The organism is Methylobacterium sp. WL9 (assembly GCF_008040035.1).
Lineage (GTDB): Bacteria > Pseudomonadota > Alphaproteobacteria > Rhizobiales > Beijerinckiaceae > Methylobacterium > Methylobacterium thuringiense.
In genome coordinates, this window is record NZ_VRVE01000003.1 from 56,260 (window position 1) to 112,748 (window position 56,489).

Consider the following 56,489-nt stretch of genomic DNA (forward strand, 5'->3'; position numbering starts at 1 on the left):
CGGCTAAGCCGGCGGATTCGGCGCCGAAGTCCCCATCGGGATTTGGCGCGTCCGCGGCAGGACCATCGAACTCGACACCGGCGAAGCCACGCGCGTTCGCGCCGCGGCCCCCGGCGAAAGCAGGCCCTGGCACCTTCGCCGATCCGAAGCCTCGGAAGTCCGCAGAGGCGCCGCGCCGTCCGGCCACGCCTCCCGTCGAGGGGCCGACGCGCCGCGAGCAGCGGGCTGCCGCCTCCGCGACGCTCGCATCGGGCGTGCAGACCCTCACCGTCGAGGCGGACGAGGACGGGATGCGGATCGACCGCTTCCTGACCACGCGGTTCCCGCAGCTGCCCTTCACGCGCGTCCAGAGCATCGTCCGCAAGGGCGAGCTGCGCGTCGACGGCAAGCGGGTCAAGCCGAACGACCGGCTCGAACCGGGCATGGCCATCCGGATTCCGCCGCTCAAGCTCGACCAGCCGACCGAGCGTCCGCGCAATCCGGCCCGCGAGGCGGACGACGCCGAGTTCCTGCGCTCGCTGATCCTCTACGAGGACGCGGACATGATGATCCTGAACAAGCCGTTCGGGCTCGCGGTCCAGGGCGGCTCGGGCACGGTGCGCCACATCGACGGCATGCTCGAAGCGTTGACGGACAAGCACGGTCAGAAGCCGCGCCTCGTCCACCGCCTCGACAAGGACACCGCCGGCTGCCTGATCGTCGCCAAGACGCGGCTCGCCGCGGCGACGCTCGCCAAGAGTTTTCGGTCACGCGCCGCGCGCAAGATCTATTGGGCTTTGGCCGCCGGAGTGCCGCGGACCCGACAGGGCCGCGTCTCGACGTACCTCGCCAAGGACGAGCCCACCGATGCGGATGCCCGCATGAAGGTGGTCAAGCACGGCGACGACGGCGCGACCCACGCGCTGACCTACTACGCCGTGGTCGACCAGGCGGCCCAGAAGCTCGCTTGGCTTTCACTCAAGCCCGTCACGGGGCGGACGCACCAGTTGCGCGCCCATGCCGCCCATATCGGCCACCCGATCGTCGGCGATCCGAAATATTTCGATGTCGAGAACTGGGAGCTGCCCGGCGGCATCCAGAATCGGCTGCATCTTTTGGCCCGCCGCATCGTCATCCCACATCCCCGCACCAGCGTGCCCATCGACGTCAGCGCTCCGCTGCCGCCGCATATGGCGCAGAGCTGGAACCTGCTCGGCTTCGAGACCGGGCACTACGATCCGATCGTCGAGGCGCCGGAAAGCTGAGGACGGGTCCGTGTGACGCAGCCTGGACCCGGCTTGCGCCTTGGCAAAGGCGACCCGCGGCTTATTCTTGAGCTGAGTACGACCCGTGGCGACGCGGCGGCCCAAGGGCCGCTGTCACGAGCCTACGGCGCCTGTGGTCACCGACACCGGAAGAGCCTGGATCGATGAGGGTCGTGACGTTGATCTGCTTTGCCGTCGCCGGCGTTTTCGGCATGGCAGGATCAGGTGCTGCGGTGCTGGCGCGCGGACAGAGTGCGCCGCCCGCCGCTCCGCCTCAGGCCGCGCCCGTTCAACCGGCACCGGCAACCCCTGCCCAACCCGCGACGGCGGCTCCTGCCCAGCCTGCCGCCGCAGGCCGCAGCACCGTGCCGGCCAGTATCCGGGCTGCCGAGAAGCGCCGTCGCTCCTACGCAAGCTGCAACCGGGAGTCGCACAACCGCAGCCTGCGCGGCGGTGCCCGGCGGCGCTTCCTGATCCGGTGCAAGCTCGGCTACGAGCGCCGCCGGCCCGGCCAGGGTCAGAACGCCCAGCCGCAGCCTCCGCAACAGCCCCCGGCGAAGGCCGCTCCGGCACAGGGCCAGCCCCTGCCCAAGGGCACTTCATCGCAGCCCCAGCCGCAACAGCCGGCCAAGCGGCCATGAGAGCGGGCGCCGCCCCGCCGTGGTGACGCTCGTCGTCTTCGACGTCGACGGGACGCTCGTCGACAGCCAGCACCTCATCGTCGAGGCGCAGTCCCGTGCTTTCAAGGAGCATGGGATGACGGCACCGAACCGCAAGGAGGCGCTGTCGGTGGTCGGCCTGTCCCTGCCCGAGGCGTTTCGCCGGCTGGTGGGCGAGGCGGGCCCCATCGCTGCTTTGTCGGAGAGCTATCGCCGGGCATTCCAGGCGCTGCGGATCGATCCGGCCTACGAGGAGCCGCTGTTTCCCGGCATGGGCAACCTCCTCGCGGCGCTGCATGGCCGTGAGGATCTGCGGCTCGGCATCGCTACGGGCAAATCGCGCCGCGGCGTAGACCACCTCATCGACAAGCACGGCTGGCACGGCTGGTTCACGACGACCCAGACCGCCGACGACGCGCCTTCTAAACCGGACCCGACCATGCTGCGCCTCGCCATGCAGGAGGCCGACATAAGTCCGGCACGCACCGTCATGATCGGCGACACCACTTACGACATGATGATGGCGGTGAGCGCGGGTGCGGCGGCGATTGGCGTCGGCTGGGGCTACCACCCGCCCGGCGCCCTGTTCGGCGCGGGCGCCGTCACCGTGGTCGAGAGCGCCGACACCCTGTCCGACCTGTTCGCGCGGCCGCTCGATGAGTCCGCACGCACCGTCGCCGACCAGATCGGCACGCGCTGAAGGCTTGGTGCCGAGCGTCGAGATCGCCTAGAGCCGTATCCGATCCGACTGCATCGGCTCGGCGTCTCTAAGGTTTTGTTTTGCCGCGCTTTCTTTCGACCAACCGGTATCCACTTGGTCGGAAAGCGCTCTAAGGGCCAGCCATGACCGAGCCGAAGAACGCCGCCGAACCCAAGGCCGACGATGTCACCCGCGACTGGCTCGGCGAGCCGGGCGAGACGCCGCGGCCCGATCCGCGCGCCGCCGCCCGCGGTCACGGCAAGCCCGTCCTGCCGAAGCGCTTCTACGAGCAGGCGGCTTTCGACGAGGCCGAGGGCGGATACCGCCTGACGCTCGACGGACGACCGGCCCGCACCCCGGCGCGGCACTTTCTGGTGCTTCCGACGCGTGCTCTCGCCGAGCGCGTCGCGGAGGAGTGGCAGGCGCAGGTTGGGGTGATCGATCCATCGAAGATGCCGCTCACCCGGCTCGCCAACTCGGCCATCGACGGCGTGGCCGATCGCCGGGAGGCGGTGGCCGACGATCTCGGCGCCTATGCCGGCACGGATCTCGTCGCCTACCGGGCCGGCGATCCGCCGCGGCTGGTTGCAGCACAGGGCGAGACCTGGGATCCGATCATCGCCTGGGCCTACGAGGCGTTCGGCGTGCGCCTGATCCTCTCGGAGGGCGTGATGCACGTCGAGCAGCCGGAGGACACGGTCGCGGCTCTGCGCCGCGAGATCGGTAAGGTCGACAGCCCATTCCGTCTGGCCGCGCTGCACACGATGACCACGCTCACCGGGTCTCTGCTGATCGCCCTCGCCGTCCTCCATGGCCGCCTGACGCCGCAGGAAGGATGGGCCGCCGGCCATGTCGACGAGACCTTCCAGACGAGTGTCTGGGGTGGCGATGCCGAGGCCGCGGCGCGTCTCGTGGCGCGAAAAGCGGAGTTCGAGGCGGCAGCGGAAACCGCTGCCTCGGCCTAACTGCCAAGGATCCAATAGGCCCCGATCGTCAGCAGGCCGCCTAAGATGGCGAGGCCAAGCAGCTTGATGCTGCTTACATCGCCGTCAGTATCGATGGGATGGGCATTGGGAGCCATGTGCGCCTCCTCTGAATTACCGACAACGTTCCGTGCCGGGCTCCGGTTCGATGTCTTCGGCTTCTCAGCATAGCGCAGAAAACCGTGCTCTCACGCACGTCCCGCCGCGCCGCGATGCAACCCGCGCGCACGCCGCGACTTGTCCATGGGCAGGTAAGCGTAAGCGTACGCTCCTGAGAGCCCCCATGACGATGATCGATACCCTTCACCTCCTTCCGCCGGATCTCGGCCCGCGCTCCAATCCCGTGCTCCATGGGGTTGCCGAGGCCATCGCCGAGCTGTTTCCGCCGGTCGTGCTCACGTCGCCTCCCCGCGAGGATGGCCCCCGCGCGTTCAGCGCGATCGAATCCGTGGATGCGCCGGTCGAGGCCATCGCTGCCAACTGAGCCGCGAGGAGGAGCCGCAAAGGGTCGCCGGGCAGGCGGAGCCGGTTGTACACCGAAGGTGGTTGCCATGCGACGGCACCATCAAGACGTGTGCCGGATGGCGCCCCATCGACGCCCCGGAACGGCCATGTTCATCCGGAGACTAAGGGCATCGAAACCGCAGAGTTGTCTGGCATGTCCTTCCTCAACGAGTTGCCGGTCACGGAGCTCATCGCCTCCTACGGCTATCTCGCGATCTTCGTCGTGATCATGCTCGAGAGCGCCGGCGTGCCGCTGCCGGGCGAGACCATCCTGATCTCCTCCGCCGTCTATGCCGGCAGCACCGGCAACCTCAGCATCTTCGTCATCGTGGCCGCCGCCGCCGCCGCCGCGATCCTCGGCGACAACCTCGGCTACTGGGTCGGCCGGCGCTGGGGCATGCCGCTGCTTTTGAAGCACGGCCATCTCATCGCCCTCGACCACGGCCGGCTCAAGCTCGGCCAATACCTTTTTCGCGAGCACGGCGGAAAGATCGTGTTCTTCGGCCGCTTCACCGCGATGCTGCGCGCCTATGCGGCCGTATTGGCTGGGGTGAACAAGCTCGATGCGCGCCGCTTCATGATCTTCAACGGCCTCGGCGGCGTCGCCTGGGCCGCGATCATGGGCTTCGGGGCCTTCACCTGCGGACGCTCGATCGAGCACATCGTCGGTCCTGTCGGCCTGGCGCTCCTCGCTTTCGTGATCTTCGGCGGCCTCGCGCTGTGGCTGTTCATGAAGCGTCACGAGCAGCGCCTGCTGATCAAGGCCGAGGAAGCGATCCCCGGCCCGCTGACGGTCTGATCCTGCAGCTGCAGTCACCGCGAAAAGGCCCGCCGCAGGGAATGCGGCGGGCCTTTTCGTATTCGGCTCGGTCGGCGCCCATCGGTCCCGGGTCAGTCGCCCGCGAGCACCAGCGCCCAGTAGCGCTTGTACCGGCTGCCCGGCGCGTCGACCCGGGCGATGCCGATCCGCCGTGCCTGCGGCATCAGCATGTTGCTGTTGTGAGCGGGCGAGGCCTTCCAGCGTCCGAGGACCTGATCGAAGGTCTCGGAGCCCGCACTGAGATTTTCGGCCGTGTATTTCCGGCCGAACCCGGCGCTCGCCATCCGGGTCTCGAAGCTGCCGCCGTGGTCGTGGCTGAGCTGTCCGGCCTTGGCGTTGGCCCCCGCTTCGTAGGAGGCTGCCTGGATCAGTCGAGAATCGATCGCGACCGGCCCGAGCCCATGCTGAGCCCGGTAGCGCGAGATCGCGCCGGCCGCCGCCTGCTCGTCGAGGATGACGGTGCTCGTCGGGCCGACGCCGTCGAGAATCGGCGTACCCGTGCCGCAGCCCCCGAGTGCCAGGGTGGCGAGCGCCGTCGCGGCGGCGAGCGAGCGGGCGATGTAGGTTATCGACATGTTGGCTGGCACGTATCGAATGAGATCGGTGCGCAGGCTCTTCTCGGACGGTGAGGCGAAAGCGGGGCGAGTAGCCGGCGCCCATCCTCATGCGATGCCGGGTGTGACAGCCCAGTCACGCTTTCAGATGCGCGTGCCTGACCCACGCGGCGGCGAGCCGCAGCGCCAGGCCGTGATCCGATAGGTGGGATGACCCTCGACCCAGCGTGCCAGATTTGGCTGGGCGACGACGAGGCAGCTTTCAGCGTCGGCGACCTCCAGCGGCAGGCGCTGTGTCTCGCAGGTGTCGGGGGCGCTCGACACGCAAGCCGTGAAATAGAGGAAAAAAACACCGCTCATCCGCGCACCTCAGCTTCCGGCGCGAGACGGTTCTGCAAGCCGGCACCGGCATTCGCGCAAGGAAAGGAGATTGGGCGCAACCAGTCGGACGTCGACCCCAACAGGAGTACGATGACTGTCGATCGGTGCTGAGGACTGGAAAACACTCTGGCGCGGGCGACGGGACTCGAACCCGCGACCTCCGGCGTGACAGGCCGGCACTCTAACCAACTGAGCTACGCCCGCGTACTGGCCGCCGGTGCGTGTTCCGCTCGGCGACGGCCGGGGTTTAGGGGCGGGTGGCCGTTGCTGTCAAGCCGCTCAGGCATCCTGCCGTCCTGCTTTTTTGCCGGACCCTTCGCTCGCCACTGCTGCCGGCCCGTTGCGGGTGAAGAGGAGCGCCGCATCTGTGCGGATCGGCCATAGTGAACCGGTGTGGAAATGCGCCATCTACGAGGCTGTCGCCGACGTTTGTGCGACGCGCAACGCCCTTGTTTCACCGGGGGGGCTCGTCTAAGCCTCCGCCGTGCTCACACTGGCATTGGATCAATTCCAGGCGCGGCTCTCGTGCGATAGTGAGCCTGTCGGTATCCACCGGAACGCGGAGGTGTCGCATGACGGGCCTGTTGGCGGACTATCTGCCGCTCATCGTCTTCATCGGCGTCTCGCTGTTCATTGCCGCTGCGCTCCTGGTGGCCCCGTTCCTGGTGGCCTATTCGAGCCCGGACCCGGAAAAGCTTTCGGCCTACGAGTGCGGCTTCAACGCGTTCGACGACGCGCGCATGAAGTTCGACGTGCGCTTCTATCTCGTCGCTATCCTGTTCATCATCTTCGACCTCGAGGTCGCCTTCCTGTTTCCTTGGGCGATCACGTTCGGGGAACTCGGCTGGTTCGGGTTCTGGTCGATGATGATCTTCCTCGGCGTCCTCACCGTCGGCTTCGTCTACGAATGGCGCAAGGGAGCTCTCGAATGGGATTGAGCGCTCCGTTGCCCCCTCACCACGCTCAGAGGCACTGATGGCCCTGACCCCCACCTTCGATCGCGTCCCGCAGGTCGCGCCGGCGCCGAAAGGGATCATCGATCCCAATACCGGCCGGCCGGTCGGCGCGAACGACGCTACCTTCCTGTCGATCAACGACGAGTTGGCCGATCGCGGCTTCCTCGTCACCAGCGCCGACGAGCTCATCAACTGGGCCCGCACCGGCTCGCTGATGTGGATGACCTTCGGGCTCGCCTGCTGCGCCGTCGAGATGATGCAGATGTCGATGCCGCGCTACGATTGCGAGCGCTTCGGCTTCGCGCCGCGCGGCTCGCCCCGTCAGTCCGACGTGATGATCGTCGCCGGTACGCTGACCAACAAGATGGCTCCCGCGCTTCGCAAGGTCTACGACCAGATGCCGGAGCCGCGCTACGTCATCTCCATGGGCTCCTGCGCTAACGGCGGCGGCTATTATCACTATTCCTACTCGGTGGTGCGCGGCTGCGACCGGGTGGTGCCCGTCGATATCTACGTGCCGGGCTGTCCGCCCACGGCCGAGGCGCTGCTGTACGGCGTTCTTCTGCTCCAGAAGAAGATTCGCCGTCTCGGTACGATCGAGCGGTGAGCGGCATGGGCGAGGCCATCACCACCAACGGTATCACGCTGCGCGCGAACATCGCGGTCGCACAGGGCGCCGACTCGCTGACGGCCCTGGCCGAGCGCGTCACTGGCGCTCTCGGTCCGGCTATCACCGAGACGAAGATCGCTTACGGGGAGCTCACACTGACCGTGCAGGCCTCCGACATCGTCTACGCGCTGACCTACCTGCGCGACGACCCGGCCTGCGCCTTCCGCTGCTTCATCGACATCTGCGGCGCGGACTATCCGGAACGCGCCAAGCGCTTCGACGTGGTCTATCACCTGCTCAGCCTGCGCCATAACGCCCGCATCCGCCTGAAGGTGCTGACCGACGAGACCACGCCGGTGCCCTCGGTGATCTCGGTGTTTCCCGCAGCCAACTGGTTCGAGCGCGAGACCTACGATCTCTACGGCATCCTGTTCTCGGGCCATCCGGACCTGCGCCGGCTGCTGACCGATTACGGCTTCGAGGGGCATCCGCTGCGCAAGGACTTCCCGCTGACCGGCTTCGTCGAGGTCCGTTACGACCAGGACGAGGCGCGCGTGGTCTACGAGCCGGTAAAACTGGTGCAGGAGTTTCGCAACTTCGACTTCCTCTCGCCCTGGGAAGGCACGGACTACGTGCTGCCCGGCGACGAGAAGACCTCGAAGTGAGGTGACGCCATGCCGGATGCCGAGCCCCTGCCAGGACGTTGTCTGTGTGGAGCGGTGCGCTTCACGGCGCAGCCGAAGCACGACACGATGGATGTCTGCCATTGCGAGTCGTGCCGGCGCTGGTCGGGTGGGGCCTGGATGACGGTGGAATGCGAGCCCGACATGACCATCGGGGACGAGGGTGCGCTGGGTATCTACGGGTCGTCGGGTCACGCCGAGCGCGGCTTCTGCAAGACCTGCGGTACCTCGCTGTTTTGGCGGATGCGCGACGGCAGCCTGCTGACGGTGTCGGCCCAGGCGTTCGACAGGCCCGATCGCTTCCGCTTCGCCAGCGAGATCTTCGTCGATCACAAGCCGGGGAACTACGCCTTCGCGAACCCGACGCAGAAGAAGACCTCTGCGGAAGTCTATGCCGAATTTCCCGACATCGCGGGCTGACCGGATGACCGAACACAACATTCGCAACTTCGCGATCAACTTCGGTCCGCAGCATCCGGCGGCGCACGGTGTGCTGCGCCTCGTGCTCGAACTCGACGGCGAGGTCGTAGAGCGCGTCGATCCGCATATCGGTCTGCTGCATCGCGGCACCGAGAAGCTGATCGAGCACAAGACCTACCTGCAGGCGACGCCCTATTTCGACCGGCTCGACTACGTCTCGCCGATGAACCAGGAGCACGCCTTCTGCATGGCGATCGAGAAGCTCGCCGGCATCACCGTGCCGCGCCGGGCTCAGCTGATCCGCGTGCTGTTCTGCGAGATCGGCCGGCTGCTCTCGCACCTCCTCAACGTCACCACGCAGGCGATGGACGTCGGCGCACTCACGCCCCCGCTCTGGGGTTTCGAGGAACGCGAGAAGCTGATGATCTTCTACGAGCGCGCCTCCGGCGCTCGTCTGCACGCCAACTACTTCCGGCCCGGCGGCGTCCATCAGGACCTGCCGCCGGCACTGATCGACGACATCGAGGCCTTCTGCGACCCGTTCCTGAAGGTCGTTCAGGATCTCGACGACCTCGTCATGTCGAACCGTATCTTCAAGCAGCGCAACGTCGACATCGGCATCGTCACCCAGGACGAGGCCATGGCCTGGGGCTTCTCCGGTGTGATGGTGCGCGGCTCCGGCATCCCCTGGGATCTGCGCAAGTCGCAGCCCTACGAGTGCTACGAGGAGATGGAATTCGACATCCCCGTGGGGAAGAACGGCGACACCTACGACCGTCAGGTCATCCGCATGGAGGAGATGCGGGAATCGGTGAAGATCATGAAGCAGTGCGTGACGAAACTGCGCGAGCCCGCCGGCCAGGGGCCGATCGCCTCCCTCGACGGAAAGTTCGCCCCGCCGCCGCGCCGCGAGATGAAGCGCTCGATGGAAGCGCTCATCCACCACTTCAAGCTCTACACCGAGGGCTTCCACGTGCCGGCCGGCGAGGTCTACGCCGCCGTCGAGGCGCCCAAGGGCGAGTTCGGCGTCTATCTGGTCTCGGACGGCACGAACAAGCCCTACCGCTGCAAGATCCGCGCGCCGGGCTTTGCCCACCTGCAGGCCATGGATTGGATGTGCCGCGGCCACTTGCTCGCCGACGTGTCCTGCGTGCTCGGCACGCTCGATATCGTGTTCGGCGAAGTGGACCGCTGAGAGGATAGCCGGAAGACAATGGCGAACCGTAGGCTAGCGCCCGCCTCCGAGCAGCCCCGGGATTTCGCGTTCTCCGATGAGAACGCGGCCTGGGCGCAGGGCCAGATCGAAAAATATCCCGAAGGCCGGCAGGCTTCGGCCGTGATCCCGCTGCTGTGGAAGGCGCAGGAGCAGAACGGCGGCTGGCTGCCGCAGAAGGCGATCGAGGCGGTCGCCGACCAGCTCGGCATGCCGCATATCCGCGTGCTCGAAGTCGCGACCTTCTACACGATGTTCGCGCTGGAGCCGGTGGGGCGGTTCTGGATCCAGCTCTGCGGCACCGTGCCGTGCGATGCCTGCGGCGCTCGCGAACTCAAAGCCTCCCTGCAGGAGCGCCTCGGTCCCGCCGGTCACGTCTCGGCGGACGGCAATTTCTCCTGGCTCGAAGTCGAGTGCCTCGGCGCCTGCTGCAACGCGCCGATGGTCCAGATCAATCAGGACTATTACGAGGACCTGACGCCCGAGAGCCTGAACACGCTCCTCGACGACCTCGCCGCAGGGCGCCCCGTCAAGATCGGCTCGCAGACGGGCCGCACCTCCTCCGAGCCGAAGGACGCGGTGGACACGCTCACCGATCCCACACTGTTCGACGGCTCGCGCGTCGGCGCCTGGCGCAAGCGCTTCGAGCAAACGCGCGACGGCGAAGATCAGGACGACACGGCGGTCAAGAAGGACGAGGCCGCCTCGACCGAGAGCCGCGCCAAGACCGAGGCCGAGCCCGCTCACCCACAATCCGGCCGCGCCGCCGATAGCCCGGCGACCGATTCTCCGACCCAGCGTGCCACCGACGGCAAGGAGCCGATCAAGCCGGAGGAGACGGCCAAGGCCAGCGAGTCCGAGACATCGTCGGAGGTACCGCAGGTCGCCGATCAGGTCGGCGCGCCGAAGCCCGCGAATGCCTCCGAGCGGATCGCCGAGGACGAGAAGGCGGTCGAGGATGATCTGGCTTTGCGCACCGAGCCGCCGCAGCAACCGGTCGCGTCCGGCGCGGACGATGCGGTGCCCGAGGAGCAGGACCCGGAAAAGCGCGCAGACGCCGCAGGTACGCGTCCCGAAGGGCTCTCTGCCGCACGCGACGATCGGCCGGACGACCTCACGTTGATCAAGGGTATAGGTCCGGTCAACCAGCGCCGGTTGAACGACCTCGGCATCTGGCACATCGATCAGGTCGCTGGCTGGACGACCGAAGAAATCGCTTGGATCGGCGCCTACCTCGCCTTCCCGGGCCGGATCGACCGCGAGAACTGGGTCGGTCAGGCGGGTGCACTCGCCGAGAAGAAGGGCTGAGGCGCGCAATGCTCTCCGATCAGGATCGCATCTTCACCAACCTCTACGGCCTGCATTCGCCCGATCTCGACGCGGCGAAGAAGCGCGGCGCGTGGGACGGCACCAAGTTCCTGCTCCACATGGGTCGCGACTGGGTCATCGATGAGATGAAGGGCTCAGGCCTGCGCGGCCGCGGCGGCGCGGGCTTCCCGACCGGCCTGAAGTGGTCGTTCATGCCCAAGAAGTCCGACGGGCGCCCGCACTACCTCGTCGTCAACGCCGACGAATCGGAGCCGGGCACCTGCAAGGACCGGGAGATCATGCGGCACGATCCGCATCTCCTGATCGAGGGCTGCCTGATCGCCTCCTTCGCGATGGCCGCGCATGCCTGCTATATCTACATCCGTGGCGAGTACGTCGCCGAGAAGCATGCGCTGCAGCGCGCGGTCGACGAGGCCTATGCCGCGAAGCTCGTCGGCAAGGACAACGTCCACGGCTATCCGTTCGACATCTACGTCCACCACGGTGCCGGCGCCTATATCTGCGGCGAGGAGACGGCGCTTCTGGAGAGCCTCGAGGGCAAGAAGGGTATGCCGCGGCTGAAGCCGCCGTTCCCGGCCAATATGGGCCTCTACGGCTGCCCCACGACGGTGAACAACGTCGAGTCGATCGCGGTAGCCGGCACGATCCTGCGTCGCGGTGGCGCGTGGTTCGCCGGGCTTGGGGGCAAGAACAACACCGGCACGAAGCTGTTCTGCGTATCCGGACACGTCAACAAGCCCTGCAACGTCGAGGAGGTGATGGGCATCACCTTCCGCGAGCTGATCGACAAGCATTGCGGCGGCATGCGCGGCGGCTGGGACAATCTCCTGTGTTCCATCCCCGGCGGCTCCTCGGTGCCGCTGGTGCCGGCCGATCAGATCATCGACGCCAAGATGGACTTCGACACACTCAAGAACCTCGGCTCGGGCCTCGGCACGGCGGCGGTGATCGTGCTCGACAAGTCCACCGACATTGTCTCGGCCATCGCCCGCATCTCGTACTTCTACAAGCATGAATCCTGCGGCCAGTGCACGCCCTGCCGCGAGGGCACCGGCTGGATGTGGCGCGTGCTCAACCGCATGGCCCATGGCCGGGCGCAGAAGCGTGAGATCGACATGTTGCTGGAGGTCACCAAGCAGATCGAGGGGCATACGATCTGCGCGTTGGGCGATGCTGCGGCATGGCCGGTGCAGGGCCTGATCCGGCATTTCCGTCCCGAGATCGAGAAACGCATCGACCAGTACAGCCGCAACCCGCATTCCGAGGCCGTTCCGATGGCAGCGGAGTGAGTGGCGATGGCAGCGCGAATTCCTGAGATGAGCCGATGACCAAACTCCTCGTCGACGGCATCGAGGTCGATGTTCCGGCCGATTACACCCTGCTGCAGGCCTGCGAGATCGCGGGCGCGGAAATCCCGCGCTTCTGCTTCCACGAGCGGCTGTCGATTGCCGGCAATTGCCGGATGTGCCTCGTCGAGCTGAAGGGCGCGCCGAAGCCCGTGGCCTCCTGCGCCTACGCGGTGAAGGATTGCCGCCCGGGGCCGAACGGCGAGCCGCCCGAAGTCCTCACGCGGTCGGGCATTACGAAGAAGGCCCGCGAGGGGGTGATGGAGTTCCTCCTCATCAACCACCCGCTCGATTGCCCGATCTGCGACCAGGGTGGCCATTGCGACCTGCAGGATCAGGCCATGGCCTACGGCGTCGACTCGACGCGCTACAAGGAGAACAAGCGCGCGGTCGAGGAGAAGTATATCGGCCCGTTGGTGCGCACGGCGATGAACCGCTGCATCCACTGCACTCGCTGCGTGCGCTTCCTGGCGGAGGTGGCCGGCGTGCCGGATCTCGGCGCGATCGGCCGCGGCGAGGACATGGAGATCACGAGCTATCTCGAGAACGCTATGGGCTCGGAGCTGCAGGGCAACGTCGCCGACCTCTGCCCGGTCGGCGCGCTGGTGCCGAAGCCCCAGAGCTACGATTTCCGACCGTGGGAGCTGTCGAAGACCGATTCCATCGACGTGATGGATGCCGTCGGTTCGGCGATCCGGGTGGATGCGCGCGGCCGCGAGGTCATGCAGATCGGGCCGCGCGTCAACGAGGACATCAACGAGGAGTGGATCTCCGACAAGACCCGGCAGGTGGTCGACGGCCTGCGCCTACAGCGCCTCGACCGGCCGTTCCTGCGCGAGAACGGCCGCCTGCGTCCGGCCTCATGGGGCGAGGCCTTTTCGGCGATTGCCGCAAAGGTGAAGGCCGCCGATCCGAAGCGGATCGGTGCACTCGCGGGCGATCTCGCCGGTGTCGAGGAGATGTTCGCGCTCAAGCAGCTGATGGGGTCGCTCGGCACGGCGAACATCGATTGCCGGCAAGCTGGTGAGAAGATTGATCCGAGTTGGGGCCGCGCGGCTTACACGCTGAGCGCGACGATTCCCGGCATCGAGCAGGCCGACGCAATCCTGCTGATCGGTACGAATCCACGGCTTGAAGCCTCGCTGCTGAACGTCCGCATCCGCAAGCGCTGGCGCATGGCGCCCCTCGCGGTCGGGCTGATCGGCGAAGATGCCGACCTGACCTATCCGCACGTCTATCTCGGCGCCGGTACGGACACGCTGTCCGAGTTGGCCGCCGGAAACCACAGCTTCTCAGAGACGCTGGCCAACGCCGAGCGGCCGCTGGTGATCGTCGGCAGCGCCGCGCTCTCGCGTGCGGACGGTGCGGCCGTCTTGTCGGCGGCGGCTTCACTGGCGAAGACCATCGGCGCGGTGACTGCCGATTGGAACGGTTTCGCCGTGCTGCATTCGGCCGCGGCCCGGGTCGGTGCGCTGGATCTCGGCTTCGTGCCGGGGGAGGGCGGTCTCGACGTGGCCGGCATGATCGCGCCGGGCGCCCTCGACGTGCTCTTCAACCTCGGCGCGGACGAGATCGAGATCGGAGCCGGCGCCTTCGTGGTCTACCAGGGCACCCACGGGGATCGTGGCGCCATGCGCGCCGACGTGATCCTGCCGGGCGCGGCCTATACCGAGAAGTCGGCGACCTTCGTGAACACGGAGGGCCGCGTGCAGATGACCAACCGCGCCGGCTTCCCGCCGGGCGATGCCCGCGAGGATTGGGCGATCCTGCGGGCACTCTCCGACGTGCTCGGCTACACGCTGCCCTACGATTCGCTTGGGAGCCTGCGGCGTGGGCTCTACGCGGAGCATCCGCATCTCGCGGGGATCGACGCGGTGGAGGCGAGCGACGTTGCCGCGACCGTCGATACGCTGGCGGGTCTCGGCGGCAGCCTGTCGAAGGACGCCTTCGCCCCGGCCGTCGCCGACTTCTTCATGACGAACCCGATCGCCCGCGCCTCGCGCGTGATGGCGGAATGTTCGAGCGTCGCCCACGGGCGTGTGCTCCAGGCGGCCGAGTGAGGATCCCATGACCGGCCTTGAGATCCTGGGCACCGTCCTACTGCTCGTGCTGAAGAGCTTCGTGCTGCTTTCGTGCCTGCTCGTGTTCATCGCCTACGCGCTGCTGGCCGATCGCAAGATCTGGGCGGCGGTGCAGCTGCGGCGCGGCCCGAACGTCGTCGGGCCGTTCGGGCTGTTCCAGTCCTTCGCCGACCTGCTGAAGTTCGTGCTGAAGGAGCCGGTGATCCCGGCCGGCGCCAACAAGGCGATCTTCCTGCTGGCGCCGATGGTGTTCGCCACTTTGGCGCTGGCGAGCTGGGCGGTGATCCCGCTGGCCGACGGCTGGGCCATCGCCGACATCAATGTCGGCATCACCTACATTTTCGCGATTTCCAGTTTGGGCGTCTACGGCGTCATCATGGGCGGCTGGGCTTCGAACTCGAAATACGCCTTCCTTGGTGCCCTGCGCTCGGCGGCGCAAATGATCTCCTACGAGGTCTCGCTCGGCTTCGTGATCATCTGCGTGCTGCTCTGCGCCGGCTCGCTGAACCTCTCGCGCATCGTGATGGCGCAGGACACGGCCTACGGCATCCTGGGCTGGTACTGGCTCTGGCTGTTCCCGATGTTCATCGTGTTCTTCATCTCGGCGCTGGCCGAGACGAACCGCCCGCCCTTCGATTTGCCCGAGGCCGAATCGGAGCTCGTGGCCGGGTACATGGTCGAGTATTCCTCGACGCCGTACCTGCTGTTCATGCTCGGCGAGTACGTGGCGATCATGACCATGTGCGCGCTCGGAACCGTGCTGTTCCTCGGCGGCTGGCTCTCGCCGATCCCGTTCGCGCCCTTCACCTGGGTGCCGGGGCTGATCTGGTTCGCGCTGAAGGCGAGCTTCCTGTTCTTCATGATCGCGATGGTGAAATCCATCGTGCCCCGCTACCGCTACGACCAGCTCATGCGGCTCGGCTGGAAGGTCTTCCTTCCGCTCTCGCTCGTGTCGGTCGTCGTCGTCGCGTTCGTCCTGAAACTCGCCGGCCTCGCGCCGGGCGCATGAGAAGGATCGCGCCGTGAAGCTCGATCAGGTCGCCCAGAGCCTGCTGCTCAAGGAGTTCGTGTCGGGGCTGATCCTCGGCATGAAGTATTTCCTCAAGCCGAAGGCCACGATCAACTATCCCTTCGAGATGGGGCATCGCGGCCCGCGCTTCCGCGGGGAGCATGCCCTGCGCCGTTATCCCAACGGCGAGGAGCGCTGCATCGCCTGCAAGCTCTGCGAGGCGATCTGCCCGGCCCAGGCCATCACCATCGAGGCCGGCCCGCGCCGCAACGACGGCACGCGCCGCACGACCCGTTACGACATCGACATGGTGAAGTGCATCTATTGCGGCATGTGCCAGGAGGCCTGCCCGGTGGACGCCATCGTCGAGGGGCCGAACCTCGAATTCTCCGTCGAGACCCGCGAAGAGCTTCTCTACGACAAGGACAAGCTGCTCCTGAACGGCGATCGCTGGGAGCGCGAGATCGCGAAGAACCTCGCGGCGGACGCGCCGTATCGCTGACGCGGAGCGGCGCGCTGTTGTGCGCTGCAGGAGCGAGTTCTATAGACGGCCGGCTTCCCGCCGGCCCCTGGCCCCGAGGCAGAAGGAGCCGCTGATCCAGCGGCTGATGCTGATCACCGCATGACCGCAGCCGCCGCCTTCTTCTACCTGTTCGCGGGCTTCGCCATCGCCAGTGGATTCATGGTGATCGCCGCCCGTAACCCCGTCACCTCGGTGCTCTTCCTGATCCTGGCCTTCGTGAACGCCGCAGGTCTGTTCGTTCTAATGGGGGCCGAGTTCCTCGCGATGATCCTCGTGGTCGTCTATGTCGGCGCGGTGGCGGTGCTGTTCCTGTTCGTCGTGATGATGCTCGACGTGGACTTCGCCGCGCTTCGCCAGGGCTTCCAGCAATATCTCCCCATCGGCGGCCTGATCGGCGCTATCTTCGCGATCGAGCTGATCCTCGTCGTCGGCTCCTGGACGATAGACCCCGGCATCGTGCGCACGCCGATCGGCTCGACCGCCGCCAGCGAGGGGCTCACCAACACCCAGGCGCTCGGCCGCGTGCTCTACACGGACTACGCCTACTTCTTCCAGATCGCCGGCTTGGTGCTGCTCGTCGCGATGATCGGCGCCATCGTGCTGACCTTGCGCGACCGTCCCGGCGTCAAGCGCCAGAACATCTCCGTCCAGAACGCGCGGACGCAAGCGATGGCGGTCGAGAACCGCAAGGTGCCCTCCCGCCAGGGCGTGGAGGTCTAAGCGCCATGATCGGTCTCAGCCACTACCTCACGGTCGCCGCGATCCTGTTCACGCTCGGCGTGCTCGGCATCTTCATCAACCGCAAGAACGTCATCGTGATCCTGATGTCGATCGAGCTGATCCTGCTCGCCGTGAACATCAACCTCGTGGCGTTCTCGACCCATCTCGACGACATCACGGGACAGGTCTTCGCCCTGTTCGTGCTGACCGTCGCCGCGGCGGAGGCCGCGATCGGGCTCGCCATCCTGGTGGTGTTCTTCCGCAACCGCGGCTCCATCGCCGTCGAGGACGTGAGCATGATGAAGGGCTGACCGGTCCCGGCCACCCCTTCGTCCGCCTGCTGCGAGGCCGCACAGAACCATGTATCACGCCATCGTCTTCCTTCCCCTGATCGGCGCCCTGATCGCCGGCCTGTTCGGCCGCCTCATCGGCGCGCGGGTCAGCGAGTACGTGACGACGAGCTGCCTCGCCTTCGCCTGCCTGATCGCCTGGGGGGCGTTCTTCATCGTCACCGGCGAGGGCGGCCATGCCGAGCGCGTACAGGTGGCGCAGTGGTTCTCGGCCGGCGACCTGAACGTCGACTGGGCCTTCAAGATCGACACGCTGACCTGCGTGATGCTCGTCGTCGTCACCACCGTGTCGACGCTCGTGCACCTCTACTCCGTCGGCTACATGGAAGAGGATCCGCACCGGCCGCGCTTCTTCGCCTACCTGTCGCTCTTCACCTTCGCCATGCTGATGCTGGTGACGGCCGACAACCTCGTGCAGATGTTCTTCGGCTGGGAGGGCGTCGGCCTCGCGAGCTACCTGCTCATCGGCTTCTGGTACGAAAAGCCCTCGGCCAACGCCGCCGCGATGAAGGCCTTCATCGTCAACCGCGTCGGCGATTTTGGCTTCTCGCTGGGCATCTTCTTGGTGTTCGTGCTGACCGGCTCCGTGTCGTTCGATGCGATCTTCGCCAAGGCCCCTGAGCTCAAGGACGCCGCCTTCCACTTCCTTGGCTACGACTGGAACGCCCTGACGCTTGCCTGCCTGCTGCTGTTCATGGGCGCCATGGGCAAGTCGGCTCAGTTCCTGCTCCACACCTGGCTGCCGGACGCGATGGAAGGCCCGACGCCGGTCTCCGCGCTGATCCACGCCGCCACCATGGTGACGGCCGGTGTGTTCATGGTGGCGCGCCTGTCGCCGCTGTTCGAGCTGGCTCCGGTAGCACTCTCGGTGGTGACGATCATCGGCGGCATCACCGCCTTCTTTGCGGCGACGATCGGGCTGGTGCAGAACGACATCAAGCGGGTCATCGCCTATTCGACCTGCTCGCAGCTCGGCTACATGTTCGTCGGCCTCGGCGTCGGCGCCTACGCCACCGGCGTGTTCCATCTCTTCACGCACGCCTTCTTCAAGGCGCTGCTGTTCCTCGGCGCCGGCTCGGTCATCCACGCGATGCACCACGAGCAGGACATGCGGAACATGGGCAACCTGCGCCGCTACATCCCCTTCACCACGGCGATGATGACGATCGGCACCCTCGCGCTGATCGGCTTCCCCTACACCGCCGGCTACTACTCGAAGGACGCGATCATCGAGGCGGCCTACATGTCGGACCGCCCCGGACATGTTCTCGCCTTCCTGGCGACGGTAATCGCGGCCTTCATGACTTCGTTCTATTCCTGGCGCCTGTTCTTCCTCACCTTCGAGGGACCGGCCCGCTGGGGCGCGGCTGCGCATCACGACGCCCATCCGGCGGTGGCTCACGCGACGCATGCCGACGGCAAGCCCGGCCACACCGAGGGCGCGGCGCATGACGAGCACGGCTCGAACGTCGAGCCCGCGCACAAGAGCGACGTGGTGCCCGATCACGCGGGCGATCACGGCCATGGGCACGACCATACCCCGCACGAGAGCCCGCTGGTGATGACGATCCCGCTGGCGGTGCTGGCCTTCGGCGCGCTCTTCGCCGGTGTGATCTTCAAGGATCGCTTCATCGGCGAAGGCATGGACGCGTTCTGGGGCCACTCCCTGGCGCACGGCCCCGACAACCACATCATGCACCAGATCCACGAGGCGCCGGGCTGGGTCTCGGCCTCGCCGTTCATCATGCTAGTTCTCGGCTTCGTGCTCGCCTTCTGGATGTATATCCGCCGGCCCGAACTGCCGCACATCCTCGCCGAGCAGCAGCCGAGCCTATACCGCTTCCTGCTCAACAAGTGGTACTTCGACGAACTCTACGACCGCATCTTCGTCCGGCCGGCCAAGAACTTCGGCCTCTTTCTCTGGAAGGAGGGCGACGGGCGGATCATCGACGGGATGGGGCCGGACGGCATCTCGGCGCGCGTCGTCGACGTCACCCGAGGCGTGGTCCGTCTCCAGACCGGCTACGTCTACCACTACGCCTTCGTCATGCTGGTGGGCGTCGCCGGCCTGATCACCTGGTACATGCTGACCGGCGCGGCCGGGGGAATGCACTGATGCTCGGCCTCGGCATCCTCTCCGGCCTGCTCATCGTCCCGCTCTGCGGCGCGGCCTTCATCCTGACGCTCGGTGACGAGACCGAGGCCGTGAAGCGCAACGCCCGCTGGGCTGCGCTGATCACGACCATCGTCACCTTCCTGCTCTCGCTCGCCGCCTGGGCGCGCTTCGACATCGCGTCCCCGAGCTTCCAGCTCGTCGAGACCCATTCGTGGCTCGCTGAGACAATAAAATTCAAGCTCGGCGTCGATGGGTTCTCGATGCCGTTGATCCTGCTGACCACCTTCCTGATGCCGTTCTGCATCGGCGCCTCGTGGCGCTCGATCGACGTGCGGGTGAAGGAGTATTTCGTCGCCTTCCTCGTGCTCGAAACCACGATGATCGGCGTGTTCCAGGCCCTCGACCTGGTGCTGTTCTACCTGTTCTTTGAAGCCGGCCTGATCCCGATGTTTCTCATCATCGGCATCTGGGGCGGCAAGCGGCGCATCTACGCGAGCTTCAAGTTCTTCCTCTACACGCTGCTCGGCTCGGTGCTGATGCTGCTCGCCATCATGGCGATGTACTGGGAGGCCGGCACCACCGATATCCCGACCCTGCTGACGCATCGTTTCCCGGTCGAAATGCAGACTTGGCTCTGGCTCGCCTTCTTCGCCTCCTTCGCGGTGAAGATGCCGATGTGGCCGGTCCATACCTGGCTGCCCGACGCGCACGTCGAGGCGCCCACCGCAGGCTCAGTAATCCTCGCTGGCATCCTGCTTAAGATGGGCGGTTACGGCTTCATCCGGATCTCGCTGCCGATGCTGCCGGACGCCTCGGCCTATTTCGCGAACTTCGTGTTCGCACTCTCGGTGGTGGCGATCATCTTCACCTCGCTCACCGCGATGATGCAGACCGACATCAAGAAGCTGATCGCCTACTCGTCCGTCGCCCATATGGGCTTCGTGACGCTCGGCCTGTTCACGCTGAACGAGCAGGGCATCCAGGGCGCACTGTTCCTGATGATCTCGCACGGCATCGTCTCCGGCGCGCTCTTTCTCTGCGTCGGCGTGGTCTACGACCGGATGCACACCCGCGAGATTTCCGCCTATGGCGGCCTCGTGAAGCGGATGCCGCTCTACGCCGCCGCGATGATGGTCTTCACCATGGCGAATGTCGGCCTGCCCGGCACGTCCGGCTTCGTCGGCGAGTTTCTGGCGATGATGGGGGCCTTCAAGGCGAACCCGATGGTCGCTTTCTTCTCCGTCTTCGGCATCATCCTTTCGGCCGGCTACGCGCTTTGGCTCTACGCCCGCGTGATCTACGGGAAGCTCGAGAAGCCGAACCTTCAGGGCATCCTCGACCTCGACCTGCGTGAAAAGATCATCATCGCGCCGCTCGTCGCGCTGACGATCTGGTACGGCGTGCACCCCGCGCCGATCCTAGACACCTTCGCGCCCTCCACCGAAGCGCTCATGGTCAACATGAAGACCGCCCTCTCCAACACGCAGGCCGCCGAACGCGCGGTCGCGGGCAAGGCCGAGGTCGCAGCGCGATGATCACCCATCTCCATTCCGTGATGCCGTCGATCGGCCCGCTGCTGCCGGAGATCATCCTTTCGGTCGGCGTGCTGGTGCTGATCCTCTACGGCGCCTTCCGTGGCGACCGTTCGGTCGAGGGCGTCAATGTCGGCGCGCTGATCCTGCTGATCCTGACCTTCTTCGTGGTGGTCTCCGGCCACGGCAAGGTCGTCACCCTGTCCGGCTCCTTCATCTCGGACAATTTCTCGCGGATCATGAAGGCGCTGATCCTGATCGGATCGGCCGCGACCATTCTGCTGTCGCGGGACTACTTTCAGCGCCAGCGCATCGACCGCTTCGAGTACCCGGTGCTGATCGTGCTCTGCACCATCGGCATGATGGTGATGGCCTCGGCCAACGATCTCATCGCGCTCTATCTCGGCCTCGAACTGCAGTCGCTCGCCGCCTACGTCATCGCCGCCTTCAACCGCGACGACGTGAAGTCGACCGAGGCCGGCCTGAAGTACTTCGTGCTCGGCGCGCTCTCCTCCGGCATGCTGCTCTACGGCGCATCGCTGGTCTACGGCTTCACGGGTACGGTCTCGTTCCCGGGCATCGTCACGGCACTGAACGGCGAGCCGGCCGGCTTCGGCATCGTCCTCGGCATCGTCTTCGTGGCGGCCGGCGTCTGCTTCAAGCTCGCCGCCGTGCCGTTCCACATGTGGACGCCCGACGTCTACGAGGGCTCGCCGACGCCGGTGACGGCCTTCTTCGCCTCGGCCCCGAAGATGGCGGCCATGGCGATGACAGTGCGGGTCTTCATCGGCGCCTTCCCCGACGTCACCGCGATTTGGCAACAAATTATCGTTTTCGTCGCCATCGCTTCCATGGCGCTCGGCTCCTTCGCGGCCATTGGCCAGACGAACATCAAGCGCCTGCTCGCCTATTCCTCCATCGGCAATGTCGGCTACGCCCTGATCGGCCTCGCGGCCGGCTCGGAGGAGGGCATCCGCGGCGTCGTGATCTACATGATCATCTATCTCGCGATGACCCTCGGCGCCTTCGCGGTGCTGCTGGCACTCCGCCGCAAGAACCAGATGTTCGAGACGATCGGCGATCTGTCGGGCCTCTCGCGCACGCATCCATGGCTGGCCTTCAGCCTCGCCGCGATGATGTTCTCGCTGGCCGGCATCCCGCCGCTCGCCGGCTTCTTCGCGAAGTTCTACGTCTTCGCGGCCGCCATCAAGGCGGGCCTCGTGACGCTCGCCGTGATCGGCGTTGTGACCAGCGTGGTCGGTGCGTTCTACTACCTGCGCCTCGTCAAGGTGATGTATTTTGACGAGCCTCAAGCGCCTTACGAACCGATGGCTCCGGGGTTGCGCATCGTGCTCGGCCTGTCGAGCGCCGTCGTCGTGCTGTTCTTCCTGGCGCCGGCCCCGCTGGTGGCGGCGGCGGGTGCGGCGGCGAAGTCACTCTTCTAGGACATGGGGTTTCGGCTCAGCCCGGAGGCCCGGGCCGCGGGCTATCGCCTGCACGCGCACGACGTGCTCGGCTCGACCAACACCGAGGCGCTGGAGCGGGCGCGTGCCGGCGAAGCCGGGCCACTCTGGGTAGTGGCCCATCGCCAGAGCGAGGGCAGGGGCCGGCGCGGCTTGGCCTGGGTTTCGCCCGAAGGCAACCTCGCCGCGAGCCTGCTGTTTCCGATCGCGGGCGTGGCACCGGACGACGTCGCGACACTGGGCTTTGTCGCCGGGCTGGCGCTGGTGAACGCGCTGGACGATGTCGCCTTTAGTGGATGGGACGCGGGCTCTCCTCCCTCCTGTGGGGAGGAGTTGGAGGTGGGGGTGGCTGAGCCTGCCTGCGCCGGACCAAGCGGAACCACCCCCACCCTCGATCCCTCCCCACAAGGGGGAGGGAAGGCGCCCTGCAAGGCCAACGCTACGTTCCGCCTGAAATGGCCCAACGACGTCCTCGCCAACGGCAAAAAACTCGCCGGCATCCTGCTCGAGGCGGATGATCGGCGTGCCGTCGTCGTCGGCTTCGGCATCAACGTGCTGGCGGCGCCCGAAGGTTTGCCGTATGCGGCAACGTCCCTTGCTGCGCTGGGCTGCGCCGCGGACGCTGCGGCCGTGCTCGATGCGCTGTCGTGCCGGTTTGTGGAAGCGGCCCGGATCTGGAACAAGGGGCGCGGATTTTCGAGCGTCCGGCAGCGCTGGCTACAGCGCGCCGCCGGGATCGGGGCGCCCGTAACGGTGCGCCTGCCCGACAGGACGCTCAACGGTCTTCACGACGGAATCGACGAGAGGGGGCGGCTCATGATCCTCGCCCCGGATGGAATGACGCATACCGTGACGGCGGGCGAGGTGCACTTCGGAAGTGCCGCGACGGCGGCTTGAACGTGGACACAAGAAAAAAATGACTTCACGGCAGGACGAACTCGTCTTCGTGCCGCTCGGCGGCGTGGGCGAGATCGGCATGAACGCGGCCCTCTACGGGATCGGTCCCGAGAAGAGCCGCAAATGGATCATGGTCGATCTGGGCATGGGGTTCGCGGGCGAGGAGGGGCTGCCGGGCATCGAACTGATGTTCCCGGACCTCACCTTCATCGAGGAGCGCAAGCAGGATCTGCTCGGTATCTTCATCACGCACGCGCACGAGGACCATATCGGTGCCGTGAGCGAGCTGTGGTCGAAGCTGAAGGCGCCGGTCTACGCGACCCGCTTCGCCAAGCAGCTCCTCGAGACCCGCCGCCTCTCGGAGCCCGGCGCGCCGAAGGTGGTACTGAAGGAGATCAAGATCGGCCAACGGCTGCAGATCGGTCCGTTCGAGATCGAGTACGTGCCGGTGGCCCACTCGATCCCCGAATCGAACGCCGTCGCCATCCGCACCGAGCACGGTCTCGTGCTGCATACGGGCGATTGGAAGCTCGACGACACGCCGGTAGCCGGCGCCAGCACCTCGCCCGAGGCCTTCAAGGCGCTGGGCGACGAGGGCATCGTCGCGCTGATCTGCGACTCGACCAACATCATGCGCGAAGGCCGCAGCCACAGCGAGGCCGAGGTTTCGGCGACGCTCAAGCGCCTGATCGCCGAAGCGCCGCACCGCGTCGCGGTGACGACCTTCGCCTCGAACGTTGCCCGCATTCGCGCCGTCGCCGAGGCCGCGCAGGCCTGCGGCCGCGAGGTGCTGGCCGTCGGCCGCGCCATGGACCGGGTCATCGACGTCGCCCGCGAGTGCGGCTACCTCGACGGCCTGCCCGACTTCCGCAGCGCCGATTCCTACCACCACCTGCCGCGCGAGAAGGTGGTCTGCCTCCTCACCGGCTCCCAGGGTGAGGACCGCGCCGCCATGGCCCGCGTCTCGCGCGACGACCATCCGGCCGTCTCGCTCACCGCCGGGGACCGCGTGATCTTCTCCTCCCGCGCCATTCCTGGCAACGAGCGGGCCGTCGGCGCTATCGTCAACGACCTGATCGAGATGGGTATCGAGATCATCACCGACCGGACCGAACTGGTCCACGTCTCCGGCCATCCGCGCCGCGACGAGATGGCGGCGATGTATGCCTGGACGCGGCCGAAGGCGGCGATCCCGGTCCATGGCGAGGCGCTGCATCTCGACGAGCATGCCCGCTTCGCCCGCGCCCAGGGCGTCGAGACGGTGGTGAAGGCCCGCAACGGCACGCTGATCCGCCTCGCGCCGGGCAAGCCCGAGATCATCGAGCACGTGCGGGCGGGGCGCCTCTACAAGGACGCCAACGTCCTGATCGATGCGAAGGACCGGGCGATCCCCGAGCGCCGTAAGCTCTCCCAGGCCGGCGTCGTCTCGGTGGCCATCGCCATCGACAACCGCGGCACCGTGCTGGGCACGCCCGCCGTCGACATCATGGGTCTACCGAACAAGGGCCGGGGCGGCGAGGCGCTGATCGACACGGTGGCCGAGACGGTCTCGCGCACGCTCTCGGGCCTGTCCCCAGGCAAGCGCCGCGACTCGGAGGCGGTCGAGAACGCCGTCGACCGCGCCATCCGCTCGGCCCTCAACGACGTCTGGGGCAAGAAGCCGGCCTGCCACGTGCAGGTAGTGGAGGTCTGAGAACCAAACCCTCCCCCCTCTGCGGGGGAGGGTGCCCAAGGAGTGGGCGGGCGAGGGGAGCGACCTCTCAGAATACGTCGTTCCTCTCGCCCGACCCGCTTCGCGGGCCACCCTCTCCCGCAGAGGGGAGAGGGGACCTACGTTGAGTTTGAAGATGCGAGAGGGAGCAACACGATGATCGGCCGGCTCAACCACGTCGCCATTGCGGTGAAGGATCTCGATGCGGCGACCGCGATCTATCGCGACACGCTCGGCGCCAAAGTCACCGAGCCGCTGCCGCAGCCCGACCACGGCGTCACCGTCGTGTTCGTGGAACTGCCGAACTCGAAGGTCGAGCTCATGGCCCCCCTCGGCGAGAATTCGACCATCCAGGGCTTCGTCGACAAGAACCCGTCCGGCGGCATCCACCATGTCTGCTACGAGGTCGACGACATCATCGCAGCCCGCGACAAGATGAAGGCGGCCGGCGCCCGCGTGCTCGGCTCGGGCGAACCGAAGATCGGCGCGCACGGCAAGCCGGTGATCTTCCTGCACCCGAAGGACTTTCTCGGCACGCTGGTCGAGCTGGAGCAGGTCTGATCCCGTTGCGCCGCCTCTTCGCCAGCATCGCGATCTCGACCCCGAAGACCCTCGGGGTCCTCGTCGTCCTCATCGCGGCGATCGTCACGGTGGCGGTGAAGGGGTTCGCGCTGACGGTGTTCGGGGCGCTGGCGCTATTCTTCGTGCTGTGGTGGACCTTCCTGTTCGCGGTGCTGCCGCTCGGTAACCAGGCCGAGGCCGATCCGGGCCGGCTGGTTCCGGGGCAGGATCCGGGCGCGCCCGCCAGGCCGCGGCTGCGTGAGAAGGCCCTGCTGACGACGGTGGCCGCCGCTTTCGCGTTCTTTCTCGCGATCACCGTGTTTCCGCTCGCGCGGCTGTGACGAACGCTGCCTCTGCCGCCGGCCTTGTCGTTGCCCGGAACGGTCGTTATGCGCAGCCGGCATCCCTGGACATTCCGGCGACGCCGCCTGTCGCGATGAGCAATTCCGACGAAATCCTCGAAGAGCCCACGCCCGTGGCATCTGTCCGTCCGGGGCTCCCGCGCCCGGGGCGGCCGCGCTGGATCTATCATCCCGCCCTGATCCCGCGCCGGGGCAACCGCTTCGAGGGGCGGGGCCTGGGAGCTGCATGGCTCCGGCTGACGACGCTGTTCTACGGGCCGTCCTCCGACAATCTCGTGAAGGTCGGCCGCAAATTTCGGACGAAAGGCCTCGTGATCACGGTGGCCGGCGCCGGCAATCGCGTCGAGATCGGCGACGACGTCAGCTTCTCCGGCCGGATCGAGGTGCGCGGCTTCGGCCTGACTGTGAAGATCGGCGACCGCTGCGACGCCAAGCGGACCCGGATCATCGCCGCCGATGCCGGCGTCGGCATCGGCGACGATTGCCTGATCGCGGCCGGCGTTCACATCCGGACGAGCGACATGCACGTCATCGTGGACCGTGCCGGCGGCGAGCGGGTGAACCCGCCGCGCGCGGTGGTCGTCGGTACCGGTGTCTGGATCGCCGGCGAGGCTGCTCTCCTGAAAGGCGCCGGTGTGCCGGACGGGTGCGTGGTCGGGTTCCGCTCCGTGGTCACGCAGGTCTTCGACGAGACCGATTGCGTCCTGGCGGGTGTGCCGGCCCGTGTCGCCCGCCGGGGGATCGCCTGGACCCGCTGAACGGGCCTGGCCTCCCGAGGCGGGCGATTGACAGGATCTGTCGCGGCTTCGACAGTTTCACGCGACGGTTGTGCCCCTTCGCGGGAGAGCGCGGCCGCGCCGAGGGAGACGATCATGGCCATGATGCCGGGTGCTTCGAGCCCGCCCGCCGATGACGGGGGCGCCGGCAGCGTCGGCCACGCGTACCTGCTGCCCTGCATGCTGGCCCTGTTCTTCACCTGGGGTTTCGCGACCGTTCTCGTCGACATCGTCACGCCGAAGCTCAAGAGCCTGTTCGAGCTGAGCTACACCGAGGCGACGCTGACGCAGTTCTGCTTCTTCTTCGCCTATGCCGTGATCTCGCTACCGGCCGGCGCCCTCGTCGGGCGGATCGGCTACATGCGCGGCCTCGTCGTTGGGCTCCTCGTGATGGCCTGCGGCTGCCTGACCTTCGCGCCGGCCGCGCGGATGGGGCTGTTTCCCGTCTTCCTGCTGGCGTTGTTCGTGATGGCCTCGGGGATCGCGATCCTGCAGGTCGCGGCGAATCCCCTGGTGACGAAGCTCGGTCCGGCCGCGCAGGCGCCGAGCCGGCTGACGCTGGCGCAGACCTTCAACTCCCTCGGGACCACCGTCGGCCCGGCGGTCGGCGCCTGGGCGATCCTCTCGCACGTCTCCGAGATCAAGGACCCGGGTGCGATGGCGCCCGCGGCGCTCGCCGCCGCGCGGCAGGCCGAAGGCGCGGTGCTGCAATGGCCTTTCCTGATCATCGCCGCTGGGCTCGGGGTTCTCGCGGTCTTCTTCTGGAGCGTGCGCGCCTGGGTCACGGAGGATGCCCGCAACGGTACGCGGACGGAGACGCACGGGCTCGGCCTCGACCTGCTGAAGCGGCCGAAGCTCGCGCTCGGGGCTCTGGCGCTCTTCCTCTATGTCGGCGCCGAAGTCGCGATCGGCACGCTGATGGTGAGCTATCTGGAGCAGCCGCGCGTGCTCGGGGCGAGCGCCGAAGAGGCCGGTCATTTCCTGAGCCTCTACTGGGGCGGGGCTCTCCTCGGCCGCATCGTCGGCAGCGTCGTGCTGCGCTACGTCCGCGCCGGCTTCGTGCTCGGTTGCTGCGCCCTCGCTTCGGGCGCGCTCGCGACGATCTCGGGGCTGTCGAGCGGGATGCTCGCCGCCGTCGCGCTGATCGTGGTGGGGCTTTCCAACGCGGTCATGTTCCCGACGATCTTCGCCATGGCGATCGACGGCCTCGGCAAGCGCACGGCGCAGGGCGCCGGCATCGTCTGCGTGGCCATCGTCGGCGGCGCCGTCGTGCCGGTGGTGACGGGCTACCTCGCCGACACCGTCGGTCTCAGCCTCGCGCTGGCGGCCCCGGTCGTCTGCTATCTCTGTATTGCCGGCTATGCCTTCGCCAATCTTCGCGAAGCACGGGCAAATGAACGACGAGTTCTCGAGGCTCAGGCCGTCTGACCAAGGACCTGCGAAGTTTCGGCGGGCCGCTCCAAATAAAAAAGCAAGGCATTGAGCCTTGCTTTGAAGCGATAAGACGGTACCAGCCTATATTATCTCACGTTCTTGAGACGACGTGGCGGCTGTTTGTTCCTCCCGAGACTCGGACCGTGCGCTGCCTCTAGAGGGCTGCGACCATCACGGCGCTGCTTATAGGAAGAAGATTTCTATTTGTCACCGGTCTTGGAGCGTTGTGCTGCGTTTTTTTGCCGAGACTGCGACAGTATGCTCCCAGACCGTCCGGCGGATTGCTCGCTCGCGCCGCCGCCCTCGGCCCGAGGTGCGGATCCACCGCGAACGCTTGTCTTTTCCGGGCGCAATGTGTTGTGTGCGCTCGCGCGTATCGGGGTAGGCCCGCTGCTGCGACCAAGCATTGCCAAGGCCTTCGATGCGTCTGACCCGTTATTTCCTGCCGACGCTGCGCGAGACGCCTAAGGAAGCGCAGATCGTTTCCCACCGGCTGATGCTGCGCGCCGGCCTGATCCGCCAGGAAGCCGCCGGCATCTATGCCTGGCTGCCGCTCGGCCTGCGCGTGCTGGAACGGGTCTGCGCCATCGTGCGCGAGGAGCAGAACCGCTCGGGTGCCATCGAGATCCTGATGCCGACGATCCAGTCGGCCGACCTCTGGCGTGAATCCGGACGCTACGAGGCCTACGGCAAGGAGATGCTGCGCATCAAGGATCGGCACGATCGCGACATCCTCTACGGCCCCACCGCCGAGGAAGTCGTCACCGAGATTTTTCGCGCAAGCGCGCGGTCGTACAAGGATCTCCCAAAAAACCTCTACCAGATCTCCTGGAAGTTCCGCGACGAGGTGCGTCCGCGCTTCGGCACCATGCGCTCGCGCGAATTCCTGATGAAGGACGCCTATTCCTTCGATCTCGACCAGGCCGGCGCCCGGCACGCCTACAATAAGATGTTCGTCGCCTACCTGCGCACCTTCGCGGCGATGGGCCTGCGCGCGATCCCGATGCGCGCCGATACCGGCCCGATCGGCGGCGACCTCAGCCACGAGTTCATCATCCTGGCCCAGACCGGCGAGAGCGAGGTGTTCTGCGATCGCGCCTATCTCGATTTCGAGATCCCGGCGGTGAACGTCGACTTCGACGACGTCGCCGGCCTGCAGGGCACCGTCGACGCCTGGACCTCGCATTACGCCGCCACCGACGAGATGCACGACGCGGCCGTCTTCGCCGAGGTGCCGGAAGAATCCCAGATGTCCGCCCGCGGCATCGAGGTCGGGCACATCTTCTACTTCGGCACCAAGTATTCCGAGCCGATGAAGGCCGTCGTCACAGGGCCGGACGGCAAGGAGCAGCCGGTCCATATGGGCTCCTACGGCATCGGCCCGAGCCGGCTGGTGCCTGCGATCATCGAGGCGAGCCATGACGAGGCCGGCATCATCTGGCCGGATTCGGTGGCGCCCTTCGACGTGGCGCTGATCAACCTCAAGGTCGGCGACGCCGCGGTCGACGCCGCCTGCGCCGGGATCGAGACCGATCTCCAGGCCGCCGGGATCAGCCTGCTCTACGATGACCGCGACGACCGCCCCGGCGCCAAATTCGCCACCGCCGACCTCATCGGTCTGCCCTGGCAGGTCATTGTCGGGCCGAAGGGCCTCGCCGACGGCAAGGTCGAACTGAAGCGCCGTGCCACCGGCGAGCGCGAACTGATCGCGCCGGTCGATCTGGTCTCGCGGCTGAAGCGGGTCTGAGGGTCGCTACGATCGGCGGCACGGCTCTCTCCTGCCCCTTGTGGGGAGGAGTTGGGGTTGGTGCAGACGGCACCGTTACGCTCGATCCTGAGCCTCCCCCACCCTTGACTCCTCCTCGCAAGCGGAAGGGGAAGCGAGGCGCCGCTCACTCCGATCAGCTTGAATTGGCCTGACGCCTTAATCTTGCGAGGTTTTGTCTGTTCTGGATCGGCGCTTGCGAAGTTTCGGCGGACCCGAACGGGCAGTCTAGGAGTGCCGGTGTGAGGCGGATCATCACGTGGCGGGTTTGACGATGGCGAGCGCGACGGGCCTCGCGGGCCGGGCGAAGCGGTTCGCCGGTTCGCTCGGGGCGGGCGGCACGCTGCCGTTCTGCGGCTTCGAATGGATGATCGCGATGCGCTACCTGCGCGCGCGCCGCCGCGGCGGCGGCGTGTCGGTCGTCGCACTGTTTTCCGTCCTCGGTATCGCCTTGGGCGTCGCCAACCTCATCATCGTGCTCTCGGTGATGAACGGCTTCCGCTCCGAATTGCTCGCCAAGATCGTCGGGCTCAACGGCCACGTCTTCGTCACGCCGATCGACCGTTCGCTCACCGACTATGCCGACCTCGCCGACCGCCTGGAGAAGGTGGCCGGCGTCAAATCCGCCATTCCCCTCGTCGAGGGTCAGGCCTTCGCCTCCTCGCCCTATGGCGGCAGCGGCGTGCTCGTGCGCGGCGTGCGCGCGGCCGATCTCGACAAGATCGCCACCGTCTCGAAGAGCCTGAAGAGCGGCACGCTGGCCGGTTTCGACGACGGTACCGGCGTCGCCGTCGGCGCGCGGCTCGCCGAGACCCTGGGTCTGCAATCGGGGGACAGCATCACCCTCTCGACGCCGAAGGGCGCGACGACCCCGTTCGGCACCGCGCCGCGCCAGAAATCCTACACGGTGAAGGCGGTGTTCGAGATCGGCATGACCGAGTTCGACCAGACCTTCGTGTTCATGCCGCTCACGGAGTCCCAGGCCTTCTTCAACCGCGAGGGCGACGTCAGCCATATCGAGATCTATCTCGACAACGCCGATGCGGTCGCCGATCTGCGCAGCGACCTCGAAATGGCTGCCGAGCGGCCGGTGCTGCTCACCGACTGGCGCCAGCGCAACAAGACCTTCTTCGGTGCGCTCGAGGTCGAGCGGAACGTGATGTTCCTGATTCTCAACCTCATCGTCATCGTCGCGACGCTGAACATCATCTCCGGCCTGATCCTGCTGGTGAAGGACAAGTCGAGCGACATCGCGATCCTGCGCACCATGGGCGCGACGCCGGGCACCATCATGCGGGTGTTTCTGCTCAACGGCGCGCTGATCGGCATCGTCGGCAGCCTCGCGGGCCTCGTGCTCGGCGTGGTGTTCACGCTGAATATCAAGCCGATCCAGCGCACGCTGTTTCCCGGCGCCTGGGACCCGACCGTGCGGTTCCTCGCCGAAATCCCGGCCGAGATGAACACGACCGAGGTCACGACGATCGTGCTGACCTCGATCGCGCTGGCGCTGGCCGCGACCCTGTATCCCTCCTGGCGTGCCGCCCGGCTCGATCCGGTGCAGGCGCTTCGCTATGGATGACCCTGGATTGACGACGATGACGACCGACAAGCCCGCCGGCACGCAGCCGGTGCCGGCCCTGTTCTTCGCGGGCGTCGAGCGACGCTACACACAGGCGAAGGGCGCGCTCGAGATTCTTCGCGGTGCCGATCTCGCGATCTGGCCCGGGGAGCTGGTTGCGCTCGTTGCGCCGTCCGGCACCGGCAAGTCGACGCTGCTGCACGTCGCCGGCCTGCTGGAGCGGCCGGACGGCGGCGAGGTCTTCATCGGCGGCCGGCCGACCTCTGCGATGTCGGATTCCGAGCGCACCCGGATCCGCCGCGAGGAGATGGGCTTCGTCTACCAGTTCCACCACCTGCTGCCGGAGTTCTCGGCGCAGGAGAACGTGGTGATGCCCCAGCTCATCCGCGGCCTCGGCAAGGCCGACGCGCGCGCGCGGGCCGCCGAACTCCTGAGTTTCCTCGGCCTCGCCGAGCGTATGACGCACCGCCCGGCCGAGCTCTCGGGCGGCGAGCAGCAGCGCGTCGCCATCGCCCGCGCCGTCGCCAACGGCCCGCGCTTGCTGCTGGCCGACGAGCCCACAGGCAACCTCGACCCGCAGACCGCCGGCACCGTCTTCGGCATCCTGCTCTCGCTGGTGCGCGCGTCGGGCCTCGCGGCGCTGATCGCGACCCACAACATGGATCTCGCCGCGCGCATGGACCGCCGGGTGACCATTCGGGATGGACTGATCGAGCAGGTGGATTGAACTGCCGCCGTCATCGCGAGATGGAGGCAAGGCAATCTCGGGCCTACGTGCCGGTTCCATATGTGGCCCCCGATCGCTTCGCCTCCCTCGCGATGACGGCGGCGCCTGAATTCACACCCCGTTAACCCCAGTCTCCGAACACCCCATCCACAGGCTTTACACAGAACAAAACAAGAACAAAGATCGCTCTAGCGGAACGGAGCGAGCGCAGCCATGATCCGAAACACGCTTTTCACGAACCTCGTCGAATTCGCGGCCTTCGGTCTCCTCTCGGGGGCGGTGGTGCTTTGGGCGGTAGCCTTGGCGCCGATCCATTGAGCGAGGCTTTCGCCCGAAGATCCGTCCACAGGCAAACGCCTGCAGCCGGCGTTGCGCGCAGGGATCGGCCCCGCGGCATGATGCGGGAGGGGGAGGGGCGGTGGATATCGGGCTTCGTGTTCCCGTGCGCCTCGACCCCCGCTGTCGACTCGCAGATGGTGTCGGCCTGCAACAAAGGTCCCCCATGGCGCGCGTGCTGAAGGAGGTCGGCTTCGTCCACCTCCACGTCCACTCCTCCTATTCGCTGCTCGAAGGCGCGCTGAAGGTCGGCGACATCGTCAAGGCGGCGGTCGCCGACCGGCAGCCGGCGCTCGCGCTCACCGACACCAACAACCTGTTCGGCGCGCTGGAATTCTCGGAGAAGGCCTCCGGCGCCGGGCTGCAGCCGATCGCGGGGATGCAGCTGACGGTCTGCTTCGAGGACCCGGACCCGAAGGTGCGGGGCTCCGTGCACGGCCTCGCCAACCTCGTCCTGCTGGCCCAGAACGCCACCGGCTACGGCAACCTGCTGCGGCTGGCGAGCCGGGCCTATTTCGACGTGCCCCTCGGCGAGCCGCCCCGCGTCACGGCCGCGGCGCTGAAGGAGTCCGGCGCCGGGTTGATCGCGTTGACCGGCGGCGCCAGCGGCCCCCTGGACGCGGCGCTGCGGGCCGGCCGGCCGGAACTGGCACTGCGCCGGATCGAGGCGCTGAAGGCGGCCTTCGGCGAGAGCAACCTCTATGTCGAGCTGCAGCGCCACGGCCTTGCCGACGAGCGCGCGGTCGAGCGCGAACTGCTCGGCCTCGCCGAGCGCAACGGCCTCGGGCTGGTGGCGGCGAATGAGCCGTTCTTTTCCAAGGCTGCCGATTACGACGCGCACGACGCGCTCCTCGCCATCGCCGAAGGCCGACTCGTCTCGGACGAGCGCCGCCGCCGGCTGACGCCGCAGCACGGCTTCCTGACGCGGGCCGAGATGGGCACGCTCTTTTCCGACTTGCCCGACGCCCTCTCGGCGACGGTCGAGATCGCCATGCGCTGCGCCGTCCGCGTGCGCACGCAGAAGCCGATCCTGCCGAACTTTGCGCGGGTGGCCGCTGGCGAAACGCCGAACATGGCCGAGGCTGTCGCCGAAGCCTCCGACGCCGTGCCGCAGGAGGTTGCGGCCGACGAGCCGACCGAGCTGCGCCGGCAGGCCGAGGCCGGGCTCGAACTGCGGCTGAAGCAGCACGGCACCGCGCCGGGTTTTTCCGAGGACGATTACCGCACGCGGCTCGCCTTCGAGCTCGACGTCATCACCGGTATGAAGTTTCCCGGCTACTTCCTGATCGTCTCCGACTTCATCAAGTGGGCCAAGGACCACGACATCCCCGTCGGACCGGGCCGCGGCTCGGGCGCGGGCTCGGTGGTGGCATGGTCGCTGCTCATCACCGACCTCGACCCGCTGCGCTTCGGCCTGCTGTTCGAGCGCTTCCTCAACCCCGAGCGCGTCTCGATGCCGGATTTCGACATCGACTTCTGCGTCGAGGGCCGCGAGCGCGTGATCCGCTACGTGCAGGAGCGCTACGGCGAGGCCCAGGTCGCGCAGATCATCACCTTCGGTACGCTGCTCGCACGCGGCGTGCTGCGCGACGTCGGCCGCGTTCTGGAGATGCCCTACGGGCAGGTCGACAAGCTGACGAAGCTGGTGCCTCAGAACCCGGCAAACCCCGTGACGCTGTCCCAGGCGATCGAGGGCGAGCCGAAGCTGCAGAGCGCCATCGAGGAGGAGCCCATCGTGGCCCGCCTCATGGACATCTCGAAGAAGCTCGAAGGCCTGCACCGCCACGCCTCGACCCATGCTGCCGGCGTAGTGATCGGCGACCGGCCGCTCGAACAGCTCGTCCCGCTCTACCGCGACCCGAAGACGGGCATGCGAGTGACCCAGTTCAACATGAAGTGGGTCGAGCAGGCCGGCCTCGTGAAGTTCGACTTTTTGGGTCTCAAGACCCTGACGATGCTCAGGTGCTGCACGGACCTCCTGAAGAAGCGCGGCATCGAGATCGACCTCGCCTCGCTGCCGCTCGACGACGAGAAGACCTACATCCCCATGGGGCGCGGCGAGACGGTCGGCGTGTTCCAGGTGGAATCCGCCGGCATGCGCAAGGCTCTTTGCGAGATGCAGGCCGACCGCTTCGAGGACATCATCGCGCTGGTGGCCCTCTACCGGCCGGGCCCGATGGCCAACATCCCGGTCTATTGCGAGCGCAAGCTCGGGCGCGACGCCGGCAACGAGGCCGCCTGGTACCCGCACGAAAAGATCGCGCCGGTGCTGAAGGAGACCTTCGGCATCATCGTCTACCAGGAACAGGTGATGGAGATCGCCAAGGTCCTGGCCGGCTACTCGCTGGGCGAGGCCGACATGCTCCGGCGCGCCATGGGCAAGAAGATCCGCTCGGAGATGGACGCCCAGCGCGACCGCTTCGTGAAGGGCTGCGTCGAGCGCGGGCTCTTGAAGCCCAAGGCCAACGAGATCTTCGACCTCCTGGCCAAGTTCGCCGATTACGGCTTCAACAAGAGCCACGCGGCGGCCTACGCCCTGCTGACCTACCAGACCGGCTACCTCAAGGCGAACCACCCCGTCGAATTCCTCGCCGCCGCGATGAACCTCGACATCGACGTCACCGACAAGCTCGCCGAATTCCGCCAGGACGCGCAGCGCCTGAAGATCGTCGTCGAGCCGCCCTCGATCAACAGCTCGGGCGTCACCTTCGAAGTGCACGAGGGCCGCATCGGCTACGCGCTGGCCGCGATCAAGGGCGTCGGCCGCGCCGCCGTCGAGTCGATCGTGGAGGCGCGCGGCAGCGAGCCGTTCAAGGACCTCGCCTGCTTCGCCCGGCGGCTCAACCCGCGCCACGTCAACAAGCGCACCCTCGAAGCCCTGATCGCCGCCGGCGCGCTCGATTGCATCGAGGCGGACCGCGCCCGCGCCTGGGCCGCCGTCGAGCCGATGATGAAGATGGCGCAGGGCGCGGCCGAGGCCGAGGGCAGCGGCATCGACGACATGTTCGGCGGCGTCGCCGCCACCTCGGTCGGCCTGCGCATCCCCGGCCACGAGTGCTGGCCGATGGCCGACACGCTGAAGCGCGAATACGAGGCGATCGGCTTCTTCCTCTCGGGCCACCCGCTCGACGAATACGGCGACCTCCTCCAGAAGCTGCGCGTGCAGAGCTGGTCGGAGTTCTGCGCCACGGTGCGCGCCAACGGCGGCGGCTTCGGCAAGGTCGCGGCCTCCGTGCTCGACCGCTCCGAGCGCCGCACCAAGAGCGGCAACAAGCTCGGCATCGTCACCCTCTCCGACCGCACCGGCCATTTCGAGGCGATCGTCTTCCAGGAGGGGCTGAACCAGTACCGCGACATCCTGGAGCCCGGGAAGCCGCTGGTGCTCACCCTCCAGGCCAACCTCGAAGGCGAGGACGTCCGCGCCCGCATCACCACCGCCGAACCCCTCGACGCCGCCGTCGCCCGCCACCAAACCGGCATGCGCATCTTCATGCGCGACGAGCGCCCGATCGGCTCGGTGCAGCAGCGGCTGACCATGCGCGGCGAGGGTGAGGTGTCCTTGATTTTGATGCTCGACGGGGGCGAGCGCGAGGTCGAGGTGAAGCTGCCGGGGAAGTATCAGGCCAGCCCGCAGGTGGCCGGGGCGCTGCGGGCTGTGCCAGGGGTGGTTCAGGTGGAGGTGAATTAGATTTCGTCTCTATATCGGCGAAAGTGCCAAGGCTGAATGCAGCATAGGGTGGATTCTAACTCTTGCTGCATCGGGGATTACGCTTGGCGCAATAGAAGGCTCATCCAGATGGGAATAGCTAATCCTCTCGTTAGTTCTAAGCTTTACACCAATGGCGCCAACTCGGTACAAAATAGAAAGGGCCTCTTTTACAAATACCATCGGCTCTCCGCCACCTTCAATGTAGGCAATCGCTGCTGCATGAATAGGATCAAAGTCTATTTTCGGATCGGCCGCGATTTCTAAGGCGCATTTCTCGGCAGATTTATCTTCTACCAATTTGTCAATGCTGAAACTTTCCTTCTTTGCGGACGCGACGAAATCGAGCAAGCGCTTCAATGTCGGAAAAGCACTCAGCCATTCCTGTTCAAGAGCATCGCGCCGGATGCGAGAATATTCTTTCTCTGCTTGCTTTATTTTTGCTGCAGAAATTTCATATGTTCCATCCGATACTTTGAGACATTGATTAACAAAAGCGATTATGTCGCGTGGTCTCATAAGTGTTCTATCAAGCATGTAATCCATTGGATCTACGCTTCCAACATTATAGGCAAAAACATCTGTAAACTCTAAATTAGTGCTAGGACTGTATTGTTTTCTAAAAAGAGTCCTAATTATTTTGTTTATAAGGTCTGTTAAAAGTGCTTTATTCCATTCGATTCTCAGAAAATAATCTTCATATTTTTCGCGCTGGAATGATAGATTTTTTGTCTCCTGCAGTACTCGCTCAAGAATGTCTGATCGCATGCAGACTATAAGTTTGAGATTCGATATTCTTCGAAACGCTTTGAGAGACTCGATCAGTGCGCGAATTAAGCGTAATCTTATGCTCGTATCTACCCAATGTTCATCAAGTTTATCAATGAGTATATAGTAATTTCGGCCTCCATAATAGCTTTTGCCATCGTCATTGTCACTAAGTATGTCAATTACACCTGCGAGCTCAGCAAGTTGATCTGCGCTGATAACTTTTCGGGCTCTTGAGATAAGTTCAGACTTTTTATCTGTGCTTAATTGCTTGGCATACTGACCGCGAGATTTTATTTTGTGTGTTTCTCCCCCAAGCTCAATCTCAAGTTTATTTTCCATTTTTTCAGTCAATTCTTTTATGTTTTGATCCATTGTGATCCAGAATTTCGACTCCCACTCCTTTAAATAGCTGAGACTTTTTTTCTTTCGTGGATCACCGCCAAAGCGGTCGCACAGTTTGTCAAATATACTTCTAGAAGACGACTCGTCCGTGATATCCCACCGCAGGCGTATGTATTCTATACAAAGAACGTGTTTCCATAGTGTCTGAAAAAACAGATCTAAATCTGCGCCAATAGTATGAAGAAAATTCAATATATCTGAGTTGGCGACGTAGTTCATTGCCATATTAAGAGGTTCTAATTCATGACAATGATTATTATTATTGATTATATATCGAACTATAGCCGTCTTTCCAGCGCCTGTTCGACCATCTAGTATCATCCCAGCGTGTCCGGGGTCTATGCTTCTCTGTACAGCAGGATGATGTACAAAACACTCGAACAGAAATTCATCGTCAAATTCGGCGGCATTACTTCCGATCGACATGCCATTCTTGAGAATAAGTTTGTTTGAATTCCTGGACGTACGGGACATTCGAGGGTAACCAATGGGTTGCAGGCACTGTAACAAATAAACTTGCACTACGCAGCCTAATATCAAACACCTTTGTTGGCTACCCTGCTCAGTTGCACCACGATTTCAAAGATGTCTCCGGAAGAAGCCCGTTTGCTAAAAATAAATTTTCAAGAAACAAAAATAAATATGTTTTATTTATTCTGTAGTGTTAAGAAGTAAATTTTAGAAGTCGATTTAGAGAATGAATAGTATTTAGAAAATATATATTATATCTAGGCAAGCTACTAAGTCAATAAGTGCTGTGATTGTGTTATGTTGATCGAGATGACTTGAGGAATGACGGAACGGTAAAATTTTATTCCGTGTTTGGAGAACGCCCCTACAAAAATCGCCACCCCCGCTGCAACACCTCGATCTTGTACCCATCCGGGTCTGCAATAAAAAAGAACCGCGCCTTGCCGCCGCTGGAATGCGCAAGCTCCTTGAGATTCCCCGGCGCCAGGCCCGCGTCCTTCATCCGGGCATGCGCAGCGTCGAGGTCGGCGACCGAGACGGCAAGGTGGCCGTAGCCGTTGCCGAGGTCGTAGGGCTCGCTCTGGCTCTTGTTGACGGTCAGCTCCAGCTCGAAGCCGGATTCGGGGTTCGACAGGTAGATCAGGGTGAACCCGTCGAAGTCGAGCCGGTCGGCGATCTCGAGGGCGAAGGCCGTGCGGTAGAATTCGAGGGAGCGGGCCTCTTCGCGCACGCGGACCATGGCGTGGATCAGCTTCGGCGTGTCGGTCATGCGCGGTGTCCGGCTTTGGATGGCGGCAGGTTCGATCGCGGAAGTAGGGCTGCGGCCGGGTGGCGGGTAGTGGGAGGATGGCGCCGCCGCCCACTCCACCACACTGCGCATGGTCCCCCTCGCCCACGGGGCGAGGAAACGCGCGACATCCTCCTCCGCCACTGGGGGAGGTGGCCGCGAAGCGGACGGAGGGGGTCTACGCCTCCCGATCAGGCAGGCGAATCGAGTTCCGTAAACGGCTCGGTCCGGTGCCCCTCGCAGACCTCTGCCTCGTCGCTGAGCACCTTGAGCACCCCACCCTCGTGGCGGATCACGGCCTTCGGCCGCTCCGCCTTGCCGAAGGTCCGGCCCTTCATGTGGCTCGACACGCAGTAGAGGGTGCGCCCGCTATCGTCGAACGGCCCGCTGATCCGGCTCTTCTCGAAGCGCACCGGGAGGATCGAGATCGAACCGAAATCGACCTGGCCGAGGGTCAGCGCGGCGATGCGCGCGCGCAGCGTTCCGGTCGACGGGGACGGGGCGGCGGAGGTCGCGATGCCGGTGCATCCGCCGGTCGAAAGGGCCAGCATGGCGGCGAGGCAGGCCACCTGGACCCGAGGCAGTATGAGCGCCGGTCGCACTGACGATGCCCGGCTGACCGGATCGCGCCCGCCTTCGTCATTGCGAGCCGCAGGCGAAGCAATCCAGGGCAGCCGCTCCGGCGTCGTGTCCGTGGCCCTGGATTGCTTCGCGGCGCTCGCAATGACGGCAGGGGCTTCAAACGATCGGTTGGTAGCTGAAACTCGGTAGCGCATCGTCCCACGGGCCTCCCTTCGGAAGGCTATCGCAGCTCACTGCGTGGATAGAGTGCCGCGGCGACACGATCGGCACGCGCGTCGATGGCTGTCCACAAGCGTCCGCGCTGGTCCGTCGCCGTCGTTCCGGGTCCCGCGGCGCGGCCCCGGAGCGACGTGGTGCGAAAGACGGCGGTCAGCCGCGCTGGGCGATGTTGACGTAGTCGCGCTGCTCCGGGCCGACATAGAGCTGGCGCGGGCGGCCGATCTTCTGGGCCGGGTCCTGGATCATCTCGGCCCACTGGGCGATCCAGCCGGTGGTGCGGGCGAGCGCGAACAGCACCGTGAACATCGAGGTCGGGAAGCCGAGCGCCTTGAGGGTGATGCCCGAATAGAAGTCGATGTTCGGATAGAGCTTCTTCTCGATGAAGTACTCGTCCTCGAGCGCGATCTTCTCGAGCTGCACGGCGACTTCGAGCAGGTCGTCCTTGATGTTGAGCTCCTTGAGCACTTCATGCGTGGTCTTCTGCATGATGCGCGCGCGCGGATCGTAGTTCTTGTAGACGCGGTGGCCGAAGCCCATCAGGCGGAAGGGGTCGTTCTTGTCCTTCGCCTTGGCGACGTATTTGGCGACGTTGTCGGGGGTGCCGATCTCCATCAGCATCTTCAGCGCCGCCTCGTTGGCGCCGCCATGGGCCGGACCCCACAGGCAGGCGATGCCGGCGGCGATACAGGCGAAGGGGTTGGCGCCCGAGGAGCCGGCCAGACGCACCGTCGAGGTCGAGGCGTTCTGCTCGTGGTCGGCGTGCAGGATGAAGATCTTGTCGAGCGCGCGGGCGTAGATCGGGTTGACCTGGAAATCCTCGCACGGCACTGCGAAACACATCCGCAGGAAGTTCGAGGTGTAGTCGAGGTCGTTCTTCGGATATACGAACGGCTGGCCGATCGAGTATTTGTAGGCCATCGCCGCCAGGGTCGGCATCTTGGCGATCATGCGCAGGGAGGCGACCATGCGCTGGTTCTCGTCCGAGATGTCGGTCGAGTCGTGATAGAAGGCCGAGAGCGCGCCGACGCAGGCGACCATGATCGCCATCGGATGCGCGTCGCGGCGGAAGCCCTGGAAGAAGCGGTTCATCTGGTCGTGCACCATGGTGTGGCGCGTGACCCGGTAGTCGAAATCCGCCTTCTGAGCGGGCGTCGGCAATTCGCCGAACAGCATCAGGTAGGCGGTCTCGAGGAAGTCGCCCTGTTCGGCCAACTGCTCGATCGGATAGCCGCGATAGAGCAGCACGCCCTCGTCGCCGTCGATGTAGGTGATCGCCGATTCGCACGAGGCGGTGGAGGTGAAGCCGGGGTCGAAGGTGAAGATGCCGGTCTGGCCGTGCAGCTTGCCGATATCGAGGACACTCGGCCCGATCGTGCCGGACTTGACGGGCAACTCGACGCGCTTGTCGTCGACCGTGATGGAGCTGGCGGAAACGCTCATGGACGCGCGGACCCTTTCTCGCGACGGGCAGCACCGGTCCGGAGGCCGACGGGTCGAACGCTCCGGACTGAGGCGGAACCGCAGATTTGCTGCAGTTGCTCACTCAGTCACCGGGTTAGCGGATCGCTCGACCGCCAGCAACGGGGAGGTCCCGCCTGCTGGCGTGTTGCGATGCGAAAACCGGGCCGTCCGGGCGCGATTCTAGGCGGCGATCTGGTCGCGAAGCCGAGCGAGCGATTCCTCACGGCCGAGCACCGCCATCACGTCGAACAGCGGCGGCGAGGTCGCCCGCCCCGTGAGCGCGGCCCGCAGCGGCTGGGCGACCTGTCCGAGCTTCAGGCCCTGCGCCTCCGCGAACTTTCGCACCTCGGCCTCGGTGGCGGCGGCCGACCACTCCTCCAAGGCTTCGAGCGCGGGGATCACGAGGCCGAGCCGCGCCTTCGCGTCGTCGCCGAGGAGGCCCTTGGCCTTGTCGTCGAGCGCCAGCGGCCGGGCGGCGGTGAGGTAATAGGCGCTGTCGAGAAGCTCCACGAGGGTCTTGGCGCGCTCCTTCAGCCCCGGCATCGCCGCGACGAGTTTTTCGCGCAACTCTGGTGCGATCGGCTCGGGCACGATCCGCTGGATCGCGTCGACCAAAGTCGCGTCGTCGCTGCCGCGGATGTAGAGGCCGTTGAGGTTCTCGAGCTTGGCGAAATCGAAGCGCGCCGGCGAGCGGCCGATCGCCTTGAGATCGAAGGCCGCGACCATCTCGTCCGTCGAGAATACCTCCTGGTCGCCGTGGCTCCAGCCGAGGCGGACGAGGTAGTTGCGCAGGGCCGACGGCAGGTAGCCGAGGTCGCGATATGCCTCGACGCCGAGCGCCCCGTGGCGCTTCGAGAGCTTGGCGCCGTCGGCCCCGTGGATCAGTGGGATATGCGCCATGGCCGGCACGTCCCAGCCGAGCAGCTTGTAGATCTGCGCCTGCCGGGCGGCGTTGGTGAGGTGGTCGTCGCCGCGGATGATCTGAGTGACGCCCATGTCGTGGTCGTCCACCACCACGGCGAGCATGTAGGTCGGGTTGCCGTCCGAGCGCAGCAGCACGAGGTCGTCGAGATCCTTGTTCGCCCAGGTGACGCGGCCCTGCACGGCGTCGTCGACGACGGTCTCACCCTCGGTCGGCGCGCGGAGGCGAATGACCGACTTGGCGCCGGCCGGCGCCTCGGACGGGTCGCGGTCGCGCCAGCGGCCGTCGTAGCGCGGGGCGCGGCCTTCGGCGCGGGCGGTTTCGCGCATCTGCTGCAGCTCTTCCGCGCTGGCGAAGCAGCGATAGGCGTGGCCCGAGGCGAGCAGCGTCTCGGCCGCCTCGCGGTGGCGGTCGGCCCGGGCGAACTGGTGGACGGGCTCGCCGTCCCAGTCGAGGCCGAGCCAGGACATGCCGTCGAGAATCGCGTCGATCGCCCCCTGCGTCGAGCGCTCGCGGTCGGTGTCTTCGATCCGCAGCAGCATGCGCCCGCCGAAGCGGCGCGCGTAGAGCCAGTTGAACAGGGCGGTGCGGGCCCCGCCGATATGCAGGTAGCCCGTGGGCGAGGGCGCAAAGCGCGTGACGACGTTGGACGGCATCGGGAGGCTGACTGCTGAATGGGTGTGGAGCTGAGCGGATCTGTGGATCGACCGCCCCGTTTGGCGGAGTCCGGTACCCGATCCAAGGCGCGCCTGTAGCACGCGCCGAGGGATGCGTTAAGAAAACGTCACGGGGTCTCGCGACCGGGCTGCGACGGAACCAACCGGATGGCGGGGCAGCGCGCGGCATCGGCGGTACGGAGCCTTCCGGCTCGCGTCGCCGGCCGCCTGCCGGTGCCCTCGCTGGCCCTAGGGGATCTTCGCGATGGCCTCGTCGGCGCGCTCGCGCAGGAGGCCGGCCAGCGCCGGCTGTTTCCCTGGCTCGCGGTAGCCTTCGGGGCGGGAATCCTCGTCGAGCTGACCGCGACGGACGGGCCGCCGATGCTGGTCGCGCCGCTCTCTGCCGCAGTGCTCGCCGTCGCGACGAGCTTCGCCCTGCGCGCCAGGCCGGTGGCGCTGGCCCTGATGCTCGCCCTCGCCGCAGCGTTCCTCGGCTTTGCCGCCGCCGCCTATCGCGTCGCCAGCGTGGCGAGCCCGGTCCTCGCCCGCACGATGATCGCGCCGCTGACCGGCCTCGTCGAAGCCCTCGACGAACGCGAACAGGGCGCCCGGCTCGTCGTGAAGGTGATCGCCTTCGGCACGCTGGAGGAGGTGGGGCGCCCGACGCGGGTGCGGGTCTCCTATCGGAAGGCGCAGGCGATCAAGCCCGGTGATCGGATCAGCGCCGTCGCGCGGCTGCTGCCGCCACCCGAGGCGGCGCGGCCCGGTGGCTACGATTTCGCCCGCGATGCCTATTTTCGCGGCATCGGGGCCGTCGGCTCCCTGACCGGCCGGATCGACGTGATCGCTCCGACCGGGCCGTTGCCCTGGCGGCTCCGCCTCGCTGCCGCGATCGACGACGCTCGCAACGCGCTCACCCGACGGATCACCGACGCCAATGGCGGGCAGGCCGGCGCCGTCGCCGCAGCCCTCGTCACCGGCAAGCGCGGGCTGATCTCGCCGCAGACCAACGACGTGCTGCGCGCGGCGGGGATCTATCACGTGGTGTCGATCTCCGGGCTGCACATGGTGCTCGCCGCCGGTGTCGTGTTCTGGCTGGTGCGGGCGATGCTCGCGCTGGTGCCGGTTCTGGCGCTCACCTGGCCGATCAAGAAGATCGCGGCCGGCGCGGCGATGGCCGGCGTCACCGCCTATTGCGCCTTCTCCGGCTGGGACATCGCGGCCGAGCGCTCCTGGATCATGACCCTTGTGATGCTCGGCGCCATCCTGGTCGACCGCCCGGCATTGAGCATGCGCAACCTCGCGCTCGCTGCGATGATCGCGCTGGCTCGCGAGCCCGAGGCCCTGCTCGGCCCGAGCTTTCAGATGTCGTTCGGGGCCGTCGCCGGACTGATCACCTGCGCGCCGCTCATCGATGGACGGCTGTTCTCGGGCGAGCGCCTCGGCTGGTTCGGACGTGCGCTGTCCTTCGTCGCGGCGGCGGTGGTCGGCACGTTGGCGACGACGCTGGTCGCACAGATCGCGACGGCGCCGTTCTCGACCTATCACTTCCAGACCGTTCAGCCGTTCGGGCTCGTCGGCAACGCCCTGACCCTGCCGCTCGTGTCGCTGGTGGTGATGCCGTCCGCGGTGATCGGCATCCTCGCCTACCCCTTTGCCCTCGATCAGCCGGTCTGGTGGCTGATGGGGCAGGCGGTGCGCGGCATGCTCGCGATCTCGACCTGGATCGCCGGATTCGGGCAGGCCAATCTCGTGGTTCCGTCCTATGGCCCTTGGGCGCTCGCATTGCTGGCGGCTGCGCTCCTGTTCGCGACGCTTCTGGTCTCGCGGCTACGTTGGTTGGCTCTGCTGCCAGCCGTCGGGGGACTTGCCCTCGCTGCGACGCCCGCTCGCTACGATGTCTTCATCGATCGCGATGGGGCCGGCGCGGCGGTTCGGGGTGCCGATGGGCGCCTCGCCATCCTCGGCAAGCCGCCGAACTTCGTGCTGGAGCAGTGGCTCAAGGCCGACGGCGATGGGCGCCGGGCCGATCAGGTCGGGCAGGGGGAGGGCGCCCGCTGCGACCGGCTCGGCTGTACGATCCGGCTGGCGGACGGACGGTGGCTGTCCCTCGTCAAGGACCGGCGCGGCCTGTTCGAGGATTGCGCCCGCGCCGCTATTCTGGTGACCCGCCGAGATGCGCCGCCCGGTTGCGCGGCGGGCCTGCTCCTCGACCGGAAATTTCTGGCCGAGCACGGCGCGGCGATGATCCGCCTAGACTCGAGCGGACCGGTTCTGGTCACCGTACGAAAGCCCGGTCCACCGCCGCCCTGGCGTCCGGCGGCTGCCATCAAGCCGCCCGAACCGCCTACGTCCAAACCGGATTTGCCGACGCCCGTTCAGCCATCAGGCTTCGCGAACTACCGGCAGCCGTCACCTACTGAGGACACCGAAGCTTCTGCTGCGGACGCCCCTGCCGAGCCGCTTCAGTAGCGGCGCACGAGACTGACGAGGCGGCCCTGGATCTGGACCCGGTCGGGTCCGAGTACGCGGGTCTCGTAGGCCGGGTTGGCGGCCTCCAGAGCGATTGAGGAGCCGCGGCGGCGCAGGCGCTTCAGGGTCGCCTCCTCGTCGTCGATCAGCGCCACGATGATGTCGCCGGTCTGGGCTGTATCCTGCTTGCGGATCACCACGAGGTCGCCGTCGAGGATGCCGGCCTCGATCATCGAATCGCCGCGCACTTCCAGCGCGTAGTGCTCGCCGCCGGCCAGGAAGTCCGGCGACATCGCGATGGAATGGCTCTGGTTCTGGATAGCGGAGATCGGCGTACCGGCCGCGATCCGGCCCATCACCGGCACCATCACCGAGCGGCCGTCTTCGTCGAAGACCTGTGTCGTCGTCGGCCTCGGCGGAACGGACTTGGACCGCCCACCCTCGACCACGCTCGGTGTGAAACGACGCACTTCGGCCTGTGGCGCGGGCGGCTGCTTGCCCGTGATCGGCTCCGGAATACGGATGATCTCGATGGCGCGCGCCCGATTCGGCAGGCGCCGCAGAAAGCCACGCTCCTCCAGCGCTGTGATCAACCGGTGGATGCCGGATTTGGAGCGCAGATCGAGCGCATCCTTCATCTCGTCGAAGGAGGGGGGAACGCCGCTCTCGCTCATTCTCTGCTGGATGAACTGGAGCAGCTCCAACTGCTTGCGCGTCAACATGAGAGCCACCTAGGAGGGGGCGACCGCCAAGCGCGGAACCGCCGAAACAAACCACGAACACGTTAAGCGTTCTTCAAGTGTTCTGCAAGCGAGAGACAAGCGTGAATTGCGCCATGACGGGCAAAGCTGCGTCTCCTTCGCCGATGGACGTTTCCAGCGGGACACCGTATTGCGCTGCGCAATGGATGCGGAAGCCGACGGTGCGACAGGCCCCGAGGGTGGCCGGCGGATCGCGGTATTGGCCCTCGCGGCGGCTGTCGGCTGCGTTGCGACACCGGCACCGGCCCGTGCGCAAGAGCCGCCGACGATCCTCCCAATCGAACCGAGGGCCGGGACCGAGTGCTTGATCGAAACCCTGAGTGCCCGCCTGCTCGCCGCCCACAGTGCGACCGCCGTCCTCGAGGCCTGGTGCGCCGAGCGCGGCCTCGCCGCCGATCCGCGTCTCACGGCCGTACGGGTTGCAGGCGCGGACAAGCCGCTTTCGGCCGAGCAGCGCGAGCGCCTGGCGATCGGTGCCGACGAGCTGGTGCGCTATCGGCGCGTCCGCTTGACCTGCGGTGGCCACGTCCTGTCCGAGGCCGACAACTGGTACGTGCCGGGCCGGCTGACGCCGGAGATGAATACGATGTTGGAGACCACGCAGGCCCCGTTCGGGCGCGTGGTGCATCCGCTGTCGCCGACGCGGCGCAACCTGTCGCTCAAGATGCTTTGGACGCCGGGCGACGCCGAACTGCCTGGGCCCGAGAACAGGCTGTTCTTCGTCGAGGCCGTGCTCTCGACGGCGGCCGGCATCCCGTTCTGCGAAGTCGCCGAGACCTATACCGGTGCCGTGATGGCACTTGGCGAGCGCTAGGCCGTCCCGTCCAGCGGCTGGTCCTCCTTGGCGAGCCGCAGCAGGTTCTGGCCGTAGGAGGTCTTGGCGAACAGTTCGCCGCGGGCGACGAGCTGGTCGCGGGTGATGAAGTTCTGAAGATAGGCGATCTCCTCCAGGCAGGCGACCTGGAGGCCCTGGCGGTTCTGCAGGGTGCGTACGAACTCCGCCGCTTCCAGCAGGCTGTCATGCGTGCCGGTATCGAGCCAGGCATAGCCGCGGGACATCCGCTCGACGTGGAGCTGGCCGAGATCGAGATAGGCCTGGTTGACGGATGTGATCTCGAGTTCGCCCCGGTCCGAGGGCTTCACTGCGGCGGCGATGTCGAGGACCTGGTTGTCGTAGAAGTACAGGCCCGTGACCGCCCAGGGGGATTCGGGCTTCTTCGGCTTCTCGACGAGACGCAGCGGCCGACCCTCCTTGTCGAGGGTGACGACGCCGTAGGCCTCCGGGTGGTCGACATGGTAGGCGAACACCGTGGCGCCGCCCTGCCGCTCGCGGGCGCGCCGCAGCAGCTCGCTCATGCCGTTGCCGAAGAACAGGTTGTCGCCGAGCACCAGCGCGACGGGATCGCAGCCGACGAACTCGCGGCCGATGACGAAGGCCTGGGCCAGGCCCTCGGGCCGCGGCTGGACCGCATAGGTGAAGCTCACGCCGAACTGCTCGCCGGAGCCGAGCAGGCGCTGGTAGTTGCCGAGATGCTCAGGCGACGAGATCACCAGGATCTCGCGGATGCCGGCCAGCATCAGCACCGAGATCGGGTAGTAGATCATCGGCTTGTCGTAGACCGGCAGCAGCTGCTTGTTGATGGCGAGCGTCGCCGGATGCAGCCGGGTGCCGGAGCCGCCGGCCAGAACGATGCCCTTCATGGCGTAGCCTTTTTCCTATCTGTCAGTGCGCCGGGCCGACGAGGCGGTCGAGGATGTCGTCGAGTGCCTCTTGCCAGGGCCGGGGCGTCAGGCCGTAGGCGACTGTCAGGCTTTTCGTGGAGAGCTCGGAGTTGACCGGGCGCCTCGCCGGGGTCGGGTAGGCGCTCGTCGGGATGCCCTTGACCGGGATCGTGCGGCCGCCGCGCCGGGCATTGCCGGCGACGATGCCCTCGGCGAAGCCGTGCCAGGTGGTGACGCCCGCATTGACGTAGTGGAAGGTCCCCGTCGGCGCATCTGCGTCCTCGGCCAGCCGCAGCGCGATCCGGGCCAACCCCGCAGCGAGGTCGGCGGCCGAGGTCGGGCAGCCATGCTGGTCGTCGACGACGCTGAGTTGATCACGCTCGCCGGCCAGCCGCAGCATGGTCTTCACGAAGTTGCCGCGGTGGGGGCTGACCACCCAGGCGGTCCGCACGATGGCATGGCGCGGGTTGGCGGTGCGCACCGCCATCTCGCCGGCCGCCTTGCTTGCTCCGTAGACGCTGGTCGGGCCGATCGGCGCGTCGGTCTCGTAGGAGCCGCTGCTCGAACCGTCGAAAACGTAGTCGGTCGAGACATGAACCAGCGGAATTTTTTTTGAGTTTGTCGTCGCGGAAAGAATCGCCGGAGCGAGAGCGTTGAGGCGCCAGGCGGCGGCGACGTCGCTCTCGGCCTTGTCGACGGCGGTGTAGGCGGCCGTGTTGATCACGGCCGCCCAGTCGCGCTCGGCGACGATGCGGGCGACGGCCGTCTCGTCGGTTATGTCGAGGCTCGCGCGGTCCGGCGCATAGACCTGCACGCTTTCGGGCCAGGCATAGGCCTGAAGCTCCGTTCCGACCTGACCGCCGCCGCCGAGAACCAGGATGTCCATCTCAGGCGCTCTTGGCTGCCAGACCGAGCCGCTCGCCGGTGTAGCGGCCCTCGCGGATCGGACGCCACCAGCTCTCGGTGTCGAGATACCAGCGCACGGTCTCTTCCAGCGCCTCCTCGAACACCTTGGTCGGCGCCCAGCCGACCTCGGCCTCGGCCTTCGACGGGTCGATGGCGTAGCGCCGGTCGTGGCCGGGGCGGTCGGTGACGAAGCTGATCAGCTTTTCGTGCGGCGCGTGCTCGGGGCGCAACCGGTCGAAGGCCGCGCAGAGCGCCTTCACCACAGCGAGGTTGTTGCGCACGGCCCGGCCGCCGAGCAGGTAGGTCTCGCCGATCCGGCCCGTCATAAGCACTGCGACGAGACCGCGGGCGTGGTCCTCGACATGGATCCAGTCGCGCTCGTTCAGTCCGTCGCCGTAGACCGGCAGTTTCTTCCCCTCGAGCGCGTTGAGGATCATCAGCGGGATCAGCTTTTCCGGGAAGTGGCGCGGCCCGTAATTGTTCGAGCAGTTCGTCACCAGCACCGGCAGGCCGTAGGTCTCGTGCCAGGCACGCGCGAGGTGGTCGGAGGCCGCCTTGGAGGCCGAGTAGGGCGAGCGCGGGTCGTAGCGGCTCTCTTCGGTGAAGAAGGCGTCCGGCGGCAGGGAGCCGTAGACCTCGTCGGTCGAGACGTGGAGGAACCGGAAGGCCTTGCGGTCGGCCTCGGGAAGGCCCTCCCAGAACGAGCGGGCGCCGTCGAGCATCACCTGCGTGCCGACGACGTTGGTGCGCACGAAGGCGCCGGGGTCGGTGATCGAGCGGTCGACATGGCTCTCGGCGGCGAGATGCATCACCGCCTGCGGCCGGAACTCGGCGTAGAGCGCATGGACGCGGGCCGGATCGCAGATATCGGCCTGGACGAACCGGTGCCGGCCGTCGCCGTCGAGGGGCTGCAGCGAGATCGGGTTGGCCGCATAGGTCAGCGCGTCGAGCGTCAGCACCTCGTGACCGAGATCCTGCACCAGATGCAGGACGAGGGCGGAGCCGATGAAGCCGCAGCCGCCGGTCACGAGAATGCGCATGGGGGTCTCCGTCAGCTTGGGCGTCGGGCGCCACGACGCCCGGCGAACAATTCGTTCGCCTCAGAACAGCTTTTCGAGGCTGGCGAGCCGCGGCGCGGTCTTGTCCTTGCCGGACAGGATCGCCTCGGCCTCGCTCACCGGCCAGTCGATGCCGATGTCGGGATCGTTCCAGGCGATGCTGCGGTCGTTCGCCGGGCTGTAATACGCGTCGACCTTGTAGGCCACCATGGTGTTCGGCTCCAGAGTACAGAAGCCGTGCGCGAAGCCGTGCGGCACGAATAGTTGTTCGCCGTTCTCGGCATCGAGGCGCACGGCGACGTATTTCCCGAACGTCGGCGAGTCGTGGCGAATGTCGACGGCGACGTCGAGGATCGCGCCCGCCAGCACGCGCACCAGCTTGGCCTGCGCCGCCGGCGGCGTCTGGAAATGCAGGCCTCGCAGCGTCCCGGCCGGGGCCGAGAAGGACTGGTTGTCCTGCACGAAGGCGCTGGTGATACCACCCTCGGCAAGCTGATCGACCCGAAACACCTCCGAGAACCAGCCACGCTCGTCGCCATGCCGCTTCGGGATGACGCGCTTGACCGCGGGGATCTCCGTTTCGATCACACGCATCGCTGTCCTCCGGGCTCGCCGGCCCCCTCGTTCGGGCGCCGTTGAAGGTCGCGATGGGGGCGAAGTCAAGGCGGTGCCTTGCGAAACCGGCTTCGCTGGGCAAGCCGATCGCCCCAAGCGATGCCGCTGCTCGTGATGGGTCCGACCTCGGTGCAGCGCGGCGTGGATCTGTGAGCGCAAGACCTGGACGCGGATGGGATAAGCACGAGCGCGTCTGCGCGCTCATGCCCCCTGGAGGGCCGAGGGCGGACGATCTATGTCGCGGGTGCCTATAAGCGGCTCGTAAGAAGCTGCTCCATTCGAGGAACGCCCCAGACGATGTCCAGACATTTCCTCGCCGCAGTCCTACTCGCAGGCTTCGCCTTGCCCGCCGTCGCGGAAGACGCTGCGCCGCCGCGAACGATCCGCAACGCTCCTGCACCGCGCGCCCTCGAACTCGCGGCGTACGTCTACGCGGCCTCGAACGTCTGCGGCTACAAGATCGGCGTACCGGAATTCGATGCCGTGCTCGCCAAGATGAACACCAAGTCCGAGGACGTCAGCCCGCGCGGGCCCTTCGGCGCCCGCATCCAGGGGATCTTCGGGATGATGTCGAACGACATGGCGCTGCATCGCGAGCAGTCCTGCATCGCGGTGGCCGGCGAGTACGGCCCCGAGGGCAGCATCGCCAAGAACGTGCTGCAGCCGACGGCCGCCGGCGAGGTCGCTCCGCCTGCGCCGAAGGCTCCGGACGCGACACCTGCCAAGTAGCCATTCGGTGACCGAAGCCTCTCACGGCCGCTACCGCTACAGCGCCCTGCCCAGCCGCCCGGTCTACGACTGGCCAGGCGGCAGGCGGCTCGCGGTCTACGTCGCCCTCAACCTCGAAACCTTCGCTTTCGGCGATGGCCTCGGCGCGGAGCTGGCGCCGGGCGGACCGCAACCGGACGTGCTCAATTACTCCTGGCGCGACTGGGGCAACCGCGTCGGCGTGTTTCGCCTGCTCGACCTCTTCGCCGAGCTGTCGCTGCCCGTGGCGGTGCTCGCCAACAGCCGGCTCCATGCCGATTGTCCCGGCTTGATGGAGGCCGTGCGCCGCTATGGCGAAACCCATCCCGTCGAGATCGTCGCCCATGGCCGCAGCAATGCCGAGCGGCAGGGCGACCTGGACGAGGCGGCCGAGCGGGCTCTGATCGCCGAGGCGACGCAGGCCCTGGCGCGCGAGGAGGGCCGGGCGCCGACGGGCTGGCTCGGTCCCTGGATCTCGCAATCGCGGGTCACGCCGGACCTGCTTTCGGAGGCCGGCTACGACTACCTCCTCGACTGGGCGCATGACGACCAGCCGGTGCGCTTCGCGACCCGGGACGGGCGCGGCATCCTCTCGGTACCGTACCCCCAAGAGCTCAACGACATCCCGGCGGTCATCGCGCGCGGGCATACCGGCCGGGAATTCGCACGGATGATCCGCGACGGCTTCGCCGAGATGCGAACGGCCTCGCGGGCCGCGCCGCTGGTGATGGGCATCGCGCTCCACCCCTACATCGTCGGCCAGCCGCACCGCCTGAGACCGTTGCGACGGGCGCTCGCCGGCATCGTCAAGCACCGCAAGACGATCTGGCTGACGACGCCCGGTGCCATAGCCCGGCACGTCGCGACGTTACCGGAGGGCATCCTGCCGGGCTGAGACGCCGCAGGACAACGTCGCTCGAAACCGCCGCGCCGCCCTATCTCCTGTTCCATATGTTCGTGTTCGAATGGATCGTCGCGGTGCTGGTCGGCGCCGTGCTGCTTGCGGCCCTAGCGCGGCGCGTCGGCGCGCCCTATCCGGCCTTCCTCGCGCTCGGCGGCGTCGGGCTCGCCCTGGCCCCGGGCTTCCCGAACCTGCGGCTCGATCCCGACCTTGCCCTCGCGCTGTTTCTCGCGCCCGTCCTGGTCGACGCCGGCTACGCCACGTCTCTGCGGGACCTGCGGGTCAACTGGCGGCCGATCGCCGGGCTCGCCGTCGGCGCCGTTCTCGTCACGACGCTTGCGGTCGCCGTAGTGGTCAAGATGCTGGTACCGGACATGCCGCTCTCGGCGGCGATCGTGCTCGGTGCCATCGTCGCCCCGCCGGACGCCGTGGCGGCGCTCTCGGTCCTCGCGCACGTGCCGCTCCCGCACCGGCTCACGACGATCCTGCGTGGCGAGAGCCTGCTCAACGATGCCGGCTCGTTGTTGATTTACCGGCTCGGCGTCGCGGCGGCCGTCACCGGGCACTTCTCCCTGTCCGAGGTCGCGCCCGCCTTCCTCCTCGGCGTCGTCGGCAGCCTGATCGCCGGTCCGATCCTCGCCCGGATCTACCTGTGGGGGATGCGCTGGGTGTCGGACCCGGCCAGCAGCATCGTCCTGCAATTCGCGGCGGCCTTCGGGGTCTGGATCGCGGCCGAAGCGATTGAACTCTCGGGCGTGCTGACCGTCGTCAGCTTCGCCCTGGTCGTGGCACGCTACGCCCCCGAGCGGACGGCACCGCGCCCGCGCATCCTGTCCTATGCCGTCTGGGACACGGTGATCTTCGTCCTCAACGTTCTGGCCTTCGTCCTGATCGGCAATCAGCTCGGCCCGATCCTCGAACGGCTGCGTGCTGCCGAGAACCTTCCCTTCGCGATGGTGGCGGGCTCGGTGCTGCTGACGGTCGTTCTCGTCCGTATCGCCTGGGTGCTGCCTGCGAGTGGCATCCGGCGGATCGGATTCGCCGAAGCGCGCCGCTCCAAGGATCGCTCCGTCCTCGACCTCGGCAACGCCTTCCGCAAGGGCATCGCGGCGGGCGGGCGCGAGGCGTCCGATCTCGGGCCCGGTGCGGGGTTCGCCGTGTCCTGGGCGGGCATGCGTGGCCTCGTTACCATCGCCGGTGCCCTGGCCCTGCCCGAGAGCGGACCGAATGGTGCCTTTCCCTATCGCGACCTCATTGTCCTCACGGCCTTCGCCGTGGTGATCGGCACCCTGGTGATCCAGGGGCTGACGCTGCGCCCGCTGCTCGCCTGGCTGAAGCTGGAGGACACCGACCCCGTCGGCCACGAGGTCGGCTGGGGCCGGGCCGAGGCCTACGGCGCTGCGATCCAGAGCCTGGAGGGCGACGAGTCCGACATCGCCGAGGCCCTGCGACGGGAGTTCCGCATCGTCGTGGAGGAGGCCGAGGCGCACGAGGAGGGCCTGGCGCCCGAGGGCCTGCCCGCCGACGATGCCCGCCGCCGGGCGATCCAGGCCGCGCGCGAGCGCATCCTGGCGCTGCGCCGGGCCGGCGAGATCGGCGACGACGCCTTCTTCGTGTTGGAAGAAGAGTTCGACTGGACCGAACTCAGTGCGACGCCGCGCGCCGAGACCTGAGCGGTCGCTTAGCCGGCGCCGACCCGCTCCTCGATCGAATCCCAGACCGACACGGCCAGATCCGGTCCGCCGAGCCGCTTGATGGCACGCAGGCCAGTCGGCGAGGTCACGTTGATCTCGGTGAGGTGACCGTCGATCACGTCGATGCCGACGAGGATCAGCCCGCGGCGCTTCAGTTCCGGGCCGATGGTGGCGCAGATCTCGCGCTCGCGCTCGGTGAGGTCGGACGGGCCGGCGGCTCCGCCGCGCACCATGTTCGAGCGGATGTCGCCCTTGGCCGGCACGCGGTTGATCGCGCCCATCGGTTCGCCGTCGACGAGGATGATGCGCTTGTCGCCCTCGGTGACCTTCTCGAGGAACTTCTGGACCACCCACTGCTCGCGGAACGTCACGGCGAAGAGGTCGAACATCGAGCCGAAATTCGGGTCGTCCTCCGTCACGCGGAAAACCGCCGCGCCGCCGTGCCCGTGCAGCGGCTTCATCGCCACCGTGCCGTACTCCCGGCGAAACGCCTCGATCTCGGCCTTGTCGCGAGAGATCAGCGTCGGCGGCATCAGCTCGGGGAAGTCGAGGACGAACAGCTTTTCGGGAGCGTTGCGAACTTCGGCCGGGTCGTTGACCACCAGCGTCTCGCCGGAGATCGCCTCCAGCATGTGCGTGGCCGTGATGTAGGCCATGTCGAAGGGCGGATCCTGGCGCATTAGCACCACGTCCGCCTCGACGAGATCGATGCGCTCGATCGGCCCAAGGGTGGCATGCGCCCCCTCGACATCCTGCACGGTCACGGGCTCGACCCGCGCCGTGACGCGACGGCCCTGCATCGAGAGGCGGTCGGGAGTGTAGTACAGCAGGCGATGCCCCCGCGCCTGGGCTTCCAGCATCAGCGCGAAGGTCGTGTCGCCGGCGATGCGAATCGCCTGGATCGGGTCCATCTGGACCGCGACGGTGAGGGCCATGGGTAACCTCTGTTGTGTGAGGAGGTGGCCCCCTCCGGTCGTGACGATTGCGGGCTCAGCGCCCCTTGATCTTGCCGGGCTCGCGCTTGTCGAAGTCGCCGATCGCGGCCTTGCACTCGGCCGAGAGGCGCGCTCGGTTGCGGTTCATGCACTTGTCGGCCTCGCCGCTGTTCGGATCTACGCCGGCGCAGAGGCGGAAGAAGTCGTTGGCGCAGTTGAGCTGCAGGCCGGGATCGTCCCGCTGGGCAAGCGCCGGGCTGGTCGCGGCGAGGAGGATAGCGAACGGCGCAATCTTCAATACCGTCGACAGGCCCTTCGACGGGCCCCCGAATCGTGCCGAATCCGAATTCATCCTGAGGTGTCCTTACGCGCTTGCGCTCACGGTGTTTCGAGACGGCATATCGGGCGCAACGCGACGTAAGCAAGCGCGCCGGATGGCCGGGAGGGCCGGTTCCTCGGCATGGGTCGCTTGCGGGTAACACCATAGGCCGGCGGCAGCAGGGAGGTACCGCTCGAAAAAAGGCTCCGCTCGGGGGGCCGAGCGGAGCCAAAGTTCAGGGAGGAAAAGCCCGCCTTAGGACAGTCAATCAATCAGCAAATTTCGGGCCAATGCGGAACGATGCCCCGTTTCGGGACGGATCCCCCTGCATTTCGTCCGTTAGTCCGTCGGTCGAACCAGCCGTGAGCCCCTGGCGCACGCAGTGGATGGGATGATCGCCATCGCCGCATGGAAACGTTCCGTTAACGATGCCGTGATGATCTTCCCCTGCGCTCAAGCCGGGCGGCGCCATCGTCCGGCCATCCTCGACCGTTCACTCGCCGTCCGCGGGTGCCCGGAACGCAAGCCGCACGGAATCGGACGGGATCATCCGCATGAACCCCCGCAACACCCTGTCAAAGAGCCGCAATAGCGCGGCCGAGCCCAAGCCGTCGGCGCTGGTCTTGGCTATGCCGACAGCCGCAGGCCGCCGCTTCCGGCGCGAAGCTTCGGCCGATGCCGCGCCACTCGGGCAGATCCTGCTCTTCACCGGCGTTCGCTACGAGCGCATGCCGGATGTGCAGGTCGAGCCGGCGGTCCCACAGCGCAAGCGCTCGTGACGCTCTCTGCCAAACGGGTTCTCTTACGGACCCTGCCGATCGCCGGCCTGTTCCTGATGGGCGGCTGCGCCCAGGAAGGCGATTTCGGACGGCCGGCGCCGAGTGCCTGGAATTCCCTCGTCGACTCCACCGGCGCCATCGCCGCGCGGGAGCGCGAAGAGCCGTCCTCCGTATTTCCCCTGACCGACGATGAGCGGATCCTGCGCGACCGGGCCTGGCGCTTCCTGATGCCGGCCCAGGGGCGCGCCGCCTTCACCGACATCCTCGCCAACCTCACGCGTTCGCGCCTGCTGCCGCCGTCGGCGCGCATCGACGACATCGAGGGCTACCACGCCGAGCTGATCGCCGGCCCGTTCCGCTCGCCCTATTCGCGCTACAGCCGGCTCTCCGAGGACGCTACCGCCGACGGCCGCCTGATCCCGCCCTTCGCCGCCACGGCTTCCCGGGTGATCGACGCCGACCGCCTGCGCCTGCGCGCCCTGCCGTTCTCGGCGAGCCTCGACGATTTCGATGTCCGCCACGCCGCGATGCGGGTGGCTGAGAACCGCTGCCTGATCGCCTGGGTTCGGCTCGAGACCGGCCTGCGCGTCGCCCGCTATCGCTTCGCCCTGGAGCATTTCGTGGTCGAGATGCCGGGCCGCGAAGCCCTCGCGGCGGAGCGTACGATCGCCTTCCTCGACGACCGCCGCCCGATCCTCGCCGCCCTGCTGCCGCCCGAGGCCGAGGCGCGTTGCGGCCTCGTGCGGAGCGCCGTGCCGCTCGCCGGACTGGTCCCGCCGGTGGTCGCGAAGTACTGAACCGCCTATCGTCGGCTTCCACCGATCCACGAGTCCAGAGATGCGAACCATCGTCTATGCCGACGGCGGCTGCGACCCCAATCCCGGCCCCGGTGGCTGGGGCGTCGTGATCCAGGCGGCGGACGGCCCGGTCGAGCTGCATGGCGGCGACCGTGTCACCACCAACAACCGGATGGAGCTGACCGCCGCGATCAGCGCGCTGGAATATTTTCCCGAGGGCGCGGCGATCGAGATGCGCTGCGACAGCCAGTACGTTGTCAAATCAGTCACCGAGTGGATGCCCGGCTGGAAGCGGCGCGGCTGGCGCACGGCCACTGGCCCCGTCAAGAACGTTGACCTGATGGAGCGGCTGGACGCGCTGGCGCGCACCCGCGACGTGAAATGGACCTGGGTGCGCGGCCATTCCGGGGAGGTCGGCAACGAGCGTGCCGACGTTCTCGCGACGCTCGGGCGTCGCGAGAT

General features: G+C 66.6%; 53 protein-coding genes and 1 tRNA gene (2 of these 54 only partly in view). 39 read left to right on the plus strand and 15 right to left on the minus strand.

Features of this window, described 5'->3' with window-relative positions:
* The 6 genes from FV217_RS02120 to FV217_RS02145 all read left to right on the plus strand — a co-directional run.
* A protein-coding gene (locus FV217_RS02120; protein ID WP_147813826.1) for an RluA family pseudouridine synthase crosses the window boundary here: on the plus strand, window positions 1-1,244 show its 3' portion. 217 nt of this gene lie to the left of the window's left edge; the window shows 1,244 of its 1,461 coding nt (coding positions 218-1,461); its start codon lies off the left edge, out of view; its stop codon occupies window positions 1,242-1,244.
* A 365-nt stretch (window positions 1,245-1,609) separates the two neighbouring features.
* The gene (locus FV217_RS23740) at window positions 1,610-1,885 is read left to right on the plus strand and encodes a hypothetical protein (RefSeq protein ID WP_348641944.1); all 276 of its coding nucleotides are present in this window, start codon (window positions 1,610-1,612) and stop codon (window positions 1,883-1,885) included.
* 19 nt (window positions 1,886-1,904) lie between these two features.
* Complete coding sequence (locus FV217_RS02130) at window positions 1,905-2,603, plus strand: HAD-IA family hydrolase (protein ID WP_147813828.1); 699 nt, start codon at window positions 1,905-1,907, stop codon at window positions 2,601-2,603.
* Between the two features lie 143 nt (window positions 2,604-2,746).
* Window positions 2,747-3,568, plus strand: coding sequence for an ATP12 family protein (locus tag FV217_RS02135; protein ID WP_147813830.1), 822 nt, complete (start codon window positions 2,747-2,749; stop codon window positions 3,566-3,568).
* Between the two features lie 301 nt (window positions 3,569-3,869).
* Window positions 3,870-4,070, plus strand: coding sequence for a hypothetical protein (locus FV217_RS02140; RefSeq protein WP_147813832.1), 201 nt, complete (start codon window positions 3,870-3,872; stop codon window positions 4,068-4,070).
* A 174-nt stretch (window positions 4,071-4,244) separates the two neighbouring features.
* Window positions 4,245-4,889, plus strand: a complete 645-nt coding sequence (locus FV217_RS02145; RefSeq protein ID WP_147813834.1) for a DedA family protein — start codon at window positions 4,245-4,247, stop codon at window positions 4,887-4,889.
* A 92-nt stretch (window positions 4,890-4,981) separates the two neighbouring features.
* On the opposite strand, the gene FV217_RS02150 is transcribed toward FV217_RS02145, so the two are convergent.
* The 3 genes from FV217_RS02150 to FV217_RS02160 all read right to left on the minus strand — a co-directional run bounded on the left by FV217_RS02150 (window position 4,982) and on the right by FV217_RS02160 (window position 6,049).
* Window positions 4,982-5,485, minus strand: a complete 504-nt coding sequence (locus FV217_RS02150) for a CAP domain-containing protein (protein ID WP_147813836.1) — start codon at window positions 5,483-5,485, stop codon at window positions 4,982-4,984.
* 123 nt (window positions 5,486-5,608) lie between these two features.
* A complete protein-coding gene (locus FV217_RS02155) occupies window positions 5,609-5,824 on the minus strand; it encodes a hypothetical protein (RefSeq protein ID WP_147813838.1) in 216 nt (71 codons plus the stop codon).
* A 148-nt stretch (window positions 5,825-5,972) separates the two neighbouring features.
* Window positions 5,973-6,049 (minus strand) — tRNA-Asp (locus FV217_RS02160).
* A 368-nt stretch (window positions 6,050-6,417) separates the two neighbouring features.
* Between FV217_RS02160 and FV217_RS02165 the strand changes: the two genes are divergently transcribed.
* The 25 genes from FV217_RS02165 (at window position 6,418) to dnaE (ending at window position 36,032) form a co-directional block, all read left to right on the plus strand.
* Complete coding sequence (locus tag FV217_RS02165; RefSeq protein ID WP_147080431.1) at window positions 6,418-6,783, plus strand: NADH-quinone oxidoreductase subunit A; 366 nt, start codon at window positions 6,418-6,420, stop codon at window positions 6,781-6,783.
* Window positions 6,784-6,820: 37 nt separating this feature from the next.
* Complete coding sequence (locus FV217_RS02170; protein ID WP_147813840.1) at window positions 6,821-7,408, plus strand: NADH-quinone oxidoreductase subunit B; 588 nt, start codon at window positions 6,821-6,823, stop codon at window positions 7,406-7,408.
* 5 nt (window positions 7,409-7,413) lie between these two features.
* Window positions 7,414-8,076: an NADH-quinone oxidoreductase subunit C gene (locus tag FV217_RS02175; protein ID WP_147814013.1), complete on the plus strand. Its 663-nt coding sequence runs from the start codon at window positions 7,414-7,416 to the stop codon at window positions 8,074-8,076.
* A 9-nt stretch (window positions 8,077-8,085) separates the two neighbouring features.
* A complete protein-coding gene (locus FV217_RS02180) occupies window positions 8,086-8,514 on the plus strand; it encodes a GFA family protein (protein WP_147813841.1) in 429 nt (142 codons plus the stop codon).
* A 4-nt stretch (window positions 8,515-8,518) separates the two neighbouring features.
* A complete protein-coding gene (locus tag FV217_RS02185; protein WP_147813843.1) occupies window positions 8,519-9,709 on the plus strand; it encodes an NADH-quinone oxidoreductase subunit D in 1,191 nt (396 codons plus the stop codon).
* Between the two features lie 18 nt (window positions 9,710-9,727).
* Entirely contained in the window at window positions 9,728-11,035 is a 1,308-nt protein-coding gene (gene nuoE / locus FV217_RS02190) for an NADH-quinone oxidoreductase subunit NuoE (RefSeq protein ID WP_147813846.1), read from the plus strand.
* An 8-nt stretch (window positions 11,036-11,043) separates the two neighbouring features.
* Window positions 11,044-12,345 (plus strand): NADH-quinone oxidoreductase subunit NuoF, encoded by a 1,302-nt coding sequence (gene nuoF / locus FV217_RS02195; RefSeq protein WP_147813848.1) that lies wholly within the window; start codon window positions 11,044-11,046, stop codon window positions 12,343-12,345.
* A 35-nt stretch (window positions 12,346-12,380) separates the two neighbouring features.
* A complete protein-coding gene (gene nuoG, locus FV217_RS02200) occupies window positions 12,381-14,462 on the plus strand; it encodes an NADH-quinone oxidoreductase subunit NuoG (RefSeq protein ID WP_147813850.1) in 2,082 nt (693 codons plus the stop codon).
* 7 nt (window positions 14,463-14,469) lie between these two features.
* The gene (gene nuoH / locus FV217_RS02205) at window positions 14,470-15,492 is read left to right on the plus strand and encodes an NADH-quinone oxidoreductase subunit NuoH (protein WP_147813852.1); all 1,023 of its coding nucleotides are present in this window, start codon (window positions 14,470-14,472) and stop codon (window positions 15,490-15,492) included.
* A gap of 13 nt (window positions 15,493-15,505) precedes the next feature.
* Window positions 15,506-15,994 (plus strand): NADH-quinone oxidoreductase subunit NuoI, encoded by a 489-nt coding sequence (nuoI, locus tag FV217_RS02210; RefSeq protein WP_147813854.1) that lies wholly within the window; start codon window positions 15,506-15,508, stop codon window positions 15,992-15,994.
* Window positions 15,995-16,114: 120 nt separating this feature from the next.
* Window positions 16,115-16,735: an NADH-quinone oxidoreductase subunit J gene (locus tag FV217_RS02215; RefSeq protein ID WP_147813856.1), complete on the plus strand. Its 621-nt coding sequence runs from the start codon at window positions 16,115-16,117 to the stop codon at window positions 16,733-16,735.
* Window positions 16,736-16,740: 5 nt separating this feature from the next.
* Window positions 16,741-17,046 carry an NADH-quinone oxidoreductase subunit NuoK gene (gene nuoK / locus FV217_RS02220; protein WP_147080454.1) on the plus strand — a complete coding sequence of 102 codons (306 nt, stop codon included), beginning with the start codon at window positions 16,741-16,743 and terminating at the stop codon, window positions 17,044-17,046.
* 49 nt (window positions 17,047-17,095) lie between these two features.
* Window positions 17,096-19,201, plus strand: a complete 2,106-nt coding sequence (gene nuoL / locus FV217_RS02225; protein ID WP_147813858.1) for an NADH-quinone oxidoreductase subunit L — start codon at window positions 17,096-17,098, stop codon at window positions 19,199-19,201.
* Window positions 19,201-20,736 carry an NADH-quinone oxidoreductase subunit M gene (locus tag FV217_RS02230; protein ID WP_147813860.1) on the plus strand — a complete coding sequence of 512 codons (1,536 nt, stop codon included), beginning with the start codon at window positions 19,201-19,203 and terminating at the stop codon, window positions 20,734-20,736. Before nuoL ends, FV217_RS02230 begins: the two co-directional genes overlap by 1 nt.
* Window positions 20,733-22,178, plus strand: a complete 1,446-nt coding sequence (gene nuoN / locus FV217_RS02235; protein ID WP_187272400.1) for an NADH-quinone oxidoreductase subunit NuoN — start codon at window positions 20,733-20,735, stop codon at window positions 22,176-22,178. The genes FV217_RS02230 and nuoN overlap by 4 nt, the downstream gene beginning before the upstream one ends.
* Window positions 22,179-22,181: 3 nt before the next feature.
* Window positions 22,182-23,093 carry a biotin--[acetyl-CoA-carboxylase] ligase gene (locus FV217_RS02240; protein WP_147813862.1) on the plus strand — a complete coding sequence of 304 codons (912 nt, stop codon included), beginning with the start codon at window positions 22,182-22,184 and terminating at the stop codon, window positions 23,091-23,093.
* A gap of 19 nt (window positions 23,094-23,112) precedes the next feature.
* Window positions 23,113-24,786, plus strand: coding sequence for a ribonuclease J (locus tag FV217_RS02245; protein ID WP_147813864.1), 1,674 nt, complete (start codon window positions 23,113-23,115; stop codon window positions 24,784-24,786).
* Window positions 24,787-24,960: 174 nt separating this feature from the next.
* The gene (gene mce, locus FV217_RS02250) at window positions 24,961-25,365 is read left to right on the plus strand and encodes a methylmalonyl-CoA epimerase (protein ID WP_147813866.1); all 405 of its coding nucleotides are present in this window, start codon (window positions 24,961-24,963) and stop codon (window positions 25,363-25,365) included.
* 26 nt (window positions 25,366-25,391) lie between these two features.
* A complete protein-coding gene (locus FV217_RS02255) occupies window positions 25,392-25,706 on the plus strand; it encodes a DUF1467 family protein (RefSeq protein ID WP_238231520.1) in 315 nt (104 codons plus the stop codon).
* Window positions 25,707-25,801: 95 nt separating this feature from the next.
* Complete coding sequence (locus tag FV217_RS02260) at window positions 25,802-26,485, plus strand: hypothetical protein (protein WP_147813870.1); 684 nt, start codon at window positions 25,802-25,804, stop codon at window positions 26,483-26,485.
* A gap of 114 nt (window positions 26,486-26,599) precedes the next feature.
* Window positions 26,600-27,931: a sugar MFS transporter gene (locus FV217_RS02265; protein WP_147813872.1), complete on the plus strand. Its 1,332-nt coding sequence runs from the start codon at window positions 26,600-26,602 to the stop codon at window positions 27,929-27,931.
* 427 nt (window positions 27,932-28,358) lie between these two features.
* Window positions 28,359-29,684 (plus strand): proline--tRNA ligase, encoded by a 1,326-nt coding sequence (proS, locus tag FV217_RS02270; protein ID WP_147813874.1) that lies wholly within the window; start codon window positions 28,359-28,361, stop codon window positions 29,682-29,684.
* A gap of 292 nt (window positions 29,685-29,976) precedes the next feature.
* The gene (locus FV217_RS02275) at window positions 29,977-31,281 is read left to right on the plus strand and encodes a lipoprotein-releasing ABC transporter permease subunit (protein WP_147814017.1); all 1,305 of its coding nucleotides are present in this window, start codon (window positions 29,977-29,979) and stop codon (window positions 31,279-31,281) included.
* A gap of 16 nt (window positions 31,282-31,297) precedes the next feature.
* Window positions 31,298-32,008, plus strand: a complete 711-nt coding sequence (locus FV217_RS02280) for an ABC transporter ATP-binding protein (RefSeq protein WP_147813876.1) — start codon at window positions 31,298-31,300, stop codon at window positions 32,006-32,008.
* A 502-nt stretch (window positions 32,009-32,510) separates the two neighbouring features.
* Window positions 32,511-36,032 (plus strand): DNA polymerase III subunit alpha, encoded by a 3,522-nt coding sequence (gene dnaE, locus FV217_RS02285; protein WP_147813878.1) that lies wholly within the window; start codon window positions 32,511-32,513, stop codon window positions 36,030-36,032.
* Window positions 36,033-36,041: 9 nt separating this feature from the next.
* On the opposite strand, the gene FV217_RS02290 is transcribed toward dnaE, so the two are convergent.
* The 5 genes from FV217_RS02290 to gltX all read right to left on the minus strand — a co-directional run bounded on the left by FV217_RS02290 (window position 36,042) and on the right by gltX (window position 42,321).
* Window positions 36,042-37,649: a hypothetical protein gene (locus FV217_RS02290; protein ID WP_210245113.1), complete on the minus strand. Its 1,608-nt coding sequence runs from the start codon at window positions 37,647-37,649 to the stop codon at window positions 36,042-36,044.
* A gap of 409 nt (window positions 37,650-38,058) precedes the next feature.
* On the minus strand, window positions 38,059-38,463 hold the full coding sequence (locus tag FV217_RS02295; RefSeq protein WP_147813880.1) for a VOC family protein: 405 nt from the start codon (window positions 38,461-38,463) through the stop codon (window positions 38,059-38,061).
* Between the two features lie 209 nt (window positions 38,464-38,672).
* Window positions 38,673-39,032: a hypothetical protein gene (locus FV217_RS02300; protein ID WP_147813882.1), complete on the minus strand. Its 360-nt coding sequence runs from the start codon at window positions 39,030-39,032 to the stop codon at window positions 38,673-38,675.
* Between the two features lie 400 nt (window positions 39,033-39,432).
* Window positions 39,433-40,722, minus strand: a complete 1,290-nt coding sequence (locus FV217_RS02305) for a citrate synthase (protein ID WP_147813884.1) — start codon at window positions 40,720-40,722, stop codon at window positions 39,433-39,435.
* A gap of 201 nt (window positions 40,723-40,923) precedes the next feature.
* Window positions 40,924-42,321: a glutamate--tRNA ligase gene (gltX, locus tag FV217_RS02310; RefSeq protein WP_147813886.1), complete on the minus strand. Its 1,398-nt coding sequence runs from the start codon at window positions 42,319-42,321 to the stop codon at window positions 40,924-40,926.
* Between the two features lie 168 nt (window positions 42,322-42,489).
* Between gltX and FV217_RS02315 the strand changes: the two genes are divergently transcribed.
* The gene (locus FV217_RS02315; protein WP_147813888.1) at window positions 42,490-44,793 is read left to right on the plus strand and encodes a ComEC/Rec2 family competence protein; all 2,304 of its coding nucleotides are present in this window, start codon (window positions 42,490-42,492) and stop codon (window positions 44,791-44,793) included.
* On the opposite strand, the gene lexA is transcribed toward FV217_RS02315, so the two are convergent.
* Window positions 44,787-45,515: a transcriptional repressor LexA gene (gene lexA, locus FV217_RS02320; protein ID WP_147813890.1), complete on the minus strand. Its 729-nt coding sequence runs from the start codon at window positions 45,513-45,515 to the stop codon at window positions 44,787-44,789. The two genes, FV217_RS02315 and lexA, sit on opposite strands and share 7 nt — an antisense overlap.
* Window positions 45,516-45,822: 307 nt before the next feature.
* Here lexA and FV217_RS02325 point away from each other — a divergent pair, with 307 nt between their 5' ends.
* Window positions 45,823-46,368 (plus strand): hypothetical protein, encoded by a 546-nt coding sequence (locus tag FV217_RS02325; protein ID WP_147814021.1) that lies wholly within the window; start codon window positions 45,823-45,825, stop codon window positions 46,366-46,368.
* Here the strand turns inward: FV217_RS02325 and rfbA are convergent.
* The 4 genes from rfbA to rfbC are packed head-to-tail and all read right to left on the minus strand — an operon-like array spanning window position 46,365 to window position 49,834.
* Window positions 46,365-47,255, minus strand: coding sequence for a glucose-1-phosphate thymidylyltransferase RfbA (gene rfbA / locus FV217_RS02330; RefSeq protein ID WP_147813892.1), 891 nt, complete (start codon window positions 47,253-47,255; stop codon window positions 46,365-46,367). The two genes, FV217_RS02325 and rfbA, sit on opposite strands and share 4 nt — an antisense overlap.
* 22 nt (window positions 47,256-47,277) lie before the next feature.
* Entirely contained in the window at window positions 47,278-48,162 is an 885-nt protein-coding gene (rfbD, locus tag FV217_RS02335) for a dTDP-4-dehydrorhamnose reductase (RefSeq protein WP_147813894.1), read from the minus strand.
* Between the two features lies 1 nt (window position 48,163).
* Window positions 48,164-49,222, minus strand: coding sequence for a dTDP-glucose 4,6-dehydratase (rfbB, locus tag FV217_RS02340; RefSeq protein ID WP_147813896.1), 1,059 nt, complete (start codon window positions 49,220-49,222; stop codon window positions 48,164-48,166).
* A gap of 60 nt (window positions 49,223-49,282) precedes the next feature.
* Window positions 49,283-49,834: a dTDP-4-dehydrorhamnose 3,5-epimerase gene (gene rfbC / locus FV217_RS02345; protein WP_147813898.1), complete on the minus strand. Its 552-nt coding sequence runs from the start codon at window positions 49,832-49,834 to the stop codon at window positions 49,283-49,285.
* 318 nt (window positions 49,835-50,152) lie between these two features.
* Between rfbC and FV217_RS02350 the strand changes: the two genes are divergently transcribed.
* The 3 genes from FV217_RS02350 to FV217_RS02360 are packed head-to-tail and all read left to right on the plus strand — an operon-like array spanning window position 50,153 to window position 53,176.
* Window positions 50,153-50,584 (plus strand): hypothetical protein, encoded by a 432-nt coding sequence (locus FV217_RS02350; RefSeq protein ID WP_147813900.1) that lies wholly within the window; start codon window positions 50,153-50,155, stop codon window positions 50,582-50,584.
* A gap of 7 nt (window positions 50,585-50,591) precedes the next feature.
* Window positions 50,592-51,497: a polysaccharide deacetylase family protein gene (locus tag FV217_RS02355; protein WP_147813902.1), complete on the plus strand. Its 906-nt coding sequence runs from the start codon at window positions 50,592-50,594 to the stop codon at window positions 51,495-51,497.
* A 56-nt stretch (window positions 51,498-51,553) separates the two neighbouring features.
* On the plus strand, window positions 51,554-53,176 hold the full coding sequence (locus tag FV217_RS02360) for a sodium:proton antiporter (protein WP_147813904.1): 1,623 nt from the start codon (window positions 51,554-51,556) through the stop codon (window positions 53,174-53,176).
* An 8-nt stretch (window positions 53,177-53,184) separates the two neighbouring features.
* Here the strand turns inward: FV217_RS02360 and gshB are convergent, their stop codons facing one another.
* Both gshB and FV217_RS02370 read right to left on the minus strand, forming a co-directional pair.
* A complete protein-coding gene (gene gshB, locus FV217_RS02365; RefSeq protein ID WP_147813907.1) occupies window positions 53,185-54,132 on the minus strand; it encodes a glutathione synthase in 948 nt (315 codons plus the stop codon).
* Window positions 54,133-54,187: 55 nt separating this feature from the next.
* The gene (locus FV217_RS02370; RefSeq protein ID WP_147813909.1) at window positions 54,188-54,484 is read right to left on the minus strand and encodes a hypothetical protein; all 297 of its coding nucleotides are present in this window, start codon (window positions 54,482-54,484) and stop codon (window positions 54,188-54,190) included.
* A 521-nt stretch (window positions 54,485-55,005) separates the two neighbouring features.
* Here FV217_RS02370 and FV217_RS02375 point away from each other — a divergent pair.
* The 3 genes in view from FV217_RS02375 to rnhA are tightly spaced (at most 56 nt apart) and all read left to right on the plus strand, a layout consistent with a single transcriptional unit that may run on beyond the window.
* Complete coding sequence (locus FV217_RS02375; protein ID WP_147813911.1) at window positions 55,006-55,230, plus strand: hypothetical protein; 225 nt, start codon at window positions 55,006-55,008, stop codon at window positions 55,228-55,230.
* A 56-nt stretch (window positions 55,231-55,286) separates the two neighbouring features.
* Window positions 55,287-56,027, plus strand: a complete 741-nt coding sequence (locus FV217_RS02380; protein WP_147814023.1) for a hypothetical protein — start codon at window positions 55,287-55,289, stop codon at window positions 56,025-56,027.
* 40 nt (window positions 56,028-56,067) lie between these two features.
* Window positions 56,068-56,489: the 5' portion of a ribonuclease HI gene (gene rnhA, locus FV217_RS02385; RefSeq protein ID WP_147813913.1), read on the plus strand. It continues 256 nt past the right edge of the window; 422 of the gene's 678 nt are visible here — the first part of the coding sequence; its start codon is at window positions 56,068-56,070; the stop codon falls past the right edge of the window.

Bases quoted from the DNA above. Each gene is read 5' to 3' on its own strand.
- FV217_RS02135 (WP_147813830.1), top strand. From the start codon at position 2,747: ATGACCGAGCCGAAGAACGCCGCCGAACCCAAGGCCGACGATGTCACC.
- FV217_RS02140 (WP_147813832.1), top strand. From the start codon at position 3,870: ATGACGATGATCGATACCCTTCACCTCCTTCCGCCGGATCTCGGCCCG.
- FV217_RS02145 (WP_147813834.1), top strand. From the start codon at position 4,245: ATGTCCTTCCTCAACGAGTTGCCGGTCACGGAGCTCATCGCCTCCTAC.
- FV217_RS02150 (WP_147813836.1), bottom strand. From the start codon at position 5,485: ATGTCGATAACCTACATCGCCCGCTCGCTCGCCGCCGCGACGGCGCTC.
- FV217_RS02155 (WP_147813838.1), bottom strand. From the start codon at position 5,824: ATGAGCGGTGTTTTTTTCCTCTATTTCACGGCTTGCGTGTCGAGCGCC.
- FV217_RS02165 (WP_147080431.1), top strand. From the start codon at position 6,418: ATGACGGGCCTGTTGGCGGACTATCTGCCGCTCATCGTCTTCATCGGC.
- FV217_RS02170 (WP_147813840.1), top strand. From the start codon at position 6,821: ATGGCCCTGACCCCCACCTTCGATCGCGTCCCGCAGGTCGCGCCGGCG.
- FV217_RS02175 (WP_147814013.1), top strand. From the start codon at position 7,414: ATGGGCGAGGCCATCACCACCAACGGTATCACGCTGCGCGCGAACATC.
- FV217_RS02180 (WP_147813841.1), top strand. From the start codon at position 8,086: ATGCCGGATGCCGAGCCCCTGCCAGGACGTTGTCTGTGTGGAGCGGTG.
- FV217_RS02185 (WP_147813843.1), top strand. From the start codon at position 8,519: ATGACCGAACACAACATTCGCAACTTCGCGATCAACTTCGGTCCGCAG.
- nuoE (WP_147813846.1), top strand. From the start codon at position 9,728: ATGGCGAACCGTAGGCTAGCGCCCGCCTCCGAGCAGCCCCGGGATTTC.
- nuoF (WP_147813848.1), top strand. From the start codon at position 11,044: ATGCTCTCCGATCAGGATCGCATCTTCACCAACCTCTACGGCCTGCAT.
- nuoG (WP_147813850.1), top strand. From the start codon at position 12,381: ATGACCAAACTCCTCGTCGACGGCATCGAGGTCGATGTTCCGGCCGAT.
- nuoH (WP_147813852.1), top strand. From the start codon at position 14,470: ATGACCGGCCTTGAGATCCTGGGCACCGTCCTACTGCTCGTGCTGAAG.
- FV217_RS02215 (WP_147813856.1), top strand. From the start codon at position 16,115: ATGACCGCAGCCGCCGCCTTCTTCTACCTGTTCGCGGGCTTCGCCATC.
- nuoK (WP_147080454.1), top strand. From the start codon at position 16,741: ATGATCGGTCTCAGCCACTACCTCACGGTCGCCGCGATCCTGTTCACG.
- nuoL (WP_147813858.1), top strand. From the start codon at position 17,096: ATGTATCACGCCATCGTCTTCCTTCCCCTGATCGGCGCCCTGATCGCC.
- FV217_RS02230 (WP_147813860.1), top strand. From the start codon at position 19,201: ATGCTCGGCCTCGGCATCCTCTCCGGCCTGCTCATCGTCCCGCTCTGC.
- nuoN (WP_187272400.1), top strand. From the start codon at position 20,733: ATGATCACCCATCTCCATTCCGTGATGCCGTCGATCGGCCCGCTGCTG.
- FV217_RS02240 (WP_147813862.1), top strand. From the start codon at position 22,182: ATGGGGTTTCGGCTCAGCCCGGAGGCCCGGGCCGCGGGCTATCGCCTG.
- FV217_RS02245 (WP_147813864.1), top strand. From the start codon at position 23,113: ATGACTTCACGGCAGGACGAACTCGTCTTCGTGCCGCTCGGCGGCGTG.
- mce (WP_147813866.1), top strand. From the start codon at position 24,961: ATGATCGGCCGGCTCAACCACGTCGCCATTGCGGTGAAGGATCTCGAT.
- FV217_RS02260 (WP_147813870.1), top strand. From the start codon at position 25,802: ATGAGCAATTCCGACGAAATCCTCGAAGAGCCCACGCCCGTGGCATCT.
- FV217_RS02265 (WP_147813872.1), top strand. From the start codon at position 26,600: ATGGCCATGATGCCGGGTGCTTCGAGCCCGCCCGCCGATGACGGGGGC.
- proS (WP_147813874.1), top strand. From the start codon at position 28,359: ATGCGTCTGACCCGTTATTTCCTGCCGACGCTGCGCGAGACGCCTAAG.
- FV217_RS02275 (WP_147814017.1), top strand. From the start codon at position 29,977: ATGGCGAGCGCGACGGGCCTCGCGGGCCGGGCGAAGCGGTTCGCCGGT.
- FV217_RS02280 (WP_147813876.1), top strand. From the start codon at position 31,298: ATGACGACCGACAAGCCCGCCGGCACGCAGCCGGTGCCGGCCCTGTTC.
- dnaE (WP_147813878.1), top strand. From the start codon at position 32,511: ATGGCGCGCGTGCTGAAGGAGGTCGGCTTCGTCCACCTCCACGTCCAC.
- FV217_RS02290 (WP_210245113.1), bottom strand. From the start codon at position 37,649: ATGTCGATCGGAAGTAATGCCGCCGAATTTGACGATGAATTTCTGTTC.
- FV217_RS02295 (WP_147813880.1), bottom strand. From the start codon at position 38,463: ATGACCGACACGCCGAAGCTGATCCACGCCATGGTCCGCGTGCGCGAA.
- FV217_RS02300 (WP_147813882.1), bottom strand. From the start codon at position 39,032: ATGCTGGCCCTTTCGACCGGCGGATGCACCGGCATCGCGACCTCCGCC.
- FV217_RS02305 (WP_147813884.1), bottom strand. From the start codon at position 40,722: ATGAGCGTTTCCGCCAGCTCCATCACGGTCGACGACAAGCGCGTCGAG.
- gltX (WP_147813886.1), bottom strand. From the start codon at position 42,321: ATGCCGTCCAACGTCGTCACGCGCTTTGCGCCCTCGCCCACGGGCTAC.
- FV217_RS02315 (WP_147813888.1), top strand. From the start codon at position 42,490: ATGGCGGGGCAGCGCGCGGCATCGGCGGTACGGAGCCTTCCGGCTCGC.
- lexA (WP_147813890.1), bottom strand. From the start codon at position 45,515: ATGTTGACGCGCAAGCAGTTGGAGCTGCTCCAGTTCATCCAGCAGAGA.
- rfbA (WP_147813892.1), bottom strand. From the start codon at position 47,255: ATGAAGGGCATCGTTCTGGCCGGCGGCTCCGGCACCCGGCTGCATCCG.
- rfbD (WP_147813894.1), bottom strand. From the start codon at position 48,162: ATGGACATCCTGGTTCTCGGCGGCGGCGGTCAGGTCGGAACGGAGCTT.
- rfbB (WP_147813896.1), bottom strand. From the start codon at position 49,222: ATGCGCATTCTCGTGACCGGCGGCTGCGGCTTCATCGGCTCCGCCCTC.
- rfbC (WP_147813898.1), bottom strand. From the start codon at position 49,834: ATGCGTGTGATCGAAACGGAGATCCCCGCGGTCAAGCGCGTCATCCCG.
- FV217_RS02350 (WP_147813900.1), top strand. From the start codon at position 50,153: ATGTCCAGACATTTCCTCGCCGCAGTCCTACTCGCAGGCTTCGCCTTG.
- FV217_RS02360 (WP_147813904.1), top strand. From the start codon at position 51,554: ATGTTCGTGTTCGAATGGATCGTCGCGGTGCTGGTCGGCGCCGTGCTG.
- gshB (WP_147813907.1), bottom strand. From the start codon at position 54,132: ATGGCCCTCACCGTCGCGGTCCAGATGGACCCGATCCAGGCGATTCGC.
- FV217_RS02370 (WP_147813909.1), bottom strand. From the start codon at position 54,484: ATGAATTCGGATTCGGCACGATTCGGGGGCCCGTCGAAGGGCCTGTCG.
- FV217_RS02375 (WP_147813911.1), top strand. From the start codon at position 55,006: ATGAACCCCCGCAACACCCTGTCAAAGAGCCGCAATAGCGCGGCCGAG.
- FV217_RS02380 (WP_147814023.1), top strand. From the start codon at position 55,287: ATGGGCGGCTGCGCCCAGGAAGGCGATTTCGGACGGCCGGCGCCGAGT.